This window comes from Nitrobacter vulgaris (assembly GCF_031453995.1).
Taxonomy (GTDB): Bacteria; Pseudomonadota; Alphaproteobacteria; order Rhizobiales; family Xanthobacteraceae; genus Nitrobacter; species Nitrobacter vulgaris.
Map to the genome: position 1 here is coordinate 1 of NZ_JAVDPZ010000021.1, position 57,479 is coordinate 57,479.

Sequence of the window (57,479 nt, forward strand, 5' to 3'; positions counted from 1 at the left end):
ACCCGATACGACAGGCGAACAGAACACTTCACAGGCTTCATCAAGCTCGCAGCAGCCATGATATGGATGCGATGAATGTCGATCGGTTCTAGGGCTTCAGCGTCTCCAGAAAACGCACTGGCTCGCCCGCGGAAGCGGTCGCCAGCTCTCCCTGCCACATCACGCGGCGGCCGCGCACGAAAGTGCCGACCGGCCAGCCCGTCACGTCGACACCGTCATAGGGCGTCCAGCCTACGCGCGACGCCACCCATTTGTTCGTAATGGTCTCGGTCCGGCTGAGATCGACCACAGTGAAATCGGCATCGTAGCCGGCCGCGATCCGTCCCTTGCAAGCGATGTTGAACAGCCGCGCCGGACCGGCGCTGGTGAGATCGACAAAGCGCGCCAGCGATAGGCGGCCCGCATTGACGTGATCCAGCATCAAAGGCACCAGCGTCTGCACGCCGGTCATGCCCGACGGCGATGCCGGATAGGTCTTCCGCTTCTCTTCCAGCGTATGCGGTGCGTGATCGGAGCCGAGCACATCGATGATGCCCTGCTCGATGCCCTTCCATATCCCTGAGCGATGAGCCGCATCGCGCACCGGCGGATTCATCTGCGCCAGCGTGCCAAGTTGCTCATAGCATCCGGGGGCGGCCATGGTCAGGTGATGTGGTGTCGCCTCGCAGGAGGCCACATCCTTGTGGTCGCGCAGATACTCGATCTCTTCCTTGGTCGAAATATGCAGCACATGAATGCGCTTTCCAGTCTCGCGGGCGAGAGTAACGAGCCGCTGCGTCGCCAGTAGCGCGGCGGTCTCGTCGCGCCACACCGGATGCGAGCGCGGATCACCGTCGACGCGCAAATTCTTGCGCTCGTTCAGACGGTATTCGTCCTCGGCGTGAAACGCGGCACGGCGGCGGATCACGTTGAAGATTTTCCGCAGACTGTCGTCATCCTCGACCAGCAGCGCGCCGGTGGACGATCCGACGAACACCTTGACGCCGGCGCAGCCGGGAGCGCGTTCCAGTTCGGGCAGATCCTGCACATTCTCGCGGGTGCCGCCTATGAAGAATGCGAAATCGCAATGCATCCGATGATGCGCCGCCTTCATCTTCGCGGCGAAGGTTTCCGCCGTGACTGTCAGAGGATTGGTGTTCGGCATCTCGAACACCGCAGTCACGCCGCCCATCACCGCGCTGCGCGAGCCGGTTTCGAGGTCTTCCTTGTGCGTCAGTCCCGGCTCGCGGAAATGCACCTGGGTGTCGATCACGCCGGGCAGGATATGCAGCCCCCGGCAGTCGATGACCTCGCCCGCGTCGGCTTGGCCAAGTCCGCCGATCGCCGCGATGCGGCCGTTTGAAACGGCGATGTCACCGACCCCCTCGCCGTCCTGATTGACGATGGTGCCGGATCTCAGAATCACGTCAAATGTCTTGGTCATTGTTCCCAAAAGCTTTCCGCGCGGCCGCGCGGACCTTGTTGCCCGCACCTTAGCGGCTTACGTTCCGAAAGCGAAATCCGGCACGCAGGTTTCCCCCGGGGGAGGACTGCGCGGGAAAACCGCCAAGAGAACAACGCCCGAACCAAGAGAAGTGTCATGAAAGCAGCGTTTCTTCCCGACCGGGGCGTGGTGAAGGTCAGCGGCGACGACGCCCGCAATTTTCTCAACGGTCTGGTGACCACGGACGTGACCAAGGTTGAGCCGGGGCTTGGGCGATTTGGCGCGCTGCTGACGCCGCAAGGCAAGATCACCTTCGATTTCCTCATCACCGAAGCGCAGGCCGGTCACGGCGGCGGCTTTCTTATCGATTGCCCGTTGCCGCTAGCTCAGCCGCTCGCGACCAAGCTGGGTTTTTACAAGCTGCGCGCCAAGGTCACGGTCGAAAACCTTTCGGGCAAGCTCGGCGTGCTGGCGGCCTGGGACGGCGAACCCGCCATGCACCCCGACCTGACCTTCGCAGACCCGCGCAGCGACAAGCTCGGCTGGCGCATTCTCGCGCCGGAAGAACTCGCGGCCCGAGCAGCCAATGTGATCGGCGCCGAACTGGTCGAAAGCGCCGACTATGAGGCTCACAGGATCGCCGCGGGCGTGCCGAGCGGCGGACTGGATTTCACGTTCGGCGATGCTTTTCCGCATGAAGCCAATATGGACCGGCTACACGGCGTCGATTTCGACAAAGGCTGCTATGTCGGTCAGGAAGTGGTTTCACGCATGGAGCATCGCGGCACTGCGCGCAGCCGGATTGTGCGAGTGCGCCTGGACAATAGCGCCCCCGAGCCAGGGGCGGCCGTGGTCGCGGGGGAGAAGTCCGTAGGCACCATGGGCTCGTCGGCAGCGGACCAGGGTCTTGCGCTGCTGCGGCTGGATCGCGCCGCCGACGCGATCGAGGCCGGGATTCCGTTGACCGCGGGCGGCGTCCCGATCCATGTCGCCGAACCGGACGATCTGAAGCTATCGGCGAAGAATACTGTCGCATGACGCAATCCGCGCGTATGCATGCCGACGGCCTCGCCCGCTGTCCGTGGCCCGGCGACGACCCGCTCTATCTCGCCTATCACGACACCGAGTGGGGCATACCCGAATATGACGACCGCGCGCTGTTTGAAAAGCTGGTCCTCGACGGCTTTCAAGCCGGTCTGTCGTGGATCACGATTTTGCGCAAGCGCGACAACTTCCGCCGCGCCTTCGAGGGCTTCAACCCTGAGACAATCGCCCGCTACGACGAGAAGAAGGTCCACGCGCTGATGGACGATGCGGGAATCGTACGCAATCGGGCTAAAATCGAGGGCGCCATCACCAGCGCGAGGTCCTACCTGGCGATCATGGAGCAGGGTCCAGGCTTTTCCGCGCTGCTGTGGAATTTCATGGACGGTCAACCGAGGGTCAATCGGTTCAAGACCACCGCGACCGTACCGACCTCGACACCGCTGTCGATCAAAATCTCGAAGGAATTGACATCGCGCGGATTCAAGTTCGTCGGGCCCACGATCGTGTATGCCTTCATGCAGGCAACAGGCATGGTCAACGACCATCTGATGACATGCCATTGCCATGAGACGTGCGGCAAGCAGGCGCGCAAGCCACGTTCCGCTGCGCAATGACGAGACGGGTTTCGAAGACCGCGACGCGCGCATGGCAGCGGATGCTGTCCGGGCGGCGGCTCGACCTGCTCGATCCCTCGCCGCTCGACATCGAGATCGCCGATATCGCGCATGGCCTCGCCCGCGTCGCGCGATGGAACGGCCAGACCCACGGCGCGCATATTTTCTCGGTCGCGCAGCACACGCTGCTGGTCGAGGCCGTGATGCGCGAGCACACGCCACGCGTCGATATCCGGGTGCGGCTGGCGGCGCTGCTGCATGACGCGCCGGAATATGTCATCGGCGACATGATCTCACCATTCAAGGCGGTGATCGGCGGTTCCTACAAGGCGGTGGAGAAGCGGCTGCTGTCGGCGATCCACATCCGCTTCGGACTGCCACCAGCATTGCCCGCCGACATCGAGCAGCAGATCAAGGATGCCGACATGGGCGCGGCCTATCTCGAAGCGACCCATCTCGCGGGCTTCTCGGAGCCCGAGGCGAAGCGGCTGTTCGGCAGCGATCCGGGCCTTCCGGAGGCGATGATCGAGGATTATCTGACGCCGTGGCCGGCGAGCGAGGCCGAGAACCGGTTCCTGGCGCGATTCCAGAGCCTGTGCGGTTAGAGCGGGATCAGGATAAGTATTTGGCGCCTGCGTCCCGCCCAAAAATATCGGAACCGCATCATCTTCGCGGACCGCCTTTTGTCCCAAGGCGCTCCGGCCTATAATCTCCCGAAAACTCGGGAACGCCATGATCCACGTCTGCTCGCTTGCCGCGCTTGCGCAAACCGTGAAAACCAGCGGTGCCAGCCATGTCCTCACTGTCATGGCGAACGTCGATCAGGTGCGGCGGCCGCACTCGATTCTCGAGGCTAATCATCTGAAGGTGTCGATGGACGACATCAACGAACCCGTGGATGGTTTCGTCGCGCCGAACGACGATCATATCATGCAGGTTCTGACGTTCATCCGTGGCTGGGATCGCAAGGCGCCGCTGGTGGTGCATTGCTACGCCGGGATCAGCCGGTCGACCGCGAGCGCTTTCACCGCCGCCTGCGCGCTCAACCCGCATCGCGACGAGATCTCCATCGCACGTCAGATCCGAGCGGCCTCGCCAATCGCGCAGCCGAATCGCCTGATCGTAGCGCTGGCAGACAAAGCTCTTGGACGTGGAGGACGAATGCTGCACGCGGTCGACGAAATGGGTCCCGGCGATATGACGATCGAAGGCCGACCGTTCCGCATCGATCTGGAATAATCGATATTATGCTTTTCGCGGAAAAGCGGCTCGCGACCCAGCGCGATCGGTGTGTCTACCGAACTTAATCGGTGGAACGTCGTAGTTCCAAAGCGCCTTCGACCTTGGCCGGCCTGGCTTCCGGCTTGACGGGCTCAAGCCTGGCGCTCTCGACCCTCGGGGTTTCGACACGCGCGGTCACTTCCGTGTTCGACGCATCGGCCGTGCGCGAAACCCTGCGGCGGGCATACGGGTGTGCAGCGGCGCGCGCCAGCAGCATCTGCCTGCCCCCCTGATGGTCGAAGTCGCAATACGCAAAGCCCATGCCCGATACCGAACCGCGGAAGCTGGCTTCGCTCTTCTTGTCGAGGTTGAAGCACGGTTCGAACGGAAGACCCTTGATCGACGCGCAAACCGCCTGACCGCGCACCTGTAATGTATTGCCCGGCAGCCTCATGTGGCGAACCGGACCTTCGCCGCTGAACTGCACTGCGCCGGCTGCGCCCCCGTCCTCGAACACCCGGCCGGCGCCACGCGTACCGTCGAAGCAGGTAAACGCGAAAACCTTGCCGGATACGAACCGTTTGGCCTCGTTGGCATTCATGAGGTGACCGGCCATTGCCGGTGCGGCGATCGCACCTGCAACCAGGACTCCTGACACGAAACGCGCGAGCATACTGCAACTCCGACAACTTGATCGCGGGATGGCGCCGATGGCCGACCTTTACCCGCTCCTTACCATACTAACCGTGGCAACATTGGAGCAGCTTGGTTGGTAAAGTCTGAATATCCTAGGAAACTTTCACCACGAGGCGCCCGCGAACTTCGCCCGCGAGAATCCTGGTGACGGCTGGATCAACGCTTCCAGACGAATTTCATAAGTTATTTCAGATATTTCTAACAATAGAGATCATTCGCAAGCCGCCAGCCAGTCGCCCTTGATCCGCGCCTTACTCCGCCTAGGATCCAAAATGACAGTGGCCGTCTTTTGGCGATTGCGCCGGCGACTCTACCGCCGGGCAGAGCTACCAAATTCAGCCGAACTGTGAGCTGCCTCGGCGAGTCTGGCGGAGATTTCGGCGGTCTGAGCCGTTGTGCCCCAACTCGGCGCATCCTTGCCGTCGCCCCACGCGCGCGGACGGTAGAAGGTATGAACACCAGTGCGGTACATTTTCTTCATTTCGCGCACCCAGGAAGGATGCACCCAATAGGCGTGATAGTGCGTCGACTTGCCGACTTCCGACAGCCACAGCCGTCCGTCAAGAGTGGCCTTCGCTATCCTCCGGGCGCGATCCCACATGTCCGGCTCGGTGACGACGTCGCGAATGCCGTCGCAGGCAAACGTGAATTGGCAGGCCAAACGACGATTTGCGTTCTGGTAGACTGCGCCGCACACCGTGGTCGGATAGTAACCCGAGAACACGCGGTTCATAACCACCTGAGCAACCGCGATCTGGCCGCGAACCGCTTCGCCGCGCGCTTCGAAATAAACCGCCTCCGCGAGGCATTTTTCCTGCTTGGCGCGCTTCTTGTCATCCAGAAGACCGAGCCGCTCGGCCGGCGTTTTGACCTCGCCCTTGCCGACCACGGTTTCGCCGGCTTTTGCAGAATCCCGCTGCGGCGGCCGGGATGCCTTCATGTCGGGATCCGCTGCCAGGGCCGGCATCACGATCATGGGTTCTTCGCCGGGGCGCCAATGTTCCAAACCTTCACTTGCGACACCTAGTGCCGAACTGCCGAAGTACAGGCTTGCCGTCTTGATGGAAAACTCGTCGGTGGAAGGTTGCGGCCTCTCAACCGCTTTGTCAGCCTCAAGATCGTCTGACGGCTGCACATCGAGCGGAATATCGTATTGCGGCAAAGGAGGTGCATTCAGGGCTTCCGCCAGTTCGGGATCGAGCCCCGAGGGTTCCCCGTCATGACGGGTCGTCGCCGTCTTTGCCCCGAACACCGACGCATTGGACGTTGAGGGGGCCTGCGGCGCAGCATCCGTCGGCGCAATGGGCGGCGGCTCCGGCGCAACGAGGGCTAAACGGTCGCCCTTCAGCGTCCGATCGACCTTGGGGAAATCCGAAGCGCTATAGCGTGGCGGCGGCCGCGTCAGCCGGGTGCGCGCGGCAGCACCAACGCCTTCATCGAGACTCGCAAGCAGGAGTGTGGCCGCGCGCGGTACCGATGTGCCGACCGGACGCCCGAAATTGAAGGTCGCGACCTGAATGGAGCTGACCGCGTTGGCGGAAACACGCCTTTGCCAGCGTTCGGCGACACCCGGCTGCCTCGCAAGCAAGGACGCAATATCCTGATATCCGACTTCGTTCGGGATCAATGCGAAGACGCAGAGACCGAAACCGAAGAGCGCAAGATGCGCGCTCTTCGGTTGGTTACGCAACACAGACATCGACACGCTCACGCAACGCCACACACGCGATCGATTTGTACGTTTAGTCCATTTCGATCGATCTCGGTAATATCCAATTAAAGTTGCGAGGGCGTTAATCGGCGATGCAAGGGCACAACAGGCAAGAGGCATCCGAAAGCGCGCGCGAATATCGGGAGCGTTGGTAAACAACGCCTCGAGCGAAATAGTAAAGATACGGTCAACGCTTGATTCGCCGCGGATGACGCGCAGGCGGTTCACCGGCAGCGCATGATCTTATCTGAAAACCTGCTTCTGCTTTCGGGATCTGATTTAGGCGGCCGGCAGGCCTTCCGATCATGACCGTCCATCATCCACTCGGCTCGCGACGATCTTGCCGAGCGCCGCATGAGCGGCGGCCAGACGCGCGATCGGCACGCGGTATGGTGAGCATGACACATAGTTCAATCCGATCTCGTGACAGAATGCCACCGAAACGGGATCGCCGCCGTGTTCGCCGCAGATGCCCACCTTGAGATTTGGCCGGGTCTTGCGGCCACGCGCGACGCCAATCTTCACCAGTTCTCCGACACCGCCGCGATCCACCGAGATGAATGGATCGATCTCCAAAATTCCCTTCGCGATATAGGCGCCAAGGAAGCTCGCCGCGTCGTCGCGGCTGATGCCAAACGTGGTCTGCGTGAGGTCGTTGGTGCCGAACGAAAAGAACTCCGCCGTTTCGGCGATCTCTCCTGCCGCCAGACAGGCGCGCGGCAATTCGATCATGGTGCCGACCTGGTAAGCCGGCTTGCCGCCGGTTTCGCGTGTCACCGATTGCGCGGTCATATCGATCCGCGTCTTGACCAGATCGAACTCCGCCTTGGTCGCGATGAGCGGCACCATGACTTCAACGGCGACGGCCTTGCCGGTGCGCTTTTCGGCCTCGATCGCCGCCTCGAAGATCGCCCGCGCCTGCATTTCGGCGATCTCGGGATAAACGATGGCAAGGCGGCACCCACGAAAGCCAAGCATGGGATTGAATTCGGCGAGATTGCGAGCACGGTCAGCCAGCTTGCGCGGATCGGTATTCATCGCACGCGCGACTTCCTCGATCTCGGCCTGCGTATGCGGCAAAAATTCATGGAGCGGAGGATCAAGCAATCGGATCGTGACCGGCAGGCCCTTCATGATCTCGAACAACTCGACGAAATCGGCGCGCTGCATCGGTAACAGCTTCGACAGCGCGGCGCGGCGCGCCTGCTCGTCTTCCGCCAGAATCATTTCTCGCACCGTACGGATGCGAGTCTCCTCGAAGAACATGTGCTCGGTGCGGCACAGACCGATTCCCTCGGCACCAAACCTCACCGCCGTTCGCGCGTCGGCTGACGTGTCGCCGTTGACCCGGATGCCGAGCTTGCGAATCTCGTCGGCCCAGCCCATCAGCGTACCGAACTCACCGGACAGCTCCGGCTCGATCATCGACATCTGTCCCGCCAGCACCTCGCCGAGCGAACCGTCGATGGTGATGACGTCACCGACCTTGAAGGTGCGATCTCCGACTGCCATGGTGCCGCGTCCATAATCGACGCGGATGCTGCCGCAGCCGGAAACGCAGGGCTTGCCCATGCCGCGCGCGACCACCGCCGCGTGCGAGGTCATGCCGCCGCGCGTCGTCAAAATACCCTCAGCGGCATGCATACCGTGGATGTCTTCCGGACTGGTCTCGATCCGTACCAAGATAACCTTGCGGCCGCCAGCCTGCAGCTTGGTTGCCTCCTCCGAAGAAAACACGATCTCACCCGCAGCCGCGCCGGGCGACGCCGGCAAGCCGGTGGCAACCACGTCGCGCTGTGCGCTGGGATCGATGGTCGGATGCAGCAACTGATCAAGCGAGGCCGGATCGATACGGACCACCGCATCTTTCCTGGAGATCAGGCCCTCATTGGCAAGTTCGACCGCGATGCGCAACGCGGCGCGCGCGGTACGTTTACCGCTTCGGGTCTGGAGCATCCACAGCTTGCCATCCTCGACCGTGAACTCCATGTCCTGCATGTCGCGATAGTGCTTTTCGAGCAACCTGTAGATGCGCGTCAACTCCTTGAAGGATTCGGGCATTGCCGTTTCCATCGACGGCTTGTCGGACCCGGACTCCTTGCGCGCCGCCTCGGTGAGGTCCTGCGGCGTGCGGATGCCTGCCACCACGTCCTCGCCCTGAGCGTTGATGAGAAACTCACCATAGAGCCGGCTTTCGCCGGTGGACGGATTGCGCGTGAACGCCACGCCGGTTGCCGATGTCTCACCCAGATTGCCAAACACCATGGCCTGCACGCTGACGGCGGTGCCCCACGACTCCGGAATATTGTGCAGGCTGCGATAAGTGACCGCCCGCGCATTCATCCAGGACGAGAACACTGCGCCGATCGCGCCCCACAGCTGCTCATAAGGATCTTGCGGAAAATCCTTGCCGGTCTCGCGTGCAACAGCCGTCTTGTACTTGCCCACCACCTCGACCCAGTCGTCGCCGGTCAGGTCCGTGTCAAGCGAATAGCCCCTGCCATCCTTGAACGTATCCAGAATGTCTTCGAAGTGATGATGCGCGAAGCCAAGCACGACATCCGAATACATAGTGATGAAGCGGCGATAGCTATCATAAGCAAATCGCCGATCGCCAGAGAGCGCGGCCATAGCTTCGACGGTCTTGTCATTGAGGCCGAGATTGAGCACCGTATCCATCATGCCGGGCATCGAGGCGCGCGCTCCCGATCGCACCGAGACCAAAAGCGGATTGGCCGCGTCACCGAACACCTTGCCGGTTATTTTTGCGACGTACTGCAGTGCTTTTTCGACCTGTGGCTTCAGCTCCTTCGGATAGGATTTGTCATGCGCATAGAAAACCGCGCATACCGAGGTGGTAATCGTGAAGCCGGGAGGCACTGGCAAACCGAGATTTGCCATCTCGGCGAGATTGGCACCCTTGCCGCCGAGCAGCTCCTTCAGTTCTGCTTTGCCCTCCGCCTTGCCGTCTCCAAACGTATAGACCCACTTGCCCCTCGCCGGCGGCGTTGCGTTATTCGTCGCCTTCCCCGTGCCGGCGGAATTTCGCTTTTTCGCCCGGGATTTTGTAGATGTTTTTGATTTCGTTGCAGGCTTTTTCGACTTCGAGGCAGCTTTGGCCATGGTTTGAAACCATTCCTCGTAAGGGAAACCGTGCGCGCCTTACACCACGTTTCGACAACGCCGCGCAAGCTACGCGAACTGCCTTGTCCTGAAGTGATATCGACGCACAATTCAAGTTCGGAGCACAACGCAAAACAGCCCGGCTTGCGCCGGGCTGTTTGATTTAGACGTCGATGGATAGCACCGAACGTTCGGCGCTCAGGCCTGTGGCTGCGGTTCGAGACCTGGATCGGGTTCCGGGCGCGGACGTGTTTTGCCGGCAGGCGGCACCGCCGACGTGCGCGGTGTCGCAGGCTCCAGCACCGATTCCCGGTTCGGCTTCTTGCCGTTGAGCAGATCGGTGATCTCATCGCCGGTCAAGGTTTCGAACTCAAGCAAGCCCTTGGCCAGCGTCTCCAGATCGGCACGCTTCTCGCCAAGAATGCGGGTCGCGTCCTTGTAACCGGTCTCGACCAGACGCCTGACTTCGGAGTCGATCTTCTGGGCGGTCGCCTCGGACACGTTCTGCTGGCGGTTGACCTGCATGCCGAGAAACACCTCGTCATTGTTCTCGCCATAGGACACGGTGCCGAGTTCTTTCGAGAGGCCCCAGCGCGTCACCATCATGCGCGCAAGACGCGTCGCCTGATCGATGTCGGACGCAGCACCGGAGGTCACCTTCTCGTGGCCGAAAATCATTTCCTCTGCCACGCGCCCGCCCATCATGATCGCAAGTCGCGAGGTCATCTGCTCCAGCGACATCGATAGCTTGTCGCGTTCGGGAAGTTGCATCACCATGCCCAACGCCCGGCCCCGCGGAATAATGGTCGCCTTGTGTATCGGATCGGTAGCGATGACATTAAGGCCGACGATGGCGTGACCGCCCTCGTGATAGGCCGTCAGCATTTTTTCTTCCTCAGTCATGACGAGCGACTTGCGCTCGGCGCCCATCATCACCTTGTCCTTGGCTTCCTCGAACTCGGCCTGCGTCACCATGCGCTTGTTGCGGCGGGCGGCCGTCAGCGCCGCCTCGTTGACGAGATTCATCAGATCCGCGCCAGAGAAACCGGGCGTACCGCGGGCGACGGTCTTGAGGTTGACATCGGGTGCCAGCGGCACCTTGCGAACGTGAACCTTGAGAATCTGTTCGCGGCCGACGACGTCCGGGTTCGGCACCACGACCTGACGGTCGAAGCGGCCAGGGCGCAGTAGCGCGGGGTCAAGCACGTCGGGGCGGTTGGTCGCCGCAATGAGGATGACGCCCTCATTGGCCTCGAAGCCGTCCATTTCGACCAGCAACTGGTTCAGCGTCTGCTCTCGCTCATCATTGCCGCCGCCGAGACCGGCGCCGCGGTGACGGCCGACCGCATCGATTTCGTCGATGAAGATGATGCAGGGCGCATTCTTCTTGGCCTGCTCGAACATGTCGCGGACGCGGCTGGCGCCGACGCCGACGAACATCTCGACGAAGTCCGAGCCCGAAATGGTGAAGAACGGCACGTTGGCCTCGCCTGCGACAGCGCGCGCGATCAGCGTCTTGCCGGTGCCGGGCGGGCCGACCAGAAGCACGCCGCGCGGAATACGCCCGCCGAGGCGTTGGAATTTGCCGGGGTCGCGCAGGAACTCGACGATCTCCTGCAGGTCCTGCTTGGCCTCATCGACGCCCGCGACGTCCTCGAAGGTGACGCGGCCGTGGGCCTCCGTCAGCATCTTGGCGCGAGACTTGCCGAAACCCATCGCCTTGCCGGCGCCGCCCTGCATCTGGCGCGACAGAAAAATCCACACGCCGATGAGCGCGATGAACGGCAGCCACGAGACCAGTAGCGAAACGAACCATGGGACGCTGTCGCCGGGGGGTTTAGCTGTGATCTGCACCTTGGCGTCATAGAGCTTTTTAACCAGCCCCGGATCGGTTGGCGCATAGGTCTGGAAGTTGGAACCGTTGGTGAAGGTGCCGTGAATCTCCTGCCCTTGGATCACGACATCGCGAACATTGTTCTGATCGACTTCCGTCAACAACTGCGAGAACGAAATATCCTGCGCGGTCGTGTGGTGACCAGGACTCTGGAACAATGTGAACAATGCCAACAGGAGCAAGACAATGATGACCCAGAGGGCGAAGTTGCGCATATTGGCGTTCATCGATCTTCCTTCGAGGCCGCGCGGATCGCAGCCGGATATCCCTGCATCGACTTAATAGATGGGGGTTGCCGAGACGTATACAATCTAGGCGCGGAGGTTGCCCCTGCCAAGGGAACCGGGTGAAACTCTTATTAAATAAAACCTATTCGGCCCTGGCAGTTGACACAAGGTTTCGCATTTCCAATATTTCTGCTTATCACCTCTTTGATCCGCTTCATCTTTCAAGCTTAGCCCGGCGGAGTCTGCGGTCGCTTCATATTTTTGAAGCATGGTGACGCTTGACGGAACTTGACGCGGGGCGGAAATGAGACCCGCTTTGGATTACAGGCTAGGTCCTCTGCGCGGCGATTAACCAAGCCGCATTAGTTGGTCCGACGCCGGGGCGGTGCCGGCTCGACGCTGATCCGCTCGGAGGTAAGCGTCACCAGCGCCCCCGCCAACGTCCTTCTGAGCAAAACGCGTCGGCCGAAACCCGCATGATTTGCGGCGCTTTCGAGCGCCAAGAGCAGAGCCTCAACCTTACCCAATTCAGCCCGCCCCTCACAGCCGATACGATCGATCACCCGCAACAACAATCGAACCTTGATCTCCTCCGAGAGGACCGCAAACGCCTCCGTTCGAAAGCCCGGACGCTGCGCGTCGTCATCCTGCAGGGCCAGATAACGCTCCGCGCCGTCGACGAGGAGTTCCAGCGCTGTATTAGCTCGCGCCAGACGCGATGCAAGCCGCGTCAGGTTATGGGCATCGCATCCTTCCTCCGCCAGCGCCGGCATCAGAGTACGCAAACGCGGACGCGTGAAATTGAGGTCGCGATTGGTTGGATCCTCCACGTAGTCGATCTTTGCCTTCTTCAGCGTCGCAATCAGCCTCGACTTCGGAACATTCAGAAACGGCCGGGCAAGGATGAACCCGTCACGCATCGTTTCACGTGCCATTGCGGAGAGGCCCGCAATGCCGCTGCCGCGTGATAATCGCATCAGAACGGTTTCCGCCTGATCATCACAGGTGTGAGCGGTGAGGATATGCAATGCGCCGTGGGCACGCGCTGTTCTCGCCAGCAGGCGGTAGCGGGCGTCTCGCGCGGCCGCCGGTAATCCGGATTCCGGTTTGGCGCCGCTCCAGCGCACGATGCGGTGGGTCACGCCGAGCGAGGTTGCGAGCAGCTTGACCTGCCGCGCCTCGCGCGCGGAGCCACGCCGCAGGCCATGATCGATCGTGACAGCAATGAGGTCGGGACCGCCTGTCATTGCGCGCCGCCAACGTGCCGCGAGCCACATCAGCGCCATGGAATCGGGGCCGCCGGATACGGCGAGGACGAGTGCGCGGGCCGCTTTCCAGTCCGCGAACAGCGTTTTCGCTTCCGTTGCCGAAATCGGCAAAGCGGAGCCCGTTTTCGGTGGCTTCATCGCTTGTGCGGTCGATCTAGTCCGAACCACCGATGCCCATCCCAAATGTCAGGCGGTTGCCGTCCAGATCGTCGATATCGAAATCACGCATGCCGTAGGGACGATCGCCCGGCGGATGCACTATGGTCGCCCCGCGCGACTTCAGCTCATCGTGCAGCGCGTCGACCTCGGTCACAAACACGTTGACGGCGCCTTGGCCGGATTCGCGTGGCGTCTTGTTCGCGGCCTGGAAATGAATCGTAACGTCGCCCCGCTCGACGCCGCCGTAGAAAACCGGATCACCGTAGGTGAAGCCGACCTTGAAGCCGAGGACGTCGCGATAATGAGCAACGGCTTTGGGGACGTCCTGGACCACGAACAGGGTCGCGGCCGAACAAAATTGCGGGGCATGAGGGCTCATCGGACACGCTCCTTATAGTCGGAGACCCGCCCGAATTTACGCGATCCGGCGCATGTTCTCTAGAGCGCGATCCGCAAAAGTGGATTCCGGTTTTGCGTCCGATCGCGTTCTAAATATTGAGAATATGCATGATCCGCCAAACCGCTCACACTTTGGCGGATCATGCGCTAGCACTTTACCCGCCTCTGCTCACGGTCCACGGCCTGTTTCACTCCGGCGGAGGCGCGGGGATATTTGCGCGTGACCTCACCAAGCGCGGCGCAGGCGGCCTCTTTTTCTTTCAGCGCGGCCAGCGATTGTCCGAGCCGAAGCAACGCATCGGCCGCCTTTGCCGAACTGTCGTACTTTGTGGTCACGCCGAGGAAAGACTCAGCAGCCTCGCGATATTTCTGGCGCTGAAACAGGCTTTCTCCGAGCCAGTACTGCGCGTCACCCGTCAGAGCATCGGAAGGGTATTTCTGGGTGAAATTGCGCATGGTTTCCTCGGCAAGCGCATAGTCCTTGCGCTGCATGTAGCCAATGCCAAGATCGAATTCGTCCCGCGGCGTCGCCGATGGCGGCAGTGTTGTCAGGCCCCCCGAATTAAGCGGAGCGTTGCCGGTCGTCGGATAGTTCCCCGAAGAGCGTGGACCGACGTTGGCGAGATCGAGCGGAGCGCCGGCTTCGCGGCCGCCGGGCGAACCTACGGCCGTCGCCGGGACCGGCATCTGTCCGCCGCCGAGCGCGCGCGGCGCACCCGGGGCATTAGGGTTCTGACTGGGGTTGAAGGCATCACCCCGATGACCTTGCGCAGGCACGGGCACGACCTGCTCCTGCACGAGGGGTGGCTGACCTCCTCGCTGATCGTAATTCGGCTGAGGCGAACCGGCGTTTGGATTTGCCGGCGCAGTCGCCGCGACGCCAGGTGATGCCGTTCCAGGCTGCAACTGCTGCAGCTGTTGTTCGAGCATCCGATTCCGGTGCTGCAACTCTTCGTTCTGCCCGGTCAGGGTTCGCAGCTGCTGTTCCAGTTGCTGGATGCGGAGTTCGGGATCGACGTCATATTGCGCGGAGACATGTGACGAAAGCACGAGCATCGTGGCAACGGCCATTGCGCGTGCAAACCTCGAAGGTATGGATGACATTTTGGCCTGTCGACTGAATAAACGTCACATCGAAAGCGCACCCATTGAAAACTTGAGTACACCGAAAATGTGACTTGGTCCAACAACAACAATCACTTTACGACGATCTTGCCGGTCAGTCTTCTCCTTAAATATTTTCGTGGCGTTAAGGGTGAAAACGGCGCCCTCTGGCTTGAGCTGCAGATAACAGCGGGTTTGCATCGTCAAGACAGAAGGCAGAAGCCGGCTTTTATTTCATCAATCATCCTGGCGCAAAAAAACCGGCGCCCCAAGAGCGCCGGCTGAAAACAAAATAAGAAGGGACGCCTCAGGAACTGGCGTTGAGCACCGTGACAGCGCGACGGTTCTGTGACCAGCAGGAAATGTCGTTGCAGACCGCGACCGGGCGCTCTTTGCCATAGGAAATAGTCCGCATCCGGCCCGGATCGATGCCGCGCGACGCAAGGAAAGAGCGAACCGTCTGCGCGCGGCGGGCGCCGAGCGCAATGTTATACTCGCGGGTGCCTCGTTCATCCGCATGGCCTTCGACGGTGAAGGAATAGCGATTGTAGGTCTGCAGCCAATGCGCCTGTTTCTCCAGCGTCGTTATCGCCTGTGGCGACAGGCTGGTCTGGTCGCTCTCGAAGAAAACGCGGTCGCCGACATTGACCACGAAATCCTGCTGGCTGCCCGGGGTCGCGGCGCCGGCCATCCCGCCGCCCCTCCCGTCCATCGGATTTTTATTAGCGCAAGCACCCATCGACAGCGCCGCCGCAACCACGGCGGCGAGCTTCAATCCCCGGAGGAATCGCTTCTGATTTAACATTCCGGAGCCTCCACGCTCGCGTTTTCCACTGTTATTCGCTCTACAGGGTGATGGTTAAGCGAACGTTCCGTCAACCTTGATGAGAGGTTGCTCGATTGCATCAAATGCCATGTTTGCGAAAGAAGCGCCCGCGATGGTTAATAAGCCGCAAATGTGGCGCGAGGGTGAACCGACAGCGATTTCACAACCGCGCGGTCCGCGGAGTCCGCCCCTGAACCCACATCACAACAATTAGGTCGGATATCAGGACCTCGGGACGATCGAGGGTCGTGTGAACGAAAACGGAGAATCGGTGGGCACCAGAGTTGCGGTGCCAGCTCTGCGCTCGAATAACATTCGACGTTCGAAATAGCTCGAACGGAGATACGGATAGCGGGCGAAGACCTTTTCGCGCGAGGCCGGAAAATCGACCGCCATCAGACAGATCGGCTTGACGAGACCAGGATACCGGCGTGGAGGACTCAACGGCTGGTGATCAAATAAACGCCGGTAGAACGACCGGTGTTCGGCGCGAACGGTGGCCAGACCAAGGTCCGCATTGAAGAAACTGCAGGCGACGAAGCATAGACGGAGCGTGATGTAGGGCAATTCAGGAAATCGGCCCGCGAGCTCCGGATCCGCCACGAAGCGGGTCGGGTCGACCATAACCTTGCCCCGATCGACTTCCGGCTGGAGATAATCGTTAAACACATCCACCGAGGGACTGCGCGGATGCTCCGGCGACGAAATGCTGAGACGAATGGAACTGGCGAGCGCGCCGTCCAGATAGATGCCAAAAATCCAGGAATTCGGCATATCGTCGAAACGATCGAAGATTTTATGGTCGCGGTTGGTCTCGATCGCGCCCTCATTCAGGTAGGCACGATATCGAAGGCGGTAGATGATATCCCTATCTGCCGGCGTTTCCACCAAGCGATAATCAACCCGATCCAGAAGTTCGATACTTCGGTCTACAGGCTTGGCGACTGTTAGAGCCAAACTCATTGGGAGCACCCTCGCCGTCTGATTCCAGCAGACAATCGAAGGTTAACGATTCGTTAATAAAATGAAAAGATAACAAAACATTAATGTTAGTGTATCCTCACATTCTTTCAATGCACCACCCTCGACTCGAAGGTGGTGGCATGCCCTTAGGGAGAAATCTAAGCGATCGACCGGACGACCTTCACACTGCCATCAGACGACGTCCATGAGAGGCGTCGAGCAGCCGACGGATGCCTGCCGCCGATACCGGTCGGCTGAACAGATAGCCTTGCGCTTCCGTCACCGTGCCGTCGACGCTGACGAGATCGAGCTGCTCGTTGGTTTCAATGCCTTCGACGACGACGGCCATGCCGAGATCGGCGCTAAGCCGAGCCACACCACGCAATAGCATCAGGGGCCGGTCCGTATCGATCCCTTCCAGAAACGAGCGATCGATCTTGACCTTCTGGAGCGGGAAATTGTGCAAATAACTAAGGCTCGAATACCCTGTGCCAAAATCGTCGAGTGAAATCCTCACGCCCGCGGAGCGCAATTGGCTCAGCGCGTCGTGGGTCCACTGCGTGTTGCGCAGCAACGACGATTCTGTAATCTCGATTTCGAGGCGGTGCGCCGGAAGACCGGAAACCTCCAAGGCATAGCGGACTTCGCTCAGGATGTCGCGCTGATGGAATTGCTCCGACGAGAAGTTGACGGCGACGCTGACAACCTCCGGCCACGTCATGCATTCCATGCAAGCCTTGCGCAAAATCCAGCGACCGAGATCGATGATGATCCCCATCTCCTCCGCCACCGGAATGATGTCCATCGGCGACACTGTACCGCGCGAGGGATGATTCCAGCGCAGCAGTGCCTCGCAGGCGGTGATCCGGCCCGACTTCAGATTGACCAGCGGCTGATAGAACAGTTCGAACTCTTCCTTGGCCAGTGCGTTGCGTAGATCGAGTTCGAGGGCGCGGCGCGATTCGACCGTTTCAGCCATCTCGTTGCGGAAGAAGCAGAAGGTTCCGCGGCCATCGGCCTTGGCACGGTAGAGCGCCATGTCGGCGTGCTTTAGAATGTTGTCGGCCGTGATGCCAGGTGATGTCATTGCGATACCGATGCTCGCGCCGATCTCGACAAGATGGCGATCAATTTCATATCGCTCGGTGAGCCGTTCGACGATGCGGCGGGATAGCGCGGCCGCCTCCTCCGCCGACTGGATGTTTTGCTGAAACACCACGAATTCGTCGCCGCCGAATCGCGCGACGAAGTCCTCCGGGCGAAGCATTCCCCGGAGTCTGTCGGCGACAATGCATAACAGGCGATCCCCGCAGGGATGACCCAGCGTATCATTGATCTGCTTGAACTGATCGAGATCGATGAACAGCAGCGCCGATAGCCTCGGCGCACTATTGGAAATCGCCAGCAGGCGTTCGATTTCGTCGCGGAAGCTGAGCCTGTTGGGCAATTCGGTAAGCGGATCGAAGCGAGCGAGATGGTTGATTCTCGCTTCCGCCTTGCGCCGCTCCGTGATGTCCTCGACCAGCACGACCGCGCCGCCGACGGCCATCGGCTGGAACGTCCACGATAGCGCCCGCCCCTGCTCCATATCCACGTCGGTGGTCACGATTGCGCCTGCCTGCGAATTCTCGATCTCCGAGATAATCGTCCGCCCGTTTTCGGACGACATCGTTCCGGCGGCCACGCATGCGGCGATGACATCCGCTGCGCCGACGCTGCGATGCACGAAGTCGTCGGCGAGATGCATCATTTCACTGAAACGATAGTTCATCACGCCAAGGCGACCGTCTGCGCCGAACATGCACAGGCCATGCGGCATGTTGTTCAGCGCGGTGTCGAACTGGCCGGCGAGCGCAGCTTCGCGTTCGCGCGCGATCAAGGCGCGGAGAAAAATCTGCTGTAGTCTGGTCGTGATCCTCTCGAGACCAAGGAAATACAGCAGGGTGAGAAGCGCCATCCCAAGGTAGTAAGGACTGCCTTTCAGCGCCATCGCCCCAGCCATCGGCCCGCAGGTCAGCAGAATCTGCAGGTGGAAAATCCATGGGCGTCCGTAGGCGCGGCCGGCGCCGGCCGCCACATAGCCCGTGGTGACCGAGATGCAGATCATGTGCGCGACGGCGTCGTCGGTCATCAGAAGCGCGATGGCGCACCATGCGCCAAGCACAATTGCGTAGAGCACCGCTCCGATCTGATAGCGGGCCTCCCAGCGCGCGGCTTCGCCTACGGTCAGATCCGAACGGCGATTCTTGTATTTCGCCATGTCGAAAGTGCGGAGCATGCCAATCAGGACCAGAAGCACCGCGCATGGCCACAGCAGATGGTTGCCGGTCTTCAATGCGGTCATGACCGCCGCAATCGCAGCGCAGACCGCGCCAGCCAACATCGGCGCCGGATTCTGGAATAGCGAACCCACAAGCGCCGCATATATCGCTGGCGACATCGTATCGGTATCGCGATGGTGGTCGGCCAACTGCATCGACTGCGCGCGCATCCTTTCCGCGCGCACAGTGTTACCGGCCGCTAGTGAAGCCTTTCTGAGCGAACATCGTTAGCGAGACGTTTGAACCAGCCACCTGAAGGCCGAATTTAGCTTGTAAAACAGAATGTTATAGGATCAAGGTCCAACCGATGCCGATCCGGTTTCGGCTCGAGGATCCGGCTTATGAGAGCAAGGGCGACCATGCCGGATCGGACGCGAAACCAGGCGTGGGAACTTTCAGTTCGTTGCGGCCGGAGACGTCGATCGTATAAAGCGATGGTCCAGCGTTGCCGCCGGGGTCGCGGAAGAACATCAGGACCCGCCCGTTAGGCGCGAAGGTCGGACCCTCGTTGTGAAATCCCGACGTCAGAATTCGTTCGCCGGAACCGTCCGGCTTGATAATGCCGATGGAAAACTGACCACCGCCTTGCTTCGTGAAGGCGATGTAGTCACCGCGGGGTGACCACACCGGAGTCGAGTAGGAGCCTTCCCCGAATGAGATGCGTTGGGCCCCGCCGCCGGTCGCTCCCATCACATAAATTTGCGGTTTGCCGCCGCGATCCGACTCAAAACAGATGCGGGCGCCGTCCGGCGAATACGAGGGCGACGTGTCGATCGCCGGCGTGTCCGTCAGACGTGTCGTCGACTTCGAGCGAATGTCCATCACGAACAGGTTCGAGTTTCCACCCTGCTGCAGGCTCATGATGATGCGTTGGCCATCCGGCGCGAACCGCGGCGCGAACGACATACCGGGGAAGTTGCCGACGATTTCGCGCTGGCCGGTTTCGATGTTGAACAGATAGACCCGGGGATCGCCCTGCCCGAATTCCATATAGGTGATTTCCTGGGTCGACGGCGAAAAGCGCGGGGTGATCACGAGGTCAGCTCCGCGCGTGAGGTAGCGCACGTTGGCGCCGTCCTGATCCATCAGGGCCAGCCGCTTGACGCGGTGCTGCGCTGTTCCGGACTCATCGACGAACACCACGCGGCTGTCGAAATAGCCTTTCTCGCCGGTCAAACGCTCGTAAATCTGATCCGAGATGATGTGCGCGATCCGCCGCCAATATTCCGGCGATGTAAAATATTGCTGGCCTGCAAGCTGCTGGCCGGTCGCGACATCCCACAAACGAAACTCGGCCTTGAGCCGCCCGTCGCCCTGACGCGTCATACGTCCGGTCACCAGCGCCTGTGCGTTGATGGTCTTCCAGTCGGCGAACTGCGGCGGCACGTCGATATTGGTGATCTTCTGGATATACGCGGCCTGGTCGATCGGCGCGAACAACCCGCTGCGCTTGAGATTGTTGGTGATGACCTTGGCGACGCCGGCACCGACCTCGCTATCCGACGGCGAACCGGCAATGAAATTCGGAATGGCGATCGGGAGCGGCGCGACGTTGCCCTCGGTGATCTGGACCCGCGCCTGGGGGAAGGCTTGCCGGCTGCCCAGCAACACGGCAGCCGATGCCATCCCGGAAATCATGTGTCGGCGGTTCAGACGGAACGGCATTCTCTGCAATCCATTTCTCTCGATCATCGGTCAGACTTTTCATCCGCAACGTTCGTTGCTTACGACTTTCGTTCTGTGAATACGGGCTCGAAAAACTTCCATTCGTCGAAATATGCCGCAGGCAGATTGTACGGCTGGCATTCAATGATCGCGCGCAGCGCGCTTTCCTGATAAACGCGGAAGTAGGGTGTCGACGGGTTGCTGATCGCGGTCGGCGTGGTCTCCAGTGTGCCGTCGCGTTTCAGCTTGATGCTGAACACCGCTTCGGTCATCTGAGCTTCGAGCCCGCCATAGGGCTTTTTCCAGCAGCGCTCGACCTGGGACTTGAACATCGACCCCCAGGTCGCGGAATTGTCCGCGGCCTTGCCATGGGCGAGGCCGAGCGCGGCATTCGGATTCAGCGTGTCTCCGGTAACCGAGCGGCGGGTGGGCTCGCGCTTGTCAAGCAGCGCCGCAATCTTTGATTGGTCGAACACGCGCTCAGCCTTCTTCGCCTCTGCCTGGGCTTTCGCCTCGGCTTCTGCCTTGGCCTTTGCCTCGGCTTTGGCTTTGGCTTCCGCCTTCGCTTTCGCCTCGGCTTTTGCTTTCGCCTGCGCTTCGGCCTTCGCCTTGGCCTTGGCTTGAGCCTCCGCCTTTGCCTCAGCTAAGGCTTCCGCCTCGGCCTTCGCGGCCTCTGCTTTGGCTTTCGCATCCGCCTTGGCCTTTGCGTCGGCTGCTTTGGCTGCCGCCTCGGCCTTCGCTGCTGCTGCGGCAGCCTCGGCAGCGGCCTTGTCATCTGGTTTTGGTTGTTCTTTGGGTGCCACGTCGGTCATGACCGGCGGCTTCTTGTCGTCGATCTTGCCGACAGTGTCCTCCGGCGGAGGTGTGGCCTCGGCGACCTTCTCGACCAGGGGTTTCGGTTTTTCCTTCTTGCCGGTCTTCATGCCCGCCGTGACGTGGGCAAGTTGATCGGCGGAGATGATGTCGACCGGCAAAGATTCCTCTGGCACCGATTCGAAAGCCTTCGACGAAAACGACACCAACCCCCACCCGATCACAAGGACGTGCAGGGCAACCGATGCTGCCAATGTCTTATCGACCTTGATCTTCAACCTTAAGATCCCTGCTCCACTTCGGTGACCAGCGCCAGACGCTTGAACCCGGCGCCCGACAGCCGACCCATCACTCGCGCCACCGTGCCGTAGTCGGCCTTCTTGTCGGCGCGCATGAAGATGCGCTCGTCAAGACCGCCGCGTGCATCGGTGATCGCCGTCAATTTCGGAACCAGCTCCTCCATCGTGACTTCGGTGTCGTTGATGAAAATCCGTCCCTGAGCATCAACCGACAACTGCAAGGGCGTCTTGTCCTGCTCGAGGCTTTTGGCCTGGGTCTGCGGCAAATCGAGCGGAACGCCCACGGTCAAAAGCGGTGCCGACACCATGAAGATGATGAGAAGCACCAGCATGACGTCGACCATGGGCGTGACGTTGATCTCGGCCATCGGCTGTGACCGCCGCCGTCCTCTTCGTCCACCACCGCTGGAGGAAGCCGCTGCCGGATTCATTGCCATGATGGACCGCCCGTTTCCATGCCGCTTGACCTCACGCCCGCTCGTCGATCTGACGTGAGAGGATCGCGGAAAACTCGTCGGCAAAACCCTCAAGGCGCTGGGCCTGACGATTCACTTCCGCAGTGAACTTATTGTAAAAAATAGTCGCGGGGATGGCGGCGATAAGGCCGATTGCCGTTGCAAACAGCGCCTCGGCAATGCCCGGCGCCACCACCGCGAGCGAGGTATTCTTCGATGCGGCGATCGACTGGAAGCTCGACATAATGCCCCACACGGTCCCAAACAGGCCAACGAAAGGACCGGCAGAGCCTACGGTCGCTAACACCAGCAACCGCCGTTCCAGCCGCTCGATCTCCCGCGCGATGGAAACGTTCATCACTTTCTCGATCCGCATCTGAAGCCCGGCAATCGAGCGCGCCTGACTTTCGAAAGAACGTTTCCACTCGCGCATCGCTGCAACGAAACAGGCCGCCATCGATTGTGTCGGCTTGGCCGACAACGCCCGGTACAGGTCCTCAATCGACTCCCCTGACCAGAAGGCCTGCTCGAAACGGTCCATCGCGCGCTTGGTGCGGGCGTAGAGAAAGATCTTGTCGATCGCGATCGCCCACACCCACACCGAGCAGGCTAACAGGCCCAACATGACTGCTTTCACGATCCAGTGAGCGTGAAAAAAAAGCGTAATCAGCGACACGTCGGCCGAAGCTAGGGGCAAGGCTGACTGCGCCACGTCGGCCGGATTCATGAGCAGTTTCCTCTCAACGCAAGATATCCCTTCGACGCGAGGCGCGACCTCAAGCCGCCAGTTTCGCGGCCACGAACTCACGCGGCGTAAAAGCGCCACGTAACAAGCCGGTTGAGTCACTTGGGGGGTCTGTCCAATGCCGGAGCCTGCATCCCCTGCCAACGTGTCAAAACGAGGGCTAACGGCGCGCCTTTACGGCTGTAACCAAACGCTAATCATGGTTAAGACCAGGTTACCAAAGAGGATTGAGGCTCTGAAATCCGTCTTAATATTCCAACCCTTGCTCACCGTGAGCCGTGCTCGGCGGAGAGCGGGTGGAGGTGGCCGACCGTCGATTATTCCCCAGGACGGGAGTTCCGGCTCAATGGGCGTGTGGCGATGATCCGACGCCTGAATCGAGAGAGGCTTCAGACCCGCAGATGAGAAAAAGCCCGCCTGTCGGGACAGGCGGGCTTTCCTATCGGTTGGTGGAAGCGGGGCCGCATCAAAACCAGCGCCGGTCGCAGCGTCCGATTAGTGACTACTGGTCTTGCGGCCTATCGTTCGGCGGCGTCGGATGGGTGCGATGCTGAGCCATGAAGGCATCGAACTCTTCCTTGTCCTTGGCGTGACGAAGCCGTTCGAGAAAGTCCTTGAACTCCTTCTGCTCGTCCTCAAGCCGCCGCAGCGTCTCCATGCGATACTCGTCGAAGGCGCGGTTACCGCTGGACGGCGCGCCAAAACCGCGGAAGCCAAAACCGCGGCGCTCCATATGGTCCCGCATCCGGTCCATCTTGTACTGCATCCGTTGCATTTTGCTCTCAAACCGGTCGTTGCTCCAGCAGCCCATTTTCCTGCTCCCTAGAGTGAAGAAGAGAATCGCGAGACCGATCGGCCACCACACCATGAAGCCCAGCACGATCAGGACAATCCGGAATGGATGCCAGGGCGCATCCGTGAAACAGCGGGAATACGGGGGCTGACCTTGGCCCCGCGCATTGTTGGGGCCATTCCAGCGATCGTAGTCAGCGGTGTGGGCCATAGGCCTTCTCCATGAACGGCGTCATGCCGCGTGAATGTAAATAACATTTACATAGGTAGCCCACTAAAGGCTTTTGTCAAGCGTGACTTTGCCTGGAAATGCGGGGTTTTGGCGGTGCTACGGTTTCCTGCCGTTGTAAGGTCTCGTCACATTGAAAGCGGCAAATACTGGCGAGCAGATCTAAAAGCCTATCCATGAGAAGCTCTTGGCCGATTGCCGCGACCGCACGATAAAACCAGTCCCGGTATACGCGCAGCCGAATCGGTTGGTCAGGTCGCGGACTTTTGATCCCACGGCCCTCGCGGCGGCTTGGCCGGAGCGTTCGGGTCCTCAGGCGGCCTGCGTTCGGTCGGAAAGCCGAGCCCTCGCAGATAAATCAGCACGCCGGCTTCGAGCAGATCTTCGGCGGACATCGGCAGCTTGCGCCGCGCCGCGTCGCCGCGGCCGAACAGAGAGGCTATGCCGTGCGCCAACGACCAGATATGCAGCGCCATCATCAAAGCCGGTGGTCGCGCGACGCCCGGCGGTGTCAGTGCTGCAAGCCGTTCCGCCGCAGCACGAATGATGCTGAAGGCGCGCTCGCTCGCGGCTGACAGCATCGGATTGACATCGGTCGGCAGCCCGGATTCGAACATCGCCGAGTAATAAGCCGGTTCGTTGCGGGCGAAGGCGAGATAGGCGCGGCCGACGCGCTCGAACGCGCTGACGGTATCCGGGCGTCCGTCATCCCATGCCTTGGTCAACACTACCTCGAACTGCTCGAAGCCGCGTTGCGCGATGCTCGCCAGCAGTTCATCGCGATCACGGAAGTGCCGGTACGGCGCCGCCGGACTGACGCCTGCAGAACGCGCCGCATCGGCGAAGGTGAAACCCGCCGCGCCTTTCTCGGCGATCAGGCCGAGTGCCGCCTCCAGCAGGGCCTCCTTCAGATTGCCGTGATGGTAGCCCCGCTCGGGGCGGCGATGGTCCTTGCGCCAACTCATGTGAATGGTTTTTACATGAGCACGCGGGAAACACCACTCGTTTCGTCCTGCTTCCATTCGAGAAGCAGGGCGAAATCCAGCATGAAGAAGCGCAAACCGTTGCGGCGAACCCCGACCTCCGGTCAAACGAGGCCGGTTCGCCGGAAGTCGGCCAATGGCCGTGGCGGCCTGATGCGGAGCCTATCGGCGCGCGACCTCTGCGCGCAGCCGTTCTTCCTGCTCGCGCAGTTCCGGCGTGAACGCCTCGCCGAAATCCTCCGCGTCGAACACCTGACGCAGTTCGAGTTCATCTCCGGGCGCGAAAGGCGCGCGTTTCATCCACTGGATCGCCTCGTCTTTTGAACCAACCTCGATCAGCCAGAATCCGCAGACGAGATCACTGGTCACCGGGAATGGGCCCTCTGTCACCACAGGTGCAGCGCCTGAATATTTGATGCGCGCGCCTTTCGAGGTCGGATGCAACCCCTCGCCCGCCTGCATCACACCGGCCTTCACCATCTCTTCGTTGAACCGACCCATCGCGGTCAGCATTTCGGTGCTCGGCATCTCGCCCGCTTCGGTTTCCTTCGTCGCCTTCACAATCACCATGAAACGCATCGCGATTCTCCTTCGATCCAGTGATCCAGGCCGTTTCTTGGCGGCCCCGCAATGAAGACGGGCGGACTGCGGCCTCTCCGACATGTCCTGTAGAAATTTTTAGGCGTGTGCGCTGATCCCTCAGTCGCCCTGCGGGAACATGTGGAAATATGGCTCGGCGTCCTTCAGCACGCGGGCATAGGACGGTCGCGCCTTGAGACGTTCCAGATAGGCGGCAAGATGTGGATGGCTGTCAGCATATGGCAGCACCCTGGCGGCATAGAACAACGCCGGCGCGGCTGCGCAATCCGCCATCGAGAAATCGTCGCCGGCTGCCCAGCTGCGCGATGCCATCTCGCGCTCGGCGATGTCATAAGCCGCGCGGATCCGCGTTTTCGCATCCTCAACGCCGTGCGGGTCCTTGCTACCGGCTGGCCGTAGCCGGTCGCCGACCACCTTTTGCATATGGTTGTGAATGTGCAGATCGTAAAAGCGGTCCTTCAGCCGCACCTCGCGCTCCGCGTCGCGATCCTGCGGGATGAACCGCGTCCCGCCCGGATAATACCTGTCGATATACTCAATGATGATGCTGGATTCCGGCACCACCTCGCCGCGGGCGGCATCCTGCAACACCGGAAATTTGCCGACACCCCACAGCTTCAGCAGCACCGCGCGCTCGTCCGGATCGCCGAGATCGACCGACATAGCCGTGAACGGCGTCGCGTTCTCATGGAACGCGATTAGTGCCTTGTGGCAATAGGACGACAGCGGATGCATGTACAGCGTCAGCGGCATGATGTTCTCCCGATCAGCGAGCGCTTTGCAGCACTGCATGTGATGACGCAAGACGAAACCATCACACGTCGTCAAGCGCACATGAGCGCGTATCACGCGTTTTCCGTCGCAACAAATTCCCGCCGCATTGCTTGATCACGCTTGCATCATTGCTTCGGCCGCGGGGACAAGATGCGGGCGCAGCAATTCCAAGGGGCGTTCCGCGTAAACATCGATTCAATTTTGGCTCGCGCGCAAGCCGTGATGAGTCATGCCCGAACCACACTGGCCAAAACCAAATGGGGGAGGACATCATGACCGATGCCACAAAGCGGACGGCTTCCGGCACGCTCGCCGATATGTTCGCGCATATCATGGCGGTGACAGCGTTGCTGGTGATCGCAGCTTGCGTCTTCTACGTGAAATAGCTCTTCGGCCGCCGTCACGACATCGCGACCACGGCTGCGCGAGAGGAAAAATAAGCGAATCTCTCGCATGTGTCCTCGAAGGGGACATGGGAATTGATTTTCATCCTGCTCCCCCAAGTATGAGCGGTTAATTCAGCTTTCCACTGCCTTGCGCAGATTGGCGAGACCAGCCTCGAAATCAGTACCGACCATGCGATCCATGTTGATGAACACGTGCATGATCTTGCCGATGAACGGCGTCGGCCCCTGCATCGTCCATGTGACACGGGTGCCATCGCCCTGAGGCTGCAATGTGAATTCGGCGGTGTTGTGCGCCTCGAAGGGTTTCAGGAAATCGAGCTTGATGACGACATTCTGGGAAGCGGGCGCATCGAGGATTTCCATGTGGCCCGTGCCGATATTGCTGTCGCCTTCCCAGGCGTAGGTCGCACCTTTGCCGCGTTCGGCGCCGCCGTAGGTCCGCTTCATCGCGGGATCGCGGGTCTCATAAGGCGGACCACCGTCCCCACTGATGGAAGTCGGCAATCAGCGGGAAGATATTCTCCGGCGACGCCTTGATGACGGCCGACCGCTCAACGCGGAACGTATCGGGCTTGGTCGAAGCCAGTATTAGAACAACGGCGAGAGCAATGACGATGATGGCAATGACGGCGGCAAGGACTTTCAACATGGCAATCCCTCAAGTCTGGATAAACAGGACAGCCCAAGGACGAACGGCGAGGCGACATCCCGACAGGGCCGGACACTTTTTTGAATCAGCCCCCAGAACCCTACTCCGCCGCCCTGGTGCGAGGCGCGCCGTCTTTCATCAGCCGATCCAGATGCATGCGGATATGCGCCGCCTCCGCCGAGGTATTGGCGAGCGCGATGGCGCGGTCGAATGCAACGCGGGCTTCCTCGTCGCGGCCGAGTTGCATCAGGTATGCGCCCTTCGCGCCGAAGAAGTGAAAATAGCCTGACAGGCGCTGCTCCAGCGGCGAGATCAGCGCGAGCGCCGCTTCCGGCCCCTTCACCTTGGAGAGAGCCACGCTGCGATTGAGCGTCACCACCGGCGACGGCTGCAATTGCTCCAGCGTCGCGTAAAGAAGATCGATCTGGCGCCAGTCGGTATCCTCCGGCTTTGGCGCGCTCGCATGAAGCGCCGCGATTGCCGCCTGCACCTGATAGGGGCCGGCGCGACGATGGCGCATCGCCTTGTCGATCAGCGCCGTGCCTTCCGTGATCATCTTTCTGTTCCACAGACTGCGGTCCTGATCCTCGAGCAGGATCACTTCGCCGTCGGAATCAAAGCGTGCGGCAGCGCGGGCATGCTGCAATAGCAACAGTGCCGTCAGCCCCATGATCTCCGGCTCGTTCTGAAACAGCCGAAGCAGCAGCCGCGCCAGGCGAATCGCCTCCTCACATAGCGGCGCCCGGACCTCGGAGGTGCCGCCGTTCGCCGAATAACCCTCGTTGAAGACGAGGTAGATCATGGCGGCAACGACGCCGAGCCGCTCGCTGCGCTCGACCGCGCCAGGCGTCTCGAACGCGACGCCGGCTTTCGCAACCGCCGCCTTGGCACGGGTGATGCGCTGCTCCATCGCAGCTTCGCTGACAAGAAATGCACGCGCGATCTGCTTCACCGTCAGACCCGAGACGATACGCAGCGCCAACGCGATCTGCTGCGTCGCAGGCAGATCAGGATGGCAGCAGATGAACAGCAAACGCAAAATATCGTCGCGGTAGTGCGAGCCGTCGAGCCGCTCGGCGATTTCACTCTCGGCGTCGCCGAGGTCGGAGATCACATCGTCGTCCGGTAATTCCTGCTGCTTGCTCCGCCGCCGCACCTCGTCAAGCGCGGCGTTGCGCCCGACCATGATCAGCCACGCCGCCGGATCGCGCGGCGGCCCGTTTTCGGGCCAGTTCCTCAAGGCCCGCAAGCAGGCGTTCTGGTACGCCTCCTCGGCTGTGTCGAGATTGCGGAAATAGCGCAAGAGCGCGCCGAGCGCCTGGGGTCGCGCCGCCGTCAGGGCCGCATCGATCCAGGCGACGTCGGTCATGTCAGAGCCCCTCCGGCATCGAACAGGCCGACAGGACGGATTTCATAGGAGCCACCCGGATTCGCCTCGCCGAGTTCCTGCGCCGCCTCCAGCGCCTCCTCAAGATTCTTGCAGTCGATCAAGTAGAACCCGAGCAACTGCTCCTTGGTTTCAGCGAACGGACCATCGACGATCAACGGCGGGTTTTCCTTGCGCAAGGTGGTCGCCGCGGTGGTCGGCAGCAGCCGTGCCACCGGTCCGAGCCGGCCCTGCTTCTTCAACTTGTCCTGCACGACCGCGAGCTTTTGCATGACGGCGGCGTCCTGCTCCTTGCTCCAGGAACAGACGACATCCTCGTTATGGTAGCAAAGTATGGCGTAGAGCATGCACAATGGTCCTTCTTGCCCTCAGGACGAACCAGTATGCCGATAGCCGACACATGACCCAACAAAATTTCCGGGGGGATTTTTGGGCGACAGCAAGCGCAAGGTCCAAACGCCCTTGCATAGCCGACGCGACGATTGAGTTACGGAACGCGCCTTTTGCCTCCCGGCCCCCAACCAGGATAACGGGTTCGGGTTTGAGAAAAAGAAGCTAACCGTTCGCCGCCGCCTCGATATCGGCAATGACGATCTTCTTCATCTTCAACATCGCCTTCATGGCACGACCGGCTTTGGCTCGATCCGGATCCTGCAACAGGCGCGGCATCATATCGGGTACCACCTGCCACGACACGCCAAACCTGTCCTTGAGCCACCCACACTTAAGGGGCCCGCCGCCATCGGCGGTGAGCTTGTTCCAGTAGTAGTCAACCTCGTCCTGCGACTTACAGTCGATGCTGAACGAGACAGCTTCACTGAACTGGAAATGCGGGCCGCCGTTCAACGCGATGAACCGCCTTCCCTCGAGATCAAAGGCGACGGTCAGCACCGTTCCGGGCGGCTTAGAGCCGCCTTCGCCATAATAGGTCGTTTCGACGATCTTCGAATTGCTGAACACGGTGGTGTAAAATTTCGCTGCTTCCTCGGCCTGCGTATCGAACCAAAGGAACGGGGTGATGTTGGGCATCGTGGGCTCCATGATTGCGCGCCCCGGTTGATGCGAGGCAACCCGCCAGCAACCGTCGGGTTCCGCAAGGACGTGGCCCAAGGACGAGCGGCCCCGCCGCGATCGACATCACTAAGGGATTTTTATATCAGACATTTTTCCGCCTGGATTCGGCGACGTCCCGCCATTGTCGGCCATGCAAATCATCGTGACCGTCGGGGCATGGTGGTCCGGAATATCGGCGTGAGGCGCGCTTAAATCTTAAAAGAGGGGTCTTCGTGTGATCCCCGGTGATCAGACCTGATCGGCCTTCATCGCGACACGAAGCGCCTTGGGTATCGGCTTCGCCCGCCCTTCGGATATGAACGCCACCTTCACCCTCGCGTCCAGCAGCAGCACGTCGCCACACCGGACCTCCTGATGCAAAGTGATCGAGGCGCCGCGGACCTCCAGTGGCCGCGTCACGATGTCGAGTACGTCGTCCATCCGCGCGGGCTTCAGAAACTCGAGCTGCATCGCGCGCACCACGAAGGCAAAACCGGGCGCCTCGCTTTCGGCCTCCGCGAACAGCGCGCGCTGGTCGGCGCCGAGCAGCCGCAGATAGTTGCTACGTCCACGCTCCATGAAGCGCAGATAATTAGCGTGATAGACGAGGCCGGTAAAATCCGTGTCCTCATAATAGACGCGGACTTGCATGTGATGCCTGCCGTCGCGAATCTCGCCGTCGAGATGGCGGGTCTGCGGCGACGCATTCATTGATCTTCCTCCTCCCCGCCGAACAAGCCGAACTGCGCCGGATCGCGCGTGGGCTCAGTCAGGCCGAGATGACGGAACGCGTGTGACGTGAGCAGCCGTCCGCGCGGCGTGCGCTGCAGGTAGCCGCACTGGATCAGGAACGGCTCGATGATGTCCTCGATGGCGTCGCGCGGCTCCGACAGCGCCGCCGCCATGGTCTCCACCCCCACAGGTCCGCCACCATAGTTCAGCGCGATGGTCGTGAGATAGCGGCGGTCCATCGCATCGAGGCCGGCCGCATCGACTTCGAGCGCGCCGAGCGCATGATCGGCGATTTTCCGGTCGATCGACGCCGCATCGGCGGCGGACGCGAAATCGCGCACCCGGCGCAGCAGGCGGCCGGCGATGCGCGGGGTGCCGCGGGCGCGGCGGGCGATCTCGTTGGCGCCGTCCGCCGTCATGCTGACATTGAGAACACGGGCGCCACGGCTGACGATCCTCTCCAGCTCATCGACGGTGTAGAAATTCAATCGCACCGGAATCCCGAAGCGGTCGCGCAGCGGATTGGTCAAGAGGCCCGCGCGCGTCGTTGCGCCGACCAGCGTAAACTTCGCCAACTCGATCTTGACCGAGCGGGCCGCCGGTCCCTCGCCGATGATGAGATCGAGCTGAAAATCCTCCATCGCCGGATAGAGCACCTCCTCCACCGCCGGCGAGAGGCGATGAATTTCATCAATGAACAACACGTCGCGCTCTTCGAGGTTAGTCAGAAGTGCCGCAAGATCACCGGCCTTGGCGATCACGGGACCGGAGGTTGCGCGAAAGCCGACGCCGAGTTCGCGCGCGACGATCTGCGCCAGCGTGGTCTTGCCGAGGCCGGGCGGGCCGACGAACAGCACGTGATCGAGCGCCTCTTTTCGTTTACGGGCAGCATCGATGAAGATCTGCAGGTTGGCGCGCGCCTGCGCCTGGCCGACGAACTCGGACAGCTTCTGCGGCCGCAGCGCGGTGTCGCCGACATCGTCGGTGCGGCGTTCGGGCGTGACGATGCGGGAGGGCGTGGTCACTTCGACAGCTCCTTCAAGCCGAGCCGGATCAGTTGCGCGGTCTCCGCATTTTCGCCAGCGCCGCGCGAGGCGGCCGCGATCGCTGCGGTCGCCTGCGGTTGACCGTAACCGAGATTAACCAGTGCGGAGATCGCATCCCGCACCGGGCGCGGCGCATGCTGGTCATCGATGGCGCCCGCAAGATGGACCACCGCCGGATCGACATTTGCGAAGGACGGCGCCTTGTCCTTGAGCTCGGTGACGATGCGTTCAGCCACCTTTGGTCCGACGCCCGGCGTACGCGCCACCGCAGCCTTGTCCCGCAGGGCAATGGCGTTAGCGAGATCGGCCGGCGACAGCGTGCCCAGCACCGCGAGCGCCACCCTCGCACCGACGCCCTGCACCGTCTGCAACAGACGGAACCACTCGCGCTCGTGGTCAGTGCGAAATCCGAACAGCTTGATCTGGTCCTCGCGCACATACGTCTCGATCGACAACACCGCCGCCTCGCCCGGCGACGGCAGCGCCTGCAGCGTGCGCGAGGCGCAATGCACCTGATAGCCGACGCCGCCGACATCGAGGATCAGATAATCCTCGCTGTAGGAGTCGATGATACCTTTCAGCTTGCCGATCATGCGCCCGCCACCTTCATCCGCAGCGCCGCAGCGCCCCGGTGATGCGCGTGGGTAATGGCAATAGCGAGCGCGTCGGCGGCGTCCGCGCTCCTCGGATCGGCTTTCGGCAGCAGGATTTTCAGCATCGCCTGGATCTGGGTCTTGTCGGCATGGCCCGCGCCAACCACGGTCTTCTTTACCTGGTTGGGCGCGTATTCCGCCACCGCGATGCCGAACATCGCCGGCGCCAGCATCGCAACGCCCCGCGCCTGCCCGAGCTTCAGCGTCGCCACGCCATCCTTGTTGACGAAGGTCTGCTCGATCGCAGCCTCGGCGGGGCGGAATCGGTCGAGCACTGCGCCGAGCCCGGCATGGATCGCCAGCAGCCGGCTCGCCAGCGCCATGTGTTCGCGCGTCTCGACCGAGCCGCAGCCGACGAAGATCAGCCGATGGCCCTCGATGTCGAGCACGCCCCAGCCGGTGCGGCGGAGGCCCGGATCAATGCCCAGAATGCGAATCGGTGCGGAGGTCATGGCCCATGTTAGCGCAAAGCATCCCGCTGCGTCCCCCAAGCGGGCTCCGGCTCTATTCGTTTCAACGCATCGAACCTTGCCCGTTCCGGTAACGACAAAGCCGTATCCGTCGTCCGACCGATCTATCCATGTTCGGCTGAACATGGTCCGCTCGAGGACGGGATAGCCACGTCATAAGCGACGGCAGATCCGTCTCCGAGACCGGACCGAAGAGGAATTTCAAGCGTTATGCGGATAGCAATTGCCGTTTTCTTCATGATGACGATCGTCAGCACCGCTGTTTCGGCCGATTCGCCAACCGCCGCGCAAAACCGGTTCACGTCCATTGCCAACAAGGACTGCACTTTCGCTCCGATCGGCGACGAGCCGGGCGACGAGGAAGACCAGCTCAAGACATGTCCCGGCGCCGGTGGCGCGCAGGTGCTGGTCAACGCCCTGGGAACCCGTCTGCGGATAGGCTTTCGCTGGCCAAAGGGGGCTCACCCGCAAACGATCATCTGGGCGGTGGAAGCATGGTCCGCCGGATTGACCGTCGACTGGCGCGGATCTGGCAAGGGCAAGGAGTTCGAGCCTTATGCCGCGATCGTCAGGATGAAACTTCAGAAACAGGATTTGCCGGTTGCGGGCAACCAGGTACTCGCCGTGATCCGGATCACACATGATACCGCCTGCGTCATGGGCGCTGTTGACACCGGAGCGAACCCGAATGCCAATGAAGCTGCGCATGCACTCGCCGATGCAGCGGCATCGTTCGCATGTGGCAAGGACAAGCCGACGATCGGCGGAATGAGAACCAAGGCCGCGGAAGAGATTGTGCGGGGCATCGCCGAATGATGAACCGGCAGATCAAGCCAACAGGCCGGCAAGCGTAAGCCGCCGGTGCTGGAGCACGGACGGAAAGAGTATTCGCCAAGAGAATTGAGGCGCTCAGTCAGGTCACGAGTTGACCTTCAACCGCATTCTGCCGGGGTTTTCACCACGATGAGCATACTGTTCAGAATCGTCCTTGCATCCGTCCTCACGAGCCCTGCGCTTGCACTCGCGCAAACGCCGAAAAAACCCGCCGCGTCTCCTGCCTTGGAGGCGGAATTCAATGCCTTTATCGTCAAGTTCCGAGCGGCTTTGAAAGCGAACGATCCGGCTGCCGTCGCCAGCATGACCAAGCTGCCTTTCATGGGTGACAAGGCGTACGCGGATGCCGCACAGTTTCGGGCGAAGGCCTATCCGGAACTGTTCCCCGCGAAAGATCGTGCGTGCATCCAGCGGAAGAAAGCGGAATACGGTCGAGATGGCGAGAACAACGACAACTACTTTGTCATCTGCGGCGAGAGCATTTTTACCTTCACCAGGACGCCAGCCGGATTCCTTCTGACGGAGGTTGGCGTAAATGATTAGGCATGCGCCCTCAGCGAACGCGTAGCGCCCCGCTACTATGGCGTTTTCGAGCGAAGTGGAGCGGAAATGCTCTACAGCAGCGTCCCACTCAGGATCAGCACCGCCACGCTGAAGTAGATCATCAGCCCGGTGACGTCGACCAACGTCGCCACCAGCGGCGCCGAAGCGCTCGCGGGATCGAAGCCGGCGCGTTGTAGCATAAACGGAAGCATCGATCCGGACACCGAGCCGAAAACAACAACGCCGATCAGCGCAGCCGCGACGGTCAGCCCGATCAGCATCCAGTGCTCGCCATAGTCGTAAATGCCGAGCTTCTGCCAGGCCACCACGCGGACCAGTCCGATGACGCCCAGCATGGCGCCGAGGATCAATCCCGTCGGCAGTTCGCGCAAGGCCACGCGCCACCAGTCGCCGAGCTTGACCTCGCGCAGCGCCAGCGCGCGGATCAGGAGCGAGGTCGCCTGCGAGCCGGAGTTGCCGCCCGAACTCATGATCAGCGGGATGAACAGCGTCAGCACGATGGCCTTTTCCAGCTCGCCCTCGAAGTGCTGCATGGCGCTCGCGGTCAATAGCTCGCCGATAAACAGCACGCACAGCCAACCGCCGCGCTTGCGGATCATACCCGGCAGCCCAACCTGCAGATACGGTTCGTCAGTCGCCGCCATGCCGCCGAATTTCTGGGCGTCCTCGGTGTTTTCTTCGATGATGGCGTCGATGATGTCGTCGACCGTGACGATGCCGAGGACATGCCCGGCCTTGTCCACGACAGGCACCGCCAGCATGTCGTGCCGCGAGATCAGCCGCGCGACCTCTTCGCGATCCGTTAGCGGGGAGGTGGTGATCGGGGCGCGCGCCAGATCGGCGATCTGGGCCGAAGGCTCACCGGCGATCAGCCGCCGCAACGACACCGCGCCCACCAGCCTTCGCGTGAAGGCGTCCAGTACATAGATCGCATAGACCGTCTCGCGGGTCCGTTCGACCTGGCGGATATGCTGTAGGGTCTGCTCCACTGTCCAGGTCGCGGTGACGCTGACGAATTCGGTTGTCATCATCGCGCCCGCGGTGTTTTCCGGGTAAGTGAGCAGATTCTCGATAGTGGCCCGCGTGTTTCGGTCGAGCCCCTGCATCAGTTCGCTGCGCGCCGGCTCATCGAGCTGCTGGACGATATCGGCGGCGACGTCCGCCGACATTTCAGTCAATAAGATGATGGCGGTGCGCCGGGGCAGCGAGGCGATGACCTCCGCGCCGTGATATAGTTCCGGCTTGTCGAGAATCTCGACCGAAGTATCGACCGGCAGAAGCACCAGCACCGCCGCGGCGTCCTGCGGTTCGAGCTGGTTGAGAATTTCGACGTTATCGGCGACATGGCCGCCGCTCAGGCGCGAGGCCAGCGCGTACACATCGAGGTCGCCGTCCGTTGTGGCGGTGTGGATATCCGTCATAGCTCACCTTCGTGGTCTGCCGGCAACGGCAGGCCTGGCGAGCCCATCAAGCTCTCAGACCGGCGCCGCTGTCGGCGAGGTACCTGGCAAAGTACCTGGACTGTCGCTTGGCATAATGTCGTGGTTTCCAGTGATGGGCGTGCGACCGAGGCCGCAAGCATCCCGCTTGGCTGACATGATCCTTCAGCCGGACGGCGTCAAGAAAAAAGCGCGATCACTCAGGTTCGGAAATTTGATGTGACCCTGCGCGACGGCAAGGCGCGCGCCTCAAGAAGCCGCCGTCGCAAGCATGTCCAGAATATCCTCCGGGAAGACCTGTTCGGTAGGCCTCGCGAGTTCGGCGCGCGACCACCAGCGATATTCCGCCATCACCTCGCGTTCAAGCTCGGTCCACGCCCCGCTGGACACGGCATGATAGCCGGTTCTCACCAGAAAGAACCGCTCGTCGGCCATTACACGCTCGCCGCCGATGAGTTCGAGAACGAATTGGCGCTGCGCGATTTCCGGTCCGACACTGGCGACACGCAGGCCGGTCTCCTCCCATAACTCCCTGATCGCCGCCTGTTCGAAGGTTTCACCATCGTCGACAGCGCCCCCCCGGGGTCGCCCAAAAGCTTCTGTCCGCCGACGCGCTGTCCTTATGGGCGAAACGAAACAGCAGCAAGCGCTCGTCAGGGTCGAGCAACAGCAGCCGCGCCGCGGGGCGCAGACGCAGGGAGCCATGCGAGACCGCGCTCACCCCCCCAGCTTCGCCATCAGAGCGTCCGACACCTCAAAGTTGGCATAGACGTTCTGCACGTCGTCGTGCTCGTTCAGGAGGTCGATCAGCTTGAGCAATTTCTCACCGGTGTCGTCATCGACGGCAACGGTGTTCTGCGGCTTCCAGATCAAGGCGACCTTGCGCGCCTCGCCGAACCTGGCTTCCAGCGCCTTGGCGGCCTCGCGGAAGGTGTCCTGCGAGGCATAGATTTCGTGGCCGCCCTCGCCCGACACCACGTCGTCGGCGCCGGCTTCAATGGCAGCTTCCAGCATGTCGTCGGCCGAGGCCTTGCCCGCGTCATATTCAATAACGCCAAGCCGGTCGAACATAAACGACACCGAGCCGGTTTCACCGAGATTGCCGCCGGCCTTCGTGAAATACGAACGGATGTCGGAGGCGGCGCGGTTGCGATTGTCTGTCAGCACTTCCATGATAACCGCCACGCCGCCGGGGCCGTAGCCTTCGTAACGCAGTTCGTCATAGCTCTCGGCATCGTTGCCGCTGGCCTTCTTGATGGCGCGCTCGATGTTGTCCTTGGGCATATTTTCTGCCCGCGCCGCGATCATGGCAGCGCGCAGCCGTGCATTCATCGCCGGATCGGGCGCCCCCAGTTTGGCCGCCACCGTGATTTCGCGCGCGAGCTTGCTGAACAGCTTCGACTTTTGGGCATCCTGCCTGCCCTTTCGGTGCATGATGTTCTTGAATTGGGAATGTCCGGCCATCGGCAGGGTCTCTCTCAAATCCGGGGCAGGCCCGGCGGCGGCACCGGGCGGCCTCTGCAAAGGTGGAAGCGGCGCGGCGTTATAAGACGGGTTCGCGCCGAATCAAAGACCCGCTCGGCAATGTGCGGTGCGGCCATGTCATCGAATCAGAATCCTTCAAGCGGATCACGTCCAGAACGACGGCTCTGCCTGCTCGAGCCGTCCGCCGAGCCGCACCGGCGCGATTCTGAGCGCGAGCCCCGTCGCGTCGTCGGTCTCGACCGCGACGCCGCTCAAGGTGGCGACGCCGCTGGCCGGCTCGAACCGGGCGCTCGAAATGCCGGTGGTGAAGCGGCGCAGCGGCTCATCCCTCTGCATTCCGATCACGGAGTCATAATCGCCGGTCATGCCGGCATCGCTCATATAGGCGGTGCCGCCGGAAAGGATGCGATGATCCGCCGTTGGCACATGGGTATGCGTTCCCACCACGAGGCTGACACGGCCGTCGCAGAAGAAACCCATGCTTTGCTTTTCGCTGGTCGCTTCGCCGTGGAAATCCACGACGATCGCGTCCACCGCCTCGCGCAGCGGACAGGCATCTAACTCACGATCGATAGCACGGAAGGGATCGTTGAACGGCTCCATGAAGATGCGCGCCATGGCATTGATGACAAGCGCGCGGCGGCCATCCTTGGTGTCGATCAGCATTGCGCCGCGTCCTGGCGTATGACGCGGGAAATTCAGCGGACGAATGAGCCGCGGCGCCCGCTCGATGAATACCAGCGCCTCTTTCTGATTCCATGCGTGATTGCCGAGGGTGACAGCGTCGGCACCGGCGTCGAGAAATTCCTGGTAGATCGTCTCCGTGATACCGAAACCGCCGGCCGCATTCTCGCCGTTGACGACGACAAGATCGAGCTTCCATGCGGCAATGATCACCGGCAGGTGTTCGTTGACCGCGGTGCGCCCGGTCTTGCCGACGACGTCGCCGATAAAAAGAATCCGCAACCTTATAAACTCCGGAAATCGAACAGATCGGTTTCGGTTAGCACATAATCGAGCCGGACGTCGTGGGGCAGTGCCGGCACCTGCGGTATCTCCTGCACCGTAAAAGCAAGACCGATCGCGACAAGGGTCTTATGTCGCCGAAGAGCCTCAAGCGTGCGGTCGTAATAGCCGGCGCCATAGCCGATACGATGGCCGGCGCGGTCGAACGCGACGAGCGGAACCAGCACGATATCCGGGACGACCTCGGCCGCAGTGGCGGACGGCTCGGAAATCCCGAACGCGCCGGGCACCAGCGCCGCGCCTTGCTTCCACGCGCGGAACGCCAGCGCGGCGTCAGGCCGTGAGATCGCCGGCATCGCAAGCGCCGCGCCATGCCTGGCGAGGCTCTGCATCAGCGGCACGGGATCAATCTCGCTGCGGATCGGCGCGTAGCCGGCGACGACTGTTGATGACGTTATATCGAGGGGCGGCATCCGTGCCGCCATCGCGACCGCCGCACCGGCGCGCTGCTGTGGATCCAACGCATCGCGACGAGCCAGTGCGGCGGCGCGCAACTCGTTCTTGGGTGGAGCGTCAGAGGAAATCGACATGCAGAATGTTTATAGCGTTTTTTAGCAAAGGGGCCCGGTTCGTTCGACGAAAGCGTCAAGACAAAAATCACGGAGCCTAGCTTCTGGTCTCGTCAGAAGCAGAGCCGCTAACAGTTCAAAGCGAGCGACATGAAACTAGAAACCCGGCAATGCAGACAAGTTTACAAAGTCTGCGACTGCTATGGCGGGCATAACAATCGAATAGCGCAAAGGGAAGCGCGAAGCCGCAATCGCCGTTGGAGCGCTCGATCCCGGAGTTCCCTACGAAAGTAGGTGGGCACCATATGTCCGGGTCCACGGACCCGGCCAGGGACAGTTCCCTTAAGGATCGATAAGGCCCCGGGGATGTGTGGCTCCTGACGCGCGACGCAGCCTCGCATTGCGGAATGTATCTACGATGAGCAGCGAGCGCCAGTGCGACACGCTATCAGGCACGAACTTTCATGGTTGCTGTAAAAGATCTAGAAACTCGCTCACCCTTGACCAGATCAGTGTTGAAACGAGACACACTATCGCAAACCGATCCAGATTCAGGATAACTCAGGCTCAGCCCACTGCATATGTGCGTGCGCGTTCCATTGGGCAGGCATCTCTTAATTGCGATCAATCAAAGCCTGTCATTCGAATACTTACCCGATGGCGATGCCGCCGCCGACGGTGCGGTTTAACATCTGCGTGGTCTTCTCGATGCGGTGGGCCGCCATGTTCAGCGCGGCGACAACCGCTGTCTGCGTAGCGCGTGCGCGCTCGGCGGCCGCAGCGCGCACATCGCGCAATGCCTTGAGCTCTTCCTCCAGCGCCCGGATGCGCTGTTGCGCATCCAGCAGTTCGTCGGAGGTTACCAGCGCTGCCATGACCTCGAGCCGCTGGTCGCCGATCTCGCCGAACTTGCCGCGCAATTGGCCGATACGGCTTTCCAGATCGCCTGCAAGCTTCAGCAACCGGTCTTCCTGGCCATCCTCGCAGGCCATCCGGTACTGGCGGCTATTGATGGTCACGTTGACGTGGCTCATGGCTTCTCTCCCGCCGCCTCGAGCACGGACTTGATAGTGCCGATCGCCGCGTCGAGCTTTTCGGCGATCTCGCGATTGGTGCGCTCGAGCTTGCGGGTGCGCACCAGCGATCCGTCGAGCTCATCCGCAAGGCGCGAACGATCCGCACCCAAAGCCTGAATACGGCTCGCTAGCTCGTCCTCATTGCGGTCGGCATCGCGCCGTCGCTCCACCGCTCTCTCCAGCGCATCAAGCGCGGCCGTCAGTCGCCGGGTTGCAGCGTCGATATCGGTTCCGCCACTATTGGCCGGTTCAGCACTGCCGGAACGATTGGCCGGTTGGTCGTTCATGTTCGTCCTGCGCGCCTTTGGGCCAACTGCCGGCCAGACTACAAAGGTGCGGCTCGGCAAGCCCTTAGGGACCGAAATTTACGTGGCGGACGAGGCCAACGCAACGCCGCTGCAAAACTATGCACCGCAAAACATTCTCGCCCTAAGGAGGGCCTCCCGCCCCTTGGACTCCGCCGACGCAGGTGCTATGCCCCCGGCAAGCTAGTTTTTACCCCCTTGGACACCATCGGATTCCCATGCAAACCGTCAGCCCTCCTCCCTATCAGGATCGGATATCTCCCATGCCGACCGTCGATTCCTCCCGTATGGCAAATGCAATCCGCGCGCTCGCGATGGATGGTGTAGAAAAAGCAAAATCGGGCCATCCCGGCCTGCCGATGGGCATGGCCGACGTCGCCACGGTGCTGTTCACCAAGTTCCTGAAATACGACGCCGCCGATCCGCACTGGCCGGACCGCGACCGCTTCATCCTCTCCGCCGGCCACGGTTCGATGCTGCTTTATGCGTTGTTGTACCTGACGGGCAACAAGGACATGACGCTCGATCAGCTCAAGAATTTCCGGCAGCTCAACTCCAAGACGCCGGGCCATCCCGAGAACTTCATCACCGACGGCGTCGAAACCACCACCGGCCCGCTCGGCCAGGGCGTCGCCACCTCGGTCGGCTTTGCGCTGGCGGAGCGCCTGCTGGCCGCGGAGTTCAGCAGTGAAGTGGTCGACCACTACACCTATGTGCTGTGCTCCGACGGCGATCTGATGGAAGGCATCAGCCATGAGGCGATCGCGCTGGCTGGTCACCTCAAGCTCAACAAGCTGATCTTCCTTTACGATGATAACGGCATCACCATTGACGGCCCGATCTCGCTGGCCGACGACGTCGATCAGGTGGCGCGTTTCAAGGCGTGCGGCTGGGACGCAAAACGGATCGACGGCCACGATCAGAAGGCGATCGCCGCTGCAATCCGCCGGGCGCAAAAATCCGACAAACCGTCGCTGATCGCCTGCAAGACCATTATCGGTTTCGGCGCCCCCACCAGGGCCGGCACGTCCAAGGCGCACGGCGAAGCGCTCGGCGCGGAAGAACTCGCAGGCGCGAAGAAAGCCCTCGGCTGGGATTACGGCCCCTTCGAAATTCCCGACGATGTCCTCAAGGTCTGGCGAAGCGCTGGACGCAAGGGCAAGCGGCACAATAAGGAGTGGCGCGCGCGATTCGCAGCCCGGCCAGAGGCGGAGCGAGACGAATTCAAACGCCGCGTCATTGACCGCAAGCCGTCTCAAAACCTCGCCGAGGTGATCCGCAAGCTCAAGGACAAACTGGTCGCCGAGCCGCCGACGGTCGCCACCCGCAAAGCCAGCGAATTGGCGCTCGAGGTGCTGGTTCCGGCGGTGCCGGAACTGCTGCTCGGCTCCGCCGACCTCACGCCGTCCAACAACACCCGCACCAAGGGTCTAAAAGAAGTGCAGCCTGGCCACTACGATGGCCGCTACATCCACTACGGCATCCGCGAACTCGGCATGGCCGCGGCCATGAACGGCATCGCCCTGCATGGCGGATATGCCCCGGCCGGCGGCACCTTCATGTGCTTCGCCGACTATGCCCGCCCGGCGATGCGCATTTCGGCGCTGGCGCATATTCCCACGATCTACATCATGACGCACGACTCGATCGGACTTGGCGAGGATGGCCCGACCCATCAGCCGGTCGAGCATCTGGCAAGCTTGCGCGCGATGCCAAACATGCGCGTGTTCCGCCCCGCCGATGCGGTCGAGACTGCCGAGTGCTGGCAGCTCGCTCTGGAGCGGCCGAAGGGACCGACGGTTCTGGCGCTGTCCCGCCAGAACCTCACGCCGGTGCGCAAGACCGCGCATGCGGACAATCGCTGCGCGCACGGTGCCTATGAACTGGTCGCGGCCAATGGCGAGGCGAAGGTGTCGATTTTCGCGACCGGATCCGAAGTTGAGATCGCCGTCGCCGCACAACAGCAACTGTCCCAGCGCGGCATCGCGTCGCGGGTGGTTTCGGTGCCCTCGCTCGAGCTATTGCTCGAGCAGCCCGAGGATCGCCGGCAGGCGATTATTGGCAAGGCGCCTGTCAAGATTGCCGTGGAAGCGGCTGTGCGCTTCGGGTGGGACGCCGTGATCGGGGCGGACGGGCTTTTCGTCGGCATGCACAGTTTCGGTCACAGCGCTCCTGCCAAGGACCTCTACAAGCATTTCGGCATTACCGCCGAAGCCGTGGTCAAAGCGGTGGAGACGCGCCTTGGTTGAGGTTGAGATTGCCTCAATATCAAAAAGGCGCTAGCTAAAAACCGTGGAATGGATTTGGCCATTCGCTGCTCGGCCAATCATGGGCCCTGGATGCGAATGGAGAATCCAAAATTCCGCTGGCAACTTACATTTGCTGGCGGTCTCTGTGATTTCAACATTCGGGAAGATGCTCGCTGAAATGGGCATTCGAATGTTAAAATCGGACCGCTAGACATTACCAATGGTCACGGCCTGGCAGAACCGGGCGAAAAGGCGTTGACGCTGCGCGCGCAAAATGTGGTTGCGCGCAGGGAACGTCACCCATTTGAAGGAGAATGAAGATATGGCAGTCCGGGTCGCAATCAACGGGTTTGGCCGCATTGGCCGCAATGTTTTGCGCGCCGTTTACGAGGCCGGCCGCGACGAAATCGAGATCGTCGCCATCAACGATCTCGGCCCGGTGGAAACCAACGCGCACCTGTTGCGCTTCGACTCGGTGCACGGCCGCTTCCCTTTCGAGGTGAAGGTCGAAGGCGACAGCATCGTGATCGGCAAGAAAAAGATCAAGGTGATCGCCGAGCGTGATCCATCGAAACTGCCCTGGAAGGAACTCGGCATCGACATCGCGATGGAGTGCACAGGCCTCTTCACCGCGAAAGAAAAAGCCTCCGCACATCTCACCGCCGGCGCCAAGCGCGTGCTGGTATCGGCTCCGGCCGAAGGCGCCGACATGACCGTGGTCTACGGCGTCAACCACGACAAGCTGACGAAGGACCATCTGGTCGTTTCGAACGGTTCCTGCACCACCAACTGTCTCGCTCCGGTGGCGAAGGTCCTCAACGATCTGGTCGGCATCGAAACCGGGTTCATGACCACGATCCACGCCTATACCGGCGACCAGCCGACGCTCGACACCATGCACAAGGACCTCTATCGCGGCCGCGCCGCGGCTCTCTCGATGGTCCCGACCTCGACCGGCGCCGCGAGGGCGATCGGCCTGGTGTTGCCCGAGTTGAAGGGCAAGCTTGACGGCGTCGCGATCCGCGTACCGACGCCGAACGTCTCGGTGGTCGATCTCAAGGTGATCGCCAAGAAGGAGACCACCACCAACGAAATCAACGAGGCGATGAAGCGGGCTGCATCACAGGAGCTGAAGGGCATCCTCGGCACCACGGACCAGCCCAATGTCTCGAGCGACTTCAACCACGATTCGCACTCCTCGACGCTCCACATCGACCAGACCAAAGTGCAGAACGGCACGCTGGTGCGCGTGTTGTCGTGGTACGACAACGAATGGGGCTTCTCCAACCGCATGACTGACACCGCCGTAGCAATGGCGAAGCTGATCTGAGACCACGTGTCCGGGCGCATCGCGGCGCACGCGCCGCGATGCGGAACCGGCGCCATTCAATACCGCAACTTTTCCTGCGTGGCGGTCCCGGTTTGTGGCGCACCGTTGACGCGGCACCGTGTTCGGGACATCCAGACCATGACAAATTCCTTCCGCACTCTTGATGACGTTGACGTTAGAGGAAAGCGCGTCCTGCTGCGCGTCGACCTCAATGTCCCCATGGAGCAGGGGCGCGTTACCGACGCCACGCGGTTGGAACGGGTGGCGCCGACGATCACGGAAATAGCGGACAAGGGTGGCAAAGCGATCCTGCTGGCGCATTTCGGCCGGCCCAAGGGTCCCGATCCCAAAAACTCGTTGCGGCCGGTCGCGGCGGAACTTGCCAAAGTACTCGGCAAACCGGTCGCGTTCGCCGACGACTGCGTCGGCGAACCGGCACAACAGGCGATCGCCGCTATGAAGGATGGCGACATCCTGTGCCTGGAAAATACCCGCTTCCACAAGGAAGAGGAAAAGAACGATCCGGAGTTCGTCGCCGAACTCGCCAAGCTCGGCGATATCTGGGTCAACGACGCCTTCTCAGCCGCGCATCGCGCCCACGTCTCGACCGAAGGTCTCGGCCACAAGCTGCCGGGTTATGCCGGACGCACCATGCAGGCCGAGCTTGAAGCGCTCAACAAAGCGCTCGAAGCACCGACCAAACCCGTCATCGCCGTGATCGGCGGCGCAAAGGTCTCGACCAAAATCGACCTCCTGGAAAACCTCGTCAGCAAGGTCGATGCGCTGGTGATCGGCGGCGGCATGGCCAACACCTTCCTGCACGCGCAGGGCATCAACATCGGCAAATCGCTGGCGGAAAAAGATCTCGCGGCGACCGCGCTACGCATTATGGAAAAGGCCGAGGCCGCCAACTGCGCCATCATCCTGCCGGTGGATGCGACCGTGGCATTCCATTTCGCCGCCAACGCGCCGTCCCAAGCCTACGGGCTCGACGCTATTCCTGCGGAGGGGATGATTCTCGATGTTGGACCGCAGTCGGTGGAGCGCGTTCATTCGGCCATCGACGACGCCGCAACGCTGGTCTGGAACGGCCCGCTCGGCGCGTTCGAACTGACCCCTTTCGATCACGGCACCGTCGTCGCGGCAAAACACGCGGCAGCCCGCACCAAGACTGGAAAGCTGGTGTCGGTCGCAGGCGGCGGCGATACAGTCGCGGCGTTGAACCAAGCTGGCGTAGCCGGTGACTTCACCTATGTTTCAACGGCCGGCGGCGCGTTCCTGGAGTGGATGGAAGGCAAGCCGCTGCCCGGCGTTGAGGTGCTAAGGGCAAAATGACGCTGCTCCTCGCGGCAAAATGAGTTGCGGTGTCAGAAAACCGCAACTCTCATGCCTGCATAATCCTCAAGTTCCGACCTTATCGGAAGTCGGATGAGGTATGCAGGAGGAGCCGCTGATGAATCTCGCTGACCTCAACGAAGTGGCGCAGGCCATGGTCGCGCCGGGCAAGGGCATTCTTGCCGCCGACGAATCGTCTCCCACCATCACCAAACGGTTCAACGCCATCGGCGTGACATCCACCGATGAAAGCCGGCGCGACTATCGCGAGATGATGTTCCGCGCCGCCGACGCCATGACGAAATACATCTCCGGCGTTATCCTTTATGACGAAACGATCTGGCAGAACGCGAAGGACGGCACGCCGCTGATCAAGCTGATCGAGCAGGCCGGTGCCATTCCCGGCATCAAGGTCGATGAAGGAACGCAACCCTTACCCGCATGTCCCGGCGAACTCGTGACCGTCGGACTGGACCGGCTCGCGGAGCGGCTGAAAAAATACTACGCCCACGGCGCACGCTTCGCGAAATGGCGCGCGGTGATCGACATCAACACGGCAGGTCGTATCCCGAGCATGACGGCGATCGGCGTCAACGCTCATGCCCTGGGGCGCTACGCCGCGCTGTGCCAGGCTGCCCAAATCGTGCCTATCGTCGAACCGGAAGTGTTGATGGACGGCGATCACGACATCGATCGCTGCTTTGAGGTCACGACGCGCGTACTCAACGTGACGTTCCAGGAATTGCGCAAGCAGCGCGTCGCGCTGGAAGGTATGATTTTGAAGCCAAATATGGCGGTCCCGGGCAAAAAGAGCGGGAAAAATGCATCGGTCGAAGAGGTCGCGGAAAGGACGGTACGCATGCTGAAGGCCTGCGTGCCGGCCGCCGTGCCCGGTATTGCGTTTCTGTCCGGCGGACAGTCCGACGAGGAGGCCACAGCCCATCTCGATGCCATGAATCGGATAGACAACCTGCCGTGGAGGCTCACCTTCTCCTACGGCCGCGCGTTACAGGCGGCGGCGCAGAAGGCGTGGTCCGGCAAGTCCGAGAACGTCGCAGCCGGGCAACGGGCGCTCATTCACCGGGCGCGGATGAATTCGCTCGCAAGCAAAGGAGAGTGGAGAGCCGACCTCGAGGAGAAAGCTGCGTGAGGGATTGCCGCCCAACCGCCTGTCCATGATTTGCCCTTGCGGTGCGACGCCGCAACTGTTTTTGAGGGTCGATGCCTGGATCACGGGCGCGGAGAAGGTGCTGCGCCCTGATATCGCGATATTTTGGATCAGATCGATCCGAATGATGAACGTGATCTACCAGCAGGTCGAACGCCGCTAAAACTTTCTCCTGCTGCTCACGCTAAATTCGACGAAAATGTCCTGACATTGAGCTGCTCACTTTCACCTGTCCGGCTACCCGAGGCCCTCCGATGCTCGCGAAATCAGCCCCCCTCCGGCCCGCGCCGCGTCTTTATCTGGCGACGCCGGAGATCGACGATCCGGCAAGGATCATGACGCCACTGGCCGACGCGCTGGCGTCCGCGGATGTCGCCGCAGTGCTGATGCGGCTCGCGCCCTCCGATCCACGCACAATGATGTCGCGCATCAAGGTTCTCGCACCGTTGATCCAGAATAGCGGCGCTGCGGTTTTGCTCGATGGCCATGCCGATCTGGTCGCGCGGTCCGGCGCCGACGGCGCACATCTCACCGGTATCGAGGCGCTGCAGGAGGCAATGCCGCCGCTGAAACCCGACCGCATCGTCGGCGTTGGCGGCCTGTCGACACGCCATGACGCCATGGTCGCTGGCGAGACCGGCGCCGACTACGTGCTGTTCGGCGAGCCGGATAAGACCGGTGATCGGCCGTCCGCGGAAGCGATTGCTGATCGGCTGGCATGGTGGGCCGAACTGTTCGAGCCGCCCTGCGTCGCCCACGCCGCGAACCTCAATGAAGCACAGATTTTCGCAGCATCGGGTGCGGATTTCGTGCTGGTCGACGACATCGTCTGGAACGACCCCCGCGGCGCGGCGCTGGCGCTCACGGATGTCGCAACCGCAATCTGCCAAGGTTTCGGATCGCAAGGAAGCGCGCAACGTGCGGACCATCCTAATGGGGACGCCGGATGACCTTCCTGCGTCCTGTTGTCATCGTCGCCAGCGTTCTCATGCTCGGGGAAAGCGCCCTGGCGCAGCTCCAGTCAGCGCCGGCGGCCGACCCGCCATCCGCCAGCAAGAACGTGAAGACGAAGACCATCAAGTCGGTCCCGCCAACGCCATCCGCCAGACCCGAACCGGACAACAAGGCGAGCGCGCAAACCCCTGACGACCCGAATACGGATCTGGTCTACGGCGCCTATCAGCGCGGCCTCTACAAGACCGCGTTTGATCTCGCATTGAAACAGGCACAGGAAAACAAGGCTCCCGCCGCCATGACCATGCTCGGCGAGCTCTACGCCAATGGGCTCGGGGTCAAGCGCGACTACGGCAAGGCAATCGAGTGGCACCAGCGTGCGGCCGATCTGGGGGATCGCGAAGCAATGTTCGCACTCGCGATGCTTCGCATCAGCGGACGCGGCGGACCGCCCGACAGGGCGAGCGCCGTGAAATGGCTGGCTTCGTCCGCCAAGCTAGGCCAGCCCAAGGCCGCCTACAACCTGGCCCTTCTCTACATGGACGGGCAAACGCTGCCGCAGGACTTCAAGCGCGCCGCCGAACTACTGCGATCCGCAGCCGACGCCGGCACCCCGGAGGCGCAATATGCACTGGCGACCTTCTACAAGGAGGGCAACGGCCTCGAAAAGAATCTCTACAAGTCAGTGCGGCTGTTGCAGGCGGCCTCGCTCGCTGGCAACGTCGATGCCGAAGTCGAGTATGCGATCGCGCTGTTCAACGGCAGCGGCACCGAGAAGAACGAGGCCGCCGCGGTATCGCTGCTGCGCAAAGCCGCCAGGCAAAACAGCGCGATCGCTCAAAATCGCCTCGCCCGGGTTCTCGTCACGGACATGGGCGTGCCAACAAACAAGATCGAAGGCCTGAAATGGCACATCGTGGCGAAGACCGCCGGCAAGGGCGATCTGATGCTCGACGAAGCGATGGCGCAGGCAACGCCCGAAGAACGCGCCAAGGCGGAGAGCGCCGCCCGTAAATGGCTTGGAATCCAATGAACCGCTTGACGGGAACCTTCCCGCAGGGCACCCAGACCTCATCATCCACCTGAGCTCAATCATGCTGCAATCCGCTCTCATGAACGTCATGGTCAAGGCTGCGCGCCGCGCCGGCCGGAGCCTGAAACGCGATCTCGGCGAGATCGAGAATCTTCAGGTGTCACTGAAGGGACCTGCGAACTTCGTGAGTCTCGCGGACAAGCGCGCGGAGGACATCCTGTATGAGGAGCTCAGCAAGGCACGTCCCGGCTACGGCTTTTTCGGCGAAGAAGGCGGCAACCGCGAGGGCACGGACAAGAGCCACACCTGGATCGTCGATCCGCTCGACGGCACCACCAACTTCCTGCACGGCATTCCGCATTTCGGAGTCTCGATCGGCCTGCAGCGTGACGGCGTGCTGATTGCCGGCCTCGTTTACAATCCCGCCAATGACGAGCTCTACACCGCGGAGCGCGGCAAGGGTGCCTTTCTCAACGATCAGCGGCTGCGCGTGTCGGGGCGCCGCCAGATGAACGACTGCGTTATCGCCTGCGGCCTGCCGCATATCGGACGCGGTGACCATGAATTGTCGCGACGGGAGATGGCCGCCCTGCAGCCGAAGGTGGCGGGCCTGCGGCGCTTCGGCGCGGCCTCGCTCGATCTCGTCTTTGTCGCGGCGGGACGCATCGACGGCTACTGGGAGCGCAACCTGCAGCCGTGGGATATTGCGGGCGGACAGATCATCGTGCGCGAGGCCGGCGGCATCGTCAGCGGCATCCAGGGCGATGACGATCCGCTCGCGACCGGTGATGTGATCTGCGGCAACGAGTTCGTCCACGCCGAACTGGTGAAAATCCTCAAGCCGCTGGGATAGCGGCCCAGGCCAATGAAGGCGTTTGCTCGACGCAAAGCGATTCCGACACCCACGCTGCCGAAAACTGAGTCAGCGAGGACAATAGTCATGGCTGACGATTGTTAGCGCGACGATGGAAATATCTCACGCATACCGCACCCGCTGGAAGCTTCAGAGTCTTTCACCGCTGCCGTGACGCACGGAAACTCCGCTGGTTATTCCGCTGGATGCAGCGGTGCCGGCGGCCCGTGGATTTCCGGCTCGCCCACCGGCTCCAATCCGCTCTTGTCGCGCCCGAGTATGCGCATCACGACGACGAAAAACACCGGCACCATCAAGAGCGCCAGCACCACCACCGCGATCATGCCGCCCATCACGCTGGTGCCTAGCGCCTGCTGGCTCGCTCCGCCTGCACCGCTTGCAACGACCATCGGCAGCACGCCGGAGACGAATGCAAGGCCGGTCATCAAAATCGGGCGGAAGCGCAGCGCGCACGCCTCCATCGTGGCTTCGATGAGCGGCTTGCCCTGCGCGCGCAAATCCTTGGCGAATTCGACGATGAGGATAGCGTCCTTGGCCGCCAGGCCGATGATGGTGACGAGTCCGACGGTGAAATAGACGTCGTTGGCAAGCCCGCGCGTTGTCGCGGCCAGCACCGCGCCGCAGATCCCGAGCGGCACCGTCAGCAACACTGCGAGCGGAATGGTCCAGCTTTCATAAAGCGCAGCCAGGCAGAGGAACACCACTAGCGCCGAGAGCGCGAGCAGGAACGGCGCCTGTGATCCCGACAACTTTTCCTGCAACGACTGACCGGTCCATTCATAGCCAAAGCCGCGCGGAAGACGATCAGCCAGCCGTTCCATCTCGGCGATTGCATCGCCGGAGGTGAAGCCCGCCCGCGCCTCTCCGGTGATGCGCATTGACGGATAGTAGTTGAAGCCGACGACCTGTGTCGGCCCCTTCGACCATTCGATGGAGGAGAAGGAGGAGAACGGAACCAGCCCCCCACTGCTGTTCTTGACGTTGTAGTTGAGGATGTCTTGCGCCGTGGTGCGGCCGTCGCGATCCGATTGCACGATCACGCGCTGCATCCGCCCGCGGTTGGGGAAGTCGTTGACATAGGTCGAGCCGAGATTGGTCGACATGGTATCGTTGATGTCCTCGAACGTAACTCCCAGGGCGCTGGCCTTCTCGCGATCGATCGTGAGATTGACCTGCCCCGCCGACGGCAAACCCTCGACATAGACATTCTGCAGGATCGGACTGGCATTGGCCTCGGCGATCAACTGAGCGGTCGCCTGCAACAACGCCGGGTAGCCTTTTTGGCCGCGATCCTGCAAACGGAAGCTGAAACCCGAGGAATTGCCGAGGTTGTCGATCGGCGGCGGCTGCAGCGCGGTGATCTTGGCGTCGCGTAGCGACAACAGATCGCGATTGGCGTCAGCGACGATATTGGCGGCTGAATCTTTCTCAGGCCGCTCCGACCAGTCCTTCAGGGTAATAAACGCCTGCGCCGTGTTCATGCCCTGCCCCGAATAGGCAAAACCGGTCAGAAAAGTGACATCCTGAACCCCCGGCCGTTTGGCCAGGTATTTTTCGACCGCCTCCACAGCCGTTTCGGTGCGCCCGTGGGACGAATCCGCCGGCGTCTGCACGTCGGTCGTGATGAAGCCCTGATCGTCCACCGGCAGAAAGCCGGCGGGCAATCGAACGAAAGCCCAGACCAGAGCACCGACCAGAACGGCGTAAATCAGCATCAGGCGTCCGGTTCGCCTCAGCGACCAGCCGACCGTCGAGACATAGCGGCCACGCACGCTCTCCAGCGCGCGATTGAACCAGCCGAACAAGCCTTTGCGGGCGTGGGCGTGTCCGGCCTCTACGGGCTTGAGCAGCGTGGCGCACAGCGCCGGCGACAGCGACAGCGCCATCAGAGCAGAGAAGGCGATCGCGGAAACCACTGTGACGGAGAACTGCCTGTAGATGATGCCGACAGAGCCCGGAAAGAACGCCATCGGCACGAATACCGCCATCAGCACCAGCGTGATGCCGACGATGGCGCTCGTGATCTGCGACATCGCCTTACGCGCCGCTTCCTTGGGCGGCAGTCCCTCCTCCGCCATGATGCGCTCGACATTCTCCACCACGACGATGGCGTCGTCGACCAGAATGCCGATCGCCAGCACCATGCCGAACATTGTCAGCATGTTGATGGAATAGCCGGCGATTAGCAGCACCGAACAGGTGCCGAGCAGCGCTACCGGCACCACGATGGTCGGGATGATCGTGTAACGGATGTTCTGCAGGAACAGAAACATCACGAGAAACACCAGCACCACCGCCTCGATCAGCGTATGCACGACCTTTTCGATCGAGGCTTCCACCACGGGCGTGATGTTGTAAGGGATCCCGTAGGCGATATTCGCCGGAAAGAACTTCGAAAGTTCCTTCATCTTGGCTTCCACCGCGCTCGCGGTGGCAAGCGCGTTGGCGCCCGGCGCGAGCAGCACCGAAAGACCCGCGGTCGGCTTGCCGTTGAGGCGGGTGGTGAATCGGTAATCCATGCCGCCAACCTCGACCCGCGCCACGTCGCGCAGGCGTACGGCGGAGCCGTCGCGGTTGGCGCGCAGCAAAATGGAGCCGAATTCCTCGGGCGTGGTGAGTTGCCCCTTGACCAATACCAGCGCCGCAGTTTTCTGCCCGTCCCGGCTCGGCGGCCCACCGACGCTGCCCGAAGCCACCTGCGCGTTCTGCGCCGCAATCGCCTTGGTAACATCTTCCGACGTCAGATCGTAGCCAACGAGCTTTTCTGGATCGAGCCAGACTCGCAACGAGCGTTCGGTGGAGAACAGTGTGGCCCGGCCGACGCCAGGGATACGCCGGATTTCCCCGATGATGTTACGGGTCATAAAATCGCCGAGGCCGACCTCATCCAGACTGCCGTCTGTCGAACGCAGCGTGATGATCTGCAACACCGCGCTCGAGGCTTCCTGGACCAGGATGCCTTCCTTCAGCACGGCCGCGGGCAAGCGAGCCTCGATGCGCTTGATGCGATTCTGCACGTCCACCGACGCGAGAGCCGTGGAGGTGCCGGGAACAAAGAACGCGGTGATCTCAACCTGCCCCAGAGAATCACTGGTGGATTCGAAATTGAGGATGCCCGTCGCGCCGTTGAGCTGTTCCTCGATCAGGCGCGTGACGCTGTTATAAAGGTTCTCCGGCGAGGCGCCGGGATACACGGTCGCGACCGAGATCGAAGGCGGCGCGATGATCGGATACTGCGCGATGCCCAGGAATGGAATCGAAATCGTGCCGATCAAACAGATGAACAGCGCGACGACCCACGCGAAGATCGGCCGGTCGATGAAGAAAGCCGGCATGCGTTACCGCCGCGCGGACGCTGTCTCGCCCGCCAGCGCTCCGGTCTCCCGCGAAGCATCGGCTTCCGTCCACATCACGGCGCTGACCTTGTCGCCCACCGTGAACTTCTGGAAGCCTTCCACCACAACACGGTCGCCCGCCTTCAGCCCGTGGCTCACCATGGAGTGACCGTGTTGGACGGCAGCCGTCCGGATCGGACGCACGATGACGCGACCGTCGTCTCTGACGACATAGACCTCGCTGCCGCCGCTGGCGTCGCGCTGCACCGCCTGTTGCGGAACGGCGATGGCATCGCTGTCGACGCCCTGCTCCAGCAGCACGCGAACGTACATGCCTGGCAGCAACTCGCGCTTCGGATTCGTAAATTCGCCGCGCAGCGTCACCTGACCGGTCGAGGCATCGACCTTAGCTTCAGAAAACAGGAACTTTCCGGGCACCGGGTAGAGCGTTCCATCGTCGAGCACGAGGCGGACCTTTGCAGCGCCCGGTGCGATGCGCTCCAGTTCGCCGGTCTCGAATGCACGACGCAGATTATTTAGCTCCGACACTGACTGGGTGAAGTCGGCATAAATCGTGTCGAGTTGCTGCACGGTCGCGAGGCTTGCCGCATCGTTCTGAATAACAAGCGCACCCTCCGTCACCTGAGCCGCGCCGACCACGCCGTCGATCGGCGCACGAATGGTGGTGTAATCAAGATGGAGCCGTGCTCGCGCCAAGTCCGCCTTGCGGCCAGCGACATCCGCCGCTGCCTGACGCATGTTAGCGATCGCCCTCTCGTTTTCGGCCTCTGAGGTGGCATGGCGGGCGGTCAGTTTCTCGATACGCCTCGCATGATGCGATGCCTGCTCGAATACGGCATTAGCCTTTGCCAGCGACGCCTCCGCGGCCTGCACTTCGACCGCGAACGGCTCCGGATCGATCTGATACAGCGAGGCGCCCGCCTTCACTTCACTGCCCTGCCGAAACAGCCGCTTGGTAATAATGCCGGAAACCCGTGGGCGTACTTCTGCAACCCGTAACGGCGAGATGCGGCCCGGCAGTTCGCGAACGATCGCATGCGGTTTCGGAACCACCGTGACGACGCTGACTTCGGGGATAACCGCTTTCACCGAAGCTTCGGCCGTAGCGGGCTCATCACAGCCGCCAAGGAGCGGCGACAATCCGGCGAGCAAAATAGCCACCAACGTCAGACGTGAATTGAATCTTGGCATTGGAACTTGGAAACCTCGTATTCGCAAAGTGAAATACGAATCCGCAGCCCGCGAAGCGCTATGCTTCGCAGCCTGATGCGCGAATCCGTATCAATATCCCCTGAAGCAGGTTAGACGAGAACGACTGCGACGCAATAAGATTTGTTGGCGGCGCAATGTCACATGACACTATCGGTTTGAGATCACTCCGATTTCTCGGATTCAAACAGTCGTGATCAGGTTCCATTCGAATTGAAAGAAAATGGTAACGCGCGTGCGTTCCGAGCGTGTCGTTTGATCGCCACGAGGCGAAGCACAAAGATTGACCAGAGCAGCAATGTCTTTCGGCACGAGACAGACGAGCCGCGAGATAACGAAGGCTATCTCATCGAGTCGGGTCGGTCCGCACAGTTGAACCCGCGACGCGCGTCTAAGCCTCACAGTAGTCTGCACGACGTCTTCGACACAAAAGAAACGCAACGATTGAAAGCTCTTGGTGCTGCAAAACAGCGACGACAAAATAGTTGGAAGAGCTATTTTTTGCCGGCGACACCGTGCCATAATGCAGCTTGTCTCGACTTCTTCGCCTCTCCTCGATGGGTTAAGCAAGTTCGCTCATGGCGCAAGGCACCGCTCCCCGCTCCGCACCGGAGATCGAACCGACCAAGCTGGCGCCGCCCCGGATATTTCTGGTGCGCATGGTCGTGTTCATTGTGCTGTGCGCGCTGGTACTGATCGTTCTTTACAAGCAGACCGTTTCCGCCTTCTTCGCCAACCCCAGTCTCAACGCGCTGATCGTAGGCGTGCTGACGATCGGAATCGTTTTTGCATTCCGGCAGGTGATCCGACTCTATCTGGAAGTCGCATGGGTCAACAATTTCCGCGTCGCCAATCCGGGCCGGGCCACTGACCGGAGGCCGCGACTGCTGGCTCCGATGGCCGCGATTCTCGGCGGCGAACGCACCGGGCGGATGTCGATCTCCCAGCAGACGATGCGGCATCTGCTCGATTCCATCGCCACCCGGCTCGACGAAGCCCGCGACATCTCCCGCTACATGATGGGTCTGTTGGTCTTCCTGGGCCTGCTCGGCACGTTCTGGGGCTTGATCGAAACTGTCGGCTCCGTCGGCAAGGTGATAGACGGCCTGAAGATCGGCGGCGACACCGGGTCCATGTTCGAGACGCTGAAAGAAGGTCTCGCTGCGCCGCTCGGCGGCATGGGCATTTCGTTTTCGTCGTCGCTGTTCGGCCTCGCCGGATCGCTGATTCTCGGCTTTCTCGATCTGCAATCCAGTCAAGCGCAGAACCGCTTCTATACCGACCTTGAGGACTGGCTCGCTACCACCGTTCGCGAATATAGCGGCGAGGCCCGGGCTGATCCGGCCGCCGAAATAAAAGCTGCGATTGAACGGCTTCGCGTCACCGTCGAGAAGACGGGATCCGGCCATGAGACCACCTCCGCAATGGCGAGCCTTGCAGAAGCCATTCAGGGTCTCGTCAGCCATATGCGGACCGAACAGCAGTTGGTTCGCGAATGGGCGGACGAACAGGGCGAGCAAAACCGCGAGATCAAAAAGCTGCTTCAGTACCTCGCACAGCCGCCGGATGACGACCAGCTGACCGTCCCGTTTACCCCGACCGCCGCTTCGCGGCCGGCGCCTTCCTCCGCAGAGGGAGGGGCACAATCTTAAGAGAAACATCATGGCCCTAGCACGCGGGCGCCGGAACGAGAGCGGATTCAACTACTGGCCAGGATTCGTTGATGCCCTCTCGACGCTGGTGCTCGCGATCGTTTTCCTGCTGTCTGTGTTTCTGGTGGTGCAGTTCTTCCTGTCGCAGGAAGTCTCGGGCAAGGACAAGGCACTGGAGCAACTCAATGCCAGGATCGCTCAATTGACCGATCTGCTGTCGCTGGAAAAGCTCGGCAAGGTCAGCCTCGGCGACGAGGTCAGCCAGTTGCGTGCGGGTCTCGTATCGGCCGAAGCCGAGCGCGATCGGATCAAGGGACTTTATGAGGGCCTCGCCGGCGCGGGTAACGATGCCGCGGGCCGCAACAGCCAATTGAACAAGGCGCTGGATTCCGAAAAGCAGCTTTCGGCTCGCGCGCTGGCGCAGGTCGAGGTGCTGACACAACAGATCAGCGCGCTGCGCCGACAACTGGCGGCGCTGGAGAACGCACTCGACGTCTCCGAGAAAAAAGACAAAGAGTCGCAGAACCGCATCGCCGATCTCGGCCAACGGCTGAACGTCGCGCTGGCAAAGCGAGTGCAGGAGCTGTCTCGCTACCGTTCGGAATTTTTCGGACGCTTGCGTGCCATTCTCGGCAACCGGCCGGATATTCGAATTGTCGGCGACCGTTTTGTTTTCCAGTCAGAGGTCTTTTTCGATACTGCGCAGGCGACGCTTCTGTCGGAAGGAAAATCCGAACTCGATAAGGTTGCCGGCGCGCTGACCGATCTCGACAAACAGATCCCAAGCGAGATCGCCTGGGTGCTGCGCGTGGACGGCCACACCGACGTCAGGCCCATCAACAGCCCGGTCTTCAAGTCGAACTGGGACTTGTCGGCGGCGCGCGCGATCTCGGTGGTGCAGTATCTGGTATCGCTCGGCGTGCCGCCGCAACGTCTGGTCGCTGCGGGCTTCGGCGAGTTCCAGCCGCTCGATCCCGGCGCGACGGAAGACGCCTTCAAGCGCAACCGCCGTATCGAACTGAAGCTCACCGAGCGGTGAGAGTATGATCCCGAAAGGTGGAGCTCCGATTGTCGGGGAAATCATGCCCAAACAAGAAACCGAGTCGTTCAAACTCAGACCCTACGCGCCAGCCGACGAAGACGCCACGATCGCTTTGTGGCAGGCGACGTGGCAACAAACCTACCCCGCGATCGATTTCGCGGCACGCGTGCCGTGGTGGCGCGAACGCTGGCGCAACGAGCTTGTACCCAACGCCGAAATCATTGTTGCCGAACAATCCGGAGAGCTGGCAGGTTTCATCACCATCGATGCAGCGGGCTATCTCGACCAGCTCGTGGTCGCACCCGAGCACTGGGGCGGCGATATTGCAAACGCCCTGATGGACGAGACGAAACGGCTATCGCCGGCGGGAATTACGTTGCTGGTCAACTCCGACAACGGCCGCGCCATCCGCTTCTACGCGCGCAACGGATTCGTCCACGCGGGCGACGATGTCAATCCAACGTCGGGACGGCTGGTCAACCGTATGGAATGGAAACCGTGACGCCCGTATTTGAGTCGCCGTGGCCGGGCATGACGCAGCATTGCGTCACACACCCTCGAACTGCAGCCGCGCCAGGCGCGCATACAGTCCATTGGCGGCGACTAGCGAGGCGTGCGTGCCCTGCTCCACGATCCGTCCCTGATCCATGACCATGATCCGGTCGCATGACAGCACGGTAGCGAGACGATGCGCGATCACCAGCGTGGTGCGGTGCTTCATCAGTTCTTCCAGCGCGGTCTGCACCAGGGTCTCGGATTCGGCGTCGAGCGACGACGTCGCCTCATCCAGCAGCAAGAGAGGCGCGTCGCGCAGGATTGCGCGGGCGATGGCGATACGCTGGCGTTGTCCGCCGGACAGCGTCACGCCGCGTTCGCCGAGCAGCGCCTCGAAGCCACCGGGCAACCGGCAGATGAACTCCGTGGCATGGGCCAGCTCGGCGGCACGCTCGACCTCGGCATCGGACGCATCCGGCCGACCGAAGCGGATATTCTCGCGGGCGGACGCGGCAAAGATCACCGATTCCTGCGGCACCAGCGCGATGCGGGCACGAACCTCGCGTGGATCGGCGGTGCGCAGCGGAACGCCATCGAACGAGATGGTGCCGGCGGCGGGATCGTAGAACCGCAGCAGCAGGTGAAATATTGTACTTTTTCCTGCGCCTGACGGGCCGACGATGGCAACCTTCTCACCGGCCTTCACGGCAAGCGAGACACCGTCCAGCACCTTGACCTGCGGGCGCGACGGATATGCGAAGCTGACGTTGTCCAGCGTGACATCGCCGCGCGCCGG

At 61.5% G+C, this 57,479-nt stretch carries 52 protein-coding genes, 1 other RNA gene and 1 pseudogene (1 of these 54 running past the window's edge); 16 read left to right on the plus strand and 38 right to left on the minus strand.

Annotation, left to right across the window (positions count from 1 at the left end; translation table 11 throughout):
- Window positions 1-88: 88 nt before the first annotated feature.
- A complete protein-coding gene (locus GGQ85_RS13165) occupies window positions 89-1,423 on the minus strand; it encodes a dihydroorotase (protein ID WP_309774889.1) in 1,335 nt (444 codons plus the stop codon).
- Window positions 1,424-1,579: 156 nt separating this feature from the next.
- Here GGQ85_RS13165 and ygfZ point away from each other — a divergent pair, with 156 nt between their 5' ends.
- From ygfZ to GGQ85_RS13185, 4 genes are all read left to right on the plus strand, one after another.
- Window positions 1,580-2,461, plus strand: coding sequence for a CAF17-like 4Fe-4S cluster assembly/insertion protein YgfZ (ygfZ, locus tag GGQ85_RS13170; RefSeq protein WP_309774890.1), 882 nt, complete (start codon window positions 1,580-1,582; stop codon window positions 2,459-2,461).
- Entirely contained in the window at window positions 2,458-3,084 is a 627-nt protein-coding gene (locus tag GGQ85_RS13175) for a DNA-3-methyladenine glycosylase I (RefSeq protein ID WP_309774891.1), read from the plus strand. Before ygfZ ends, GGQ85_RS13175 begins: the two co-directional genes overlap by 4 nt.
- Window positions 3,081-3,689, plus strand: a complete 609-nt coding sequence (locus GGQ85_RS13180; RefSeq protein WP_309774893.1) for a YfbR-like 5'-deoxynucleotidase — start codon at window positions 3,081-3,083, stop codon at window positions 3,687-3,689. Before GGQ85_RS13175 ends, GGQ85_RS13180 begins: the two co-directional genes overlap by 4 nt.
- 127 nt (window positions 3,690-3,816) lie before the next feature.
- The gene (locus GGQ85_RS13185) at window positions 3,817-4,323 is read left to right on the plus strand and encodes a tyrosine phosphatase family protein (RefSeq protein ID WP_309774894.1); all 507 of its coding nucleotides are present in this window, start codon (window positions 3,817-3,819) and stop codon (window positions 4,321-4,323) included.
- Between the two features lie 64 nt (window positions 4,324-4,387).
- On the opposite strand, the gene GGQ85_RS13190 is transcribed toward GGQ85_RS13185, so the two are convergent.
- The 26 genes and pseudogenes from GGQ85_RS13190 to ruvC form a co-directional block, all read right to left on the minus strand.
- Window positions 4,388-4,978: a hypothetical protein gene (locus GGQ85_RS13190; protein ID WP_309774895.1), complete on the minus strand. Its 591-nt coding sequence runs from the start codon at window positions 4,976-4,978 to the stop codon at window positions 4,388-4,390.
- A gap of 333 nt (window positions 4,979-5,311) precedes the next feature.
- Window positions 5,312-6,700: a cell wall hydrolase gene (locus tag GGQ85_RS13195; protein ID WP_309774896.1), complete on the minus strand. Its 1,389-nt coding sequence runs from the start codon at window positions 6,698-6,700 to the stop codon at window positions 5,312-5,314.
- A gap of 315 nt (window positions 6,701-7,015) precedes the next feature.
- The gene (ppdK, locus tag GGQ85_RS13200; RefSeq protein ID WP_309774900.1) at window positions 7,016-9,835 is read right to left on the minus strand and encodes a pyruvate, phosphate dikinase; all 2,820 of its coding nucleotides are present in this window, start codon (window positions 9,833-9,835) and stop codon (window positions 7,016-7,018) included.
- Between the two features lie 198 nt (window positions 9,836-10,033).
- Complete coding sequence (gene ftsH, locus GGQ85_RS13205) at window positions 10,034-11,956, minus strand: ATP-dependent zinc metalloprotease FtsH (protein ID WP_079448277.1); 1,923 nt, start codon at window positions 11,954-11,956, stop codon at window positions 10,034-10,036.
- Window positions 11,957-12,318: 362 nt separating this feature from the next.
- Complete coding sequence (gene tilS / locus GGQ85_RS13210; protein ID WP_309774901.1) at window positions 12,319-13,362, minus strand: tRNA lysidine(34) synthetase TilS; 1,044 nt, start codon at window positions 13,360-13,362, stop codon at window positions 12,319-12,321.
- A 16-nt stretch (window positions 13,363-13,378) separates the two neighbouring features.
- The gene (locus tag GGQ85_RS13215; RefSeq protein WP_309774902.1) at window positions 13,379-13,762 is read right to left on the minus strand and encodes a bleomycin resistance protein; all 384 of its coding nucleotides are present in this window, start codon (window positions 13,760-13,762) and stop codon (window positions 13,379-13,381) included.
- A gap of 167 nt (window positions 13,763-13,929) precedes the next feature.
- Complete coding sequence (ybgF, locus tag GGQ85_RS13220; RefSeq protein WP_079448280.1) at window positions 13,930-14,853, minus strand: tol-pal system protein YbgF; 924 nt, start codon at window positions 14,851-14,853, stop codon at window positions 13,930-13,932.
- A 340-nt stretch (window positions 14,854-15,193) separates the two neighbouring features.
- Window positions 15,194-15,691 (minus strand): peptidoglycan-associated lipoprotein Pal, encoded by a 498-nt coding sequence (pal, locus tag GGQ85_RS13225; protein WP_079448281.1) that lies wholly within the window; start codon window positions 15,689-15,691, stop codon window positions 15,194-15,196.
- 243 nt (window positions 15,692-15,934) lie between these two features.
- Complete coding sequence (locus GGQ85_RS13230) at window positions 15,935-16,675, minus strand: N-acyl amino acid synthase FeeM domain-containing protein (RefSeq protein ID WP_309774903.1); 741 nt, start codon at window positions 16,673-16,675, stop codon at window positions 15,935-15,937.
- A gap of 181 nt (window positions 16,676-16,856) precedes the next feature.
- Window positions 16,857-19,151 (minus strand): putative bifunctional diguanylate cyclase/phosphodiesterase, encoded by a 2,295-nt coding sequence (locus tag GGQ85_RS13235; protein WP_309774934.1) that lies wholly within the window; start codon window positions 19,149-19,151, stop codon window positions 16,857-16,859.
- A 184-nt stretch (window positions 19,152-19,335) separates the two neighbouring features.
- Window positions 19,336-20,661 carry a Tol-Pal system beta propeller repeat protein TolB gene (gene tolB / locus GGQ85_RS13240; protein ID WP_309774904.1) on the minus strand — a complete coding sequence of 442 codons (1,326 nt, stop codon included), beginning with the start codon at window positions 20,659-20,661 and terminating at the stop codon, window positions 19,336-19,338.
- Window positions 20,662-20,720: 59 nt separating this feature from the next.
- Window positions 20,721-21,746, minus strand: coding sequence for a cell envelope integrity protein TolA (gene tolA / locus GGQ85_RS13245; RefSeq protein WP_079448118.1), 1,026 nt, complete (start codon window positions 21,744-21,746; stop codon window positions 20,721-20,723).
- Between the two features lie 8 nt (window positions 21,747-21,754).
- Entirely contained in the window at window positions 21,755-22,210 is a 456-nt protein-coding gene (tolR, locus tag GGQ85_RS13250; protein WP_079447992.1) for a protein TolR, read from the minus strand.
- A gap of 31 nt (window positions 22,211-22,241) precedes the next feature.
- Entirely contained in the window at window positions 22,242-22,955 is a 714-nt protein-coding gene (gene tolQ, locus GGQ85_RS13255) for a protein TolQ (RefSeq protein ID WP_079447993.1), read from the minus strand.
- 520 nt (window positions 22,956-23,475) lie between these two features.
- Window positions 23,476-23,976: a DUF2852 domain-containing protein gene (locus tag GGQ85_RS13260; protein ID WP_309774905.1), complete on the minus strand. Its 501-nt coding sequence runs from the start codon at window positions 23,974-23,976 to the stop codon at window positions 23,476-23,478.
- A 269-nt stretch (window positions 23,977-24,245) separates the two neighbouring features.
- The gene (locus tag GGQ85_RS13265) at window positions 24,246-24,959 is read right to left on the minus strand and encodes a TetR/AcrR family transcriptional regulator (protein ID WP_309774906.1); all 714 of its coding nucleotides are present in this window, start codon (window positions 24,957-24,959) and stop codon (window positions 24,246-24,248) included.
- A 180-nt stretch (window positions 24,960-25,139) separates the two neighbouring features.
- Window positions 25,140-25,556, minus strand: coding sequence for a YciI family protein (locus GGQ85_RS13270; protein ID WP_079447996.1), 417 nt, complete (start codon window positions 25,554-25,556; stop codon window positions 25,140-25,142).
- A gap of 120 nt (window positions 25,557-25,676) precedes the next feature.
- Window positions 25,677-26,330 carry a glutathione S-transferase family protein gene (locus GGQ85_RS13275; RefSeq protein ID WP_309774907.1) on the minus strand — a complete coding sequence of 218 codons (654 nt, stop codon included), beginning with the start codon at window positions 26,328-26,330 and terminating at the stop codon, window positions 25,677-25,679.
- A gap of 539 nt (window positions 26,331-26,869) precedes the next feature.
- Window positions 26,870-27,407, minus strand: a pseudogene (locus tag GGQ85_RS13280) (SRPBCC family protein).
- A gap of 100 nt (window positions 27,408-27,507) precedes the next feature.
- A complete protein-coding gene (locus GGQ85_RS13285; protein WP_079447998.1) occupies window positions 27,508-28,776 on the minus strand; it encodes an RNA polymerase sigma factor in 1,269 nt (422 codons plus the stop codon).
- Window positions 28,773-29,141 (minus strand): YciI family protein, encoded by a 369-nt coding sequence (locus GGQ85_RS13290; RefSeq protein WP_309774908.1) that lies wholly within the window; start codon window positions 29,139-29,141, stop codon window positions 28,773-28,775. The genes GGQ85_RS13285 and GGQ85_RS13290 overlap by 4 nt, the downstream gene beginning before the upstream one ends.
- Before the next feature lie 208 nt (window positions 29,142-29,349).
- Window positions 29,350-29,823, minus strand: a complete 474-nt coding sequence (locus tag GGQ85_RS13295; RefSeq protein WP_309774909.1) for a VOC family protein — start codon at window positions 29,821-29,823, stop codon at window positions 29,350-29,352.
- A gap of 273 nt (window positions 29,824-30,096) precedes the next feature.
- Window positions 30,097-30,558: a tol-pal system-associated acyl-CoA thioesterase gene (ybgC, locus tag GGQ85_RS13300; protein WP_309774910.1), complete on the minus strand. Its 462-nt coding sequence runs from the start codon at window positions 30,556-30,558 to the stop codon at window positions 30,097-30,099.
- Entirely contained in the window at window positions 30,555-31,604 is a 1,050-nt protein-coding gene (gene ruvB, locus GGQ85_RS13305) for a Holliday junction branch migration DNA helicase RuvB (RefSeq protein WP_309774911.1), read from the minus strand. Before ruvB ends, ybgC begins: the two co-directional genes overlap by 4 nt.
- Window positions 31,601-32,218 carry a Holliday junction branch migration protein RuvA gene (gene ruvA, locus GGQ85_RS13310; RefSeq protein WP_309774912.1) on the minus strand — a complete coding sequence of 206 codons (618 nt, stop codon included), beginning with the start codon at window positions 32,216-32,218 and terminating at the stop codon, window positions 31,601-31,603. Before ruvA ends, ruvB begins: the two co-directional genes overlap by 4 nt.
- Complete coding sequence (ruvC, locus tag GGQ85_RS13315; protein WP_309774913.1) at window positions 32,215-32,730, minus strand: crossover junction endodeoxyribonuclease RuvC; 516 nt, start codon at window positions 32,728-32,730, stop codon at window positions 32,215-32,217. Before ruvC ends, ruvA begins: the two co-directional genes overlap by 4 nt.
- 228 nt (window positions 32,731-32,958) lie before the next feature.
- On the opposite strand from ruvC, the gene GGQ85_RS13320 reads away from it, so the two are divergent.
- Together GGQ85_RS13320 and GGQ85_RS13325 are read left to right on the plus strand one after the other, a co-directional pair.
- Window positions 32,959-33,564, plus strand: a complete 606-nt coding sequence (locus GGQ85_RS13320) for a hypothetical protein (RefSeq protein WP_309774914.1) — start codon at window positions 32,959-32,961, stop codon at window positions 33,562-33,564.
- A gap of 147 nt (window positions 33,565-33,711) precedes the next feature.
- Window positions 33,712-34,125: a hypothetical protein gene (locus GGQ85_RS13325; RefSeq protein WP_079448005.1), complete on the plus strand. Its 414-nt coding sequence runs from the start codon at window positions 33,712-33,714 to the stop codon at window positions 34,123-34,125.
- Between the two features lie 71 nt (window positions 34,126-34,196).
- Here the strand turns inward: GGQ85_RS13325 and mgtE are convergent, their stop codons facing one another.
- From mgtE to GGQ85_RS13365, 8 genes are all read right to left on the minus strand, one after another.
- On the minus strand, window positions 34,197-35,567 hold the full coding sequence (gene mgtE / locus GGQ85_RS13330; protein WP_079448006.1) for a magnesium transporter: 1,371 nt from the start codon (window positions 35,565-35,567) through the stop codon (window positions 34,197-34,199).
- 267 nt (window positions 35,568-35,834) lie between these two features.
- Complete coding sequence (locus GGQ85_RS13335; RefSeq protein ID WP_309774915.1) at window positions 35,835-36,290, minus strand: NUDIX hydrolase; 456 nt, start codon at window positions 36,288-36,290, stop codon at window positions 35,835-35,837.
- Between the two features lie 12 nt (window positions 36,291-36,302).
- Window positions 36,303-37,049 (minus strand): YebC/PmpR family DNA-binding transcriptional regulator, encoded by a 747-nt coding sequence (locus tag GGQ85_RS13340; RefSeq protein ID WP_079448007.1) that lies wholly within the window; start codon window positions 37,047-37,049, stop codon window positions 36,303-36,305.
- Between the two features lie 165 nt (window positions 37,050-37,214).
- Window positions 37,215-38,036, minus strand: coding sequence for a TIGR00282 family metallophosphoesterase (locus GGQ85_RS13345; protein ID WP_309774916.1), 822 nt, complete (start codon window positions 38,034-38,036; stop codon window positions 37,215-37,217).
- A 2-nt stretch (window positions 38,037-38,038) separates the two neighbouring features.
- Window positions 38,039-38,626, minus strand: a complete 588-nt coding sequence (locus GGQ85_RS13350; protein ID WP_309774918.1) for a 5-formyltetrahydrofolate cyclo-ligase — start codon at window positions 38,624-38,626, stop codon at window positions 38,039-38,041.
- Between the two features lie 217 nt (window positions 38,627-38,843).
- Window positions 38,844-39,004, minus strand: a non-coding RNA gene (gene ssrS, locus GGQ85_RS13355) — 6S RNA.
- A 251-nt stretch (window positions 39,005-39,255) separates the two neighbouring features.
- Complete coding sequence (locus tag GGQ85_RS13360; RefSeq protein ID WP_079448010.1) at window positions 39,256-39,639, minus strand: cell division protein ZapA; 384 nt, start codon at window positions 39,637-39,639, stop codon at window positions 39,256-39,258.
- On the minus strand, window positions 39,636-39,968 hold the full coding sequence (locus tag GGQ85_RS13365) for a DUF4164 domain-containing protein (protein WP_079448011.1): 333 nt from the start codon (window positions 39,966-39,968) through the stop codon (window positions 39,636-39,638). The genes GGQ85_RS13360 and GGQ85_RS13365 overlap by 4 nt, the downstream gene beginning before the upstream one ends.
- Before the next feature lie 281 nt (window positions 39,969-40,249).
- Here GGQ85_RS13365 and tkt point away from each other — a divergent pair, with 281 nt between their 5' ends.
- The 7 genes from tkt to GGQ85_RS13400 all read left to right on the plus strand — a co-directional run bounded on the left by tkt (window position 40,250) and on the right by GGQ85_RS13400 (window position 48,908).
- Window positions 40,250-42,235: a transketolase gene (gene tkt / locus GGQ85_RS13370; RefSeq protein ID WP_079448013.1), complete on the plus strand. Its 1,986-nt coding sequence runs from the start codon at window positions 40,250-40,252 to the stop codon at window positions 42,233-42,235.
- A 322-nt stretch (window positions 42,236-42,557) separates the two neighbouring features.
- On the plus strand, window positions 42,558-43,565 hold the full coding sequence (gene gap, locus GGQ85_RS13375; protein WP_079448014.1) for a type I glyceraldehyde-3-phosphate dehydrogenase: 1,008 nt from the start codon (window positions 42,558-42,560) through the stop codon (window positions 43,563-43,565).
- A gap of 138 nt (window positions 43,566-43,703) precedes the next feature.
- Entirely contained in the window at window positions 43,704-44,900 is a 1,197-nt protein-coding gene (locus GGQ85_RS13380; protein ID WP_309774920.1) for a phosphoglycerate kinase, read from the plus strand.
- A 118-nt stretch (window positions 44,901-45,018) separates the two neighbouring features.
- Complete coding sequence (locus GGQ85_RS13385) at window positions 45,019-46,050, plus strand: class I fructose-bisphosphate aldolase (RefSeq protein WP_309774921.1); 1,032 nt, start codon at window positions 45,019-45,021, stop codon at window positions 46,048-46,050.
- A gap of 272 nt (window positions 46,051-46,322) precedes the next feature.
- Window positions 46,323-47,018 (plus strand): thiamine phosphate synthase, encoded by a 696-nt coding sequence (locus GGQ85_RS13390; RefSeq protein WP_309774922.1) that lies wholly within the window; start codon window positions 46,323-46,325, stop codon window positions 47,016-47,018.
- Window positions 47,015-48,055 (plus strand): tetratricopeptide repeat protein, encoded by a 1,041-nt coding sequence (locus GGQ85_RS13395; RefSeq protein ID WP_309774923.1) that lies wholly within the window; start codon window positions 47,015-47,017, stop codon window positions 48,053-48,055. Before GGQ85_RS13390 ends, GGQ85_RS13395 begins: the two co-directional genes overlap by 4 nt.
- A 61-nt stretch (window positions 48,056-48,116) precedes the next feature.
- Window positions 48,117-48,908, plus strand: a complete 792-nt coding sequence (locus GGQ85_RS13400) for an inositol monophosphatase family protein (protein ID WP_079448123.1) — start codon at window positions 48,117-48,119, stop codon at window positions 48,906-48,908.
- A gap of 194 nt (window positions 48,909-49,102) precedes the next feature.
- Here GGQ85_RS13400 and GGQ85_RS13405 read toward each other — a convergent pair whose 3' ends face one another.
- Window positions 49,103-52,264: a multidrug efflux RND transporter permease subunit gene (locus tag GGQ85_RS13405; RefSeq protein WP_309774924.1), complete on the minus strand. Its 3,162-nt coding sequence runs from the start codon at window positions 52,262-52,264 to the stop codon at window positions 49,103-49,105.
- Between the two features lie 3 nt (window positions 52,265-52,267).
- Complete coding sequence (locus tag GGQ85_RS13410; RefSeq protein ID WP_309774925.1) at window positions 52,268-53,476, minus strand: efflux RND transporter periplasmic adaptor subunit; 1,209 nt, start codon at window positions 53,474-53,476, stop codon at window positions 52,268-52,270.
- 596 nt (window positions 53,477-54,072) lie between these two features.
- On the opposite strand from GGQ85_RS13410, the gene GGQ85_RS13415 reads away from it, so the two are divergent.
- Genes GGQ85_RS13415 through GGQ85_RS13425 form a run of 3 tightly spaced genes read left to right on the plus strand, consistent with a single transcriptional unit; the run spans window position 54,073 to window position 56,690 of the window.
- Complete coding sequence (locus GGQ85_RS13415; protein ID WP_309774926.1) at window positions 54,073-55,146, plus strand: flagellar motor protein MotA; 1,074 nt, start codon at window positions 54,073-54,075, stop codon at window positions 55,144-55,146.
- 10 nt (window positions 55,147-55,156) lie between these two features.
- Window positions 55,157-56,185 (plus strand): peptidoglycan -binding protein, encoded by a 1,029-nt coding sequence (locus GGQ85_RS13420; RefSeq protein WP_309774928.1) that lies wholly within the window; start codon window positions 55,157-55,159, stop codon window positions 56,183-56,185.
- A gap of 43 nt (window positions 56,186-56,228) precedes the next feature.
- Window positions 56,229-56,690 (plus strand): GNAT family N-acetyltransferase, encoded by a 462-nt coding sequence (locus tag GGQ85_RS13425; RefSeq protein ID WP_079448125.1) that lies wholly within the window; start codon window positions 56,229-56,231, stop codon window positions 56,688-56,690.
- A gap of 45 nt (window positions 56,691-56,735) precedes the next feature.
- Here GGQ85_RS13425 and GGQ85_RS13430 read toward each other — a convergent pair whose 3' ends face one another.
- Window positions 56,736-57,479: the 3' portion of an ABC transporter transmembrane domain-containing protein gene (locus GGQ85_RS13430; RefSeq protein ID WP_079448126.1), read on the minus strand. The gene runs 1,041 nt beyond the window's last position; 744 of the gene's 1,785 nt are visible here — the last part of the coding sequence; its start codon lies off the right edge, out of view — the gene reads right to left on this strand; it ends in the stop codon at window positions 56,736-56,738.

Bases quoted from the DNA above. Each gene is read 5' to 3' on its own strand.
- GGQ85_RS13290 (WP_309774908.1), bottom strand. From the start codon at position 29,141: ATGCTCTACGCCATACTTTGCTACCATAACGAGGATGTCGTCTGTTCC.
- GGQ85_RS13295 (WP_309774909.1), bottom strand. From the start codon at position 29,823: ATGCCCAACATCACCCCGTTCCTTTGGTTCGATACGCAGGCCGAGGAA.
- GGQ85_RS13365 (WP_079448011.1), bottom strand. From the start codon at position 39,968: ATGAACGACCAACCGGCCAATCGTTCCGGCAGTGCTGAACCGGCCAAT.
- ybgC (WP_309774910.1), bottom strand. From the start codon at position 30,558: ATGAATGCGTCGCCGCAGACCCGCCATCTCGACGGCGAGATTCGCGAC.
- GGQ85_RS13185 (WP_309774894.1), top strand. From the start codon at position 3,817: ATGATCCACGTCTGCTCGCTTGCCGCGCTTGCGCAAACCGTGAAAACC.
- ruvA (WP_309774912.1), bottom strand. From the start codon at position 32,218: ATGATCGGCAAGCTGAAAGGTATCATCGACTCCTACAGCGAGGATTAT.
- gap (WP_079448014.1), top strand. From the start codon at position 42,558: ATGGCAGTCCGGGTCGCAATCAACGGGTTTGGCCGCATTGGCCGCAAT.
- tkt (WP_079448013.1), top strand. From the start codon at position 40,250: ATGCCGACCGTCGATTCCTCCCGTATGGCAAATGCAATCCGCGCGCTC.
- tolQ (WP_079447993.1), bottom strand. From the start codon at position 22,955: ATGAATCCGGCCGACGTGGCGCAGTCAGCCTTGCCCCTAGCTTCGGCC.
- GGQ85_RS13405 (WP_309774924.1), bottom strand. From the start codon at position 52,264: ATGCCGGCTTTCTTCATCGACCGGCCGATCTTCGCGTGGGTCGTCGCG.
- GGQ85_RS13340 (WP_079448007.1), bottom strand. From the start codon at position 37,049: ATGGCCGGACATTCCCAATTCAAGAACATCATGCACCGAAAGGGCAGG.
- GGQ85_RS13235 (WP_309774934.1), bottom strand. From the start codon at position 19,151: ATGCAGTTGGCCGACCACCATCGCGATACCGATACGATGTCGCCAGCG.
- GGQ85_RS13325 (WP_079448005.1), top strand. From the start codon at position 33,712: ATGAGCATACTGTTCAGAATCGTCCTTGCATCCGTCCTCACGAGCCCT.
- GGQ85_RS13270 (WP_079447996.1), bottom strand. From the start codon at position 25,556: ATGCGTTTCATGGTGATTGTGAAGGCGACGAAGGAAACCGAAGCGGGC.
- GGQ85_RS13215 (WP_309774902.1), bottom strand. From the start codon at position 13,762: ATGAGCCCTCATGCCCCGCAATTTTGTTCGGCCGCGACCCTGTTCGTG.
- mgtE (WP_079448006.1), bottom strand. From the start codon at position 35,567: ATGACGGATATCCACACCGCCACAACGGACGGCGACCTCGATGTGTAC.
- GGQ85_RS13425 (WP_079448125.1), top strand. From the start codon at position 56,229: ATGCCCAAACAAGAAACCGAGTCGTTCAAACTCAGACCCTACGCGCCA.
- GGQ85_RS13190 (WP_309774895.1), bottom strand. From the start codon at position 4,978: ATGCTCGCGCGTTTCGTGTCAGGAGTCCTGGTTGCAGGTGCGATCGCC.
- GGQ85_RS13265 (WP_309774906.1), bottom strand. From the start codon at position 24,959: ATGAGTTGGCGCAAGGACCATCGCCGCCCCGAGCGGGGCTACCATCAC.
- GGQ85_RS13260 (WP_309774905.1), bottom strand. From the start codon at position 23,976: ATGGCCCACACCGCTGACTACGATCGCTGGAATGGCCCCAACAATGCG.
- GGQ85_RS13275 (WP_309774907.1), bottom strand. From the start codon at position 26,330: ATGCCGCTGACGCTGTACATGCATCCGCTGTCGTCCTATTGCCACAAG.
- GGQ85_RS13415 (WP_309774926.1), top strand. From the start codon at position 54,073: ATGGCGCAAGGCACCGCTCCCCGCTCCGCACCGGAGATCGAACCGACC.
- GGQ85_RS13395 (WP_309774923.1), top strand. From the start codon at position 47,015: ATGACCTTCCTGCGTCCTGTTGTCATCGTCGCCAGCGTTCTCATGCTC.
- GGQ85_RS13360 (WP_079448010.1), bottom strand. From the start codon at position 39,639: ATGAGCCACGTCAACGTGACCATCAATAGCCGCCAGTACCGGATGGCC.
- ygfZ (WP_309774890.1), top strand. From the start codon at position 1,580: ATGAAAGCAGCGTTTCTTCCCGACCGGGGCGTGGTGAAGGTCAGCGGC.
- ruvC (WP_309774913.1), bottom strand. From the start codon at position 32,730: ATGACCTCCGCACCGATTCGCATTCTGGGCATTGATCCGGGCCTCCGC.
- GGQ85_RS13320 (WP_309774914.1), top strand. From the start codon at position 32,959: ATGCGGATAGCAATTGCCGTTTTCTTCATGATGACGATCGTCAGCACC.
- ftsH (WP_079448277.1), bottom strand. From the start codon at position 11,956: ATGAACGCCAATATGCGCAACTTCGCCCTCTGGGTCATCATTGTCTTG.
- GGQ85_RS13400 (WP_079448123.1), top strand. From the start codon at position 48,117: ATGCTGCAATCCGCTCTCATGAACGTCATGGTCAAGGCTGCGCGCCGC.
- GGQ85_RS13230 (WP_309774903.1), bottom strand. From the start codon at position 16,675: ATGAGTTTGGCTCTAACAGTCGCCAAGCCTGTAGACCGAAGTATCGAA.
- pal (WP_079448281.1), bottom strand. From the start codon at position 15,691: ATGTTAAATCAGAAGCGATTCCTCCGGGGATTGAAGCTCGCCGCCGTG.
- GGQ85_RS13180 (WP_309774893.1), top strand. From the start codon at position 3,081: ATGACGAGACGGGTTTCGAAGACCGCGACGCGCGCATGGCAGCGGATG.
- GGQ85_RS13335 (WP_309774915.1), bottom strand. From the start codon at position 36,290: ATGGCTCCCTGCGTCTGCGCCCCGCGGCGCGGCTGCTGTTGCTCGACC.
- ybgF (WP_079448280.1), bottom strand. From the start codon at position 14,853: ATGGCCGTTGCCACGATGCTCGTGCTTTCGTCACATGTCTCCGCGCAA.
- GGQ85_RS13175 (WP_309774891.1), top strand. From the start codon at position 2,458: ATGACGCAATCCGCGCGTATGCATGCCGACGGCCTCGCCCGCTGTCCG.
- GGQ85_RS13285 (WP_079447998.1), bottom strand. From the start codon at position 28,776: ATGACCGACGTCGCCTGGATCGATGCGGCCCTGACGGCGGCGCGACCC.
- tolB (WP_309774904.1), bottom strand. From the start codon at position 20,661: ATGCCGTTCCGTCTGAACCGCCGACACATGATTTCCGGGATGGCATCG.
- GGQ85_RS13385 (WP_309774921.1), top strand. From the start codon at position 45,019: ATGAATCTCGCTGACCTCAACGAAGTGGCGCAGGCCATGGTCGCGCCG.
- GGQ85_RS13165 (WP_309774889.1), bottom strand. From the start codon at position 1,423: ATGACCAAGACATTTGACGTGATTCTGAGATCCGGCACCATCGTCAAT.
- GGQ85_RS13390 (WP_309774922.1), top strand. From the start codon at position 46,323: ATGCTCGCGAAATCAGCCCCCCTCCGGCCCGCGCCGCGTCTTTATCTG.
- tilS (WP_309774901.1), bottom strand. From the start codon at position 13,362: ATGAAGCCACCGAAAACGGGCTCCGCTTTGCCGATTTCGGCAACGGAA.
- GGQ85_RS13380 (WP_309774920.1), top strand. From the start codon at position 43,704: ATGACAAATTCCTTCCGCACTCTTGATGACGTTGACGTTAGAGGAAAG.
- GGQ85_RS13195 (WP_309774896.1), bottom strand. From the start codon at position 6,700: ATGTCTGTGTTGCGTAACCAACCGAAGAGCGCGCATCTTGCGCTCTTC.
- GGQ85_RS13420 (WP_309774928.1), top strand. From the start codon at position 55,157: ATGGCCCTAGCACGCGGGCGCCGGAACGAGAGCGGATTCAACTACTGG.
- GGQ85_RS13350 (WP_309774918.1), bottom strand. From the start codon at position 38,626: ATGTCGATTTCCTCTGACGCTCCACCCAAGAACGAGTTGCGCGCCGCC.
- ppdK (WP_309774900.1), bottom strand. From the start codon at position 9,835: ATGGCCAAAGCTGCCTCGAAGTCGAAAAAGCCTGCAACGAAATCAAAA.
- tolR (WP_079447992.1), bottom strand. From the start codon at position 22,210: ATGGCAATGAATCCGGCAGCGGCTTCCTCCAGCGGTGGTGGACGAAGA.
- GGQ85_RS13410 (WP_309774925.1), bottom strand. From the start codon at position 53,476: ATGCCAAGATTCAATTCACGTCTGACGTTGGTGGCTATTTTGCTCGCC.